Raw genomic sequence first — 57,671 nt, forward strand, 5'->3', positions numbered from 1 at the left:
TTCACGTAGCGCACGCCGTACCGGTCGAGCAGATCGAGTTGCGCGCATTCTGTTGCGTGCGCAACGGGTCGCTCGAACACGTAGAGCGAGCCGATGTCGCGAAAGAGGTCGGCGGCGATGCGCTGATCGAGCAGACGACGCCAGGCCTGTGCCGCACCGGTCACGAGACTCGCGAGCGCACGCGTGTTGCGCCGAAAGCGCGGGCGCTGCGCCTGCGCGGCGAACTCCAGCACCCACGGCGCCATGCGCGGCAGGCTGCGTTTGTGCAGGCGCAGCGGGCTGTCGCGGCGCAGCAGCATGCGGGGCAGACCGGCCATCGTCTCGGGGCTCGCGAGCGGCGCGACGTGATCGACCGCGATCAGGCCCGCGTTGCCGAACGAGCAGCCCGAACCGGGCGGCGCGCTGTCGACGATATGTACGCGCATGCCACGCTGCGCCAGATTGAGGGCGGCGCAGACCCCGATGATGCCTGCACCGATGACGACGACATCTTCCATGTCAGTCTCGCGACGAAGAAGTGATTTCGTTCGATGCTAACCTAACTATTTCCTATAGGAAACTTTTTTCTGATCGTATATCACGCGTACTCGACCCGCCGATCAGCGTTGCACTTGCGAAGCGTTGTAGGCGCTCGCCTGCTCGAGCAGCCACGCGCGGAACATCTCGAGTGGCTTGCCGTGGCTGAGTTCGGTGGGATAGACGAAGTAGTAGCCGCCATCGGCAATAGCAGGGGCTTCGAACGGAATGACGACGCCGAACCGCTCGAGCTGGCCTTCAACGAAGAACTTCGGCACGAGCGCCACGCCGAGGCCGGCGGCGGCCGCGGCGATCAGCATCGTGTGCAGCTCGTAGCGCACGCCGTGCATGGTGGCGTTGTCTTCCACGCCGAGGTCGGAGAACCAGCGCGTCCAGGCGTCGGGGCGCGTGGTGGAGTGCAGCAGCGGGTAGGCGAGCAGTTCGTGCGCCTTCTTGACGGGGCGCGCAAGCAGTGACGGAGAACAGACGGGCACCACTTCCTCGCCGAACAGAAAGTCGGACGATGTGCCGGGCCAGGTCGGCTTGCCGTAGTGGATCGCGGCTTCGAAATGCGACTCCTCGAACGAAAACGTCTCGGTGCGCACGCCCATGTTCACGCGCACGTCGGGCGTGCGGTCGTAGAAGTCCTTGAGGCGCGGAAGCAGCCATTCGGACGCGAAGGTCGGCAGCACGGCGAGCTCCAGATAACCGCCGCCGCTGCCGTGCGCGATGATGGAGAGCGTGTCGCGATCGAGGTTTTCGAGCGCACGCCGCACCTGGGTGCTATAGAGCCGGCCCGCGCGCGTGAGCACGACCCGCTGTTTGGCGCGCACGAACAGGCGCACGCCGAGATTCGATTCGAGCGTGGCGATCTGGCGCGAGACCGCGCTTTCGGTGAGGAACAGCTCCTTGGCGGCGTGAGTGAAGCTCTCGTGCCGCGCCGCGGCTTCGAAGGCCGTCAGCGCGCCGATATTCGGGATCTTGAACTTGCGCATGGTGATTCCAGAAACTCATCAAGTGACAATTTAAACTCGCTTTACGCGGTGCGCAACCATTTGAATAATGCGTTTTACGTATAGCTGGCCGAAACCGATGGCCAGAGGCCCCTTTGATGACTGCCGCCAGGCGGTCGTTTCCTGTGAGATTGGTGATGCGCAATTCGAACGTAGAACGCTTGTTGTCCGCGCTGCTGGGCCGCGAGAAAACTGAAACCCTGTTTGCAACGCTGAACTTTCCGTCGATGCTCGGCGACTGGGAAAGCGGCACCGTCACGCGTGCCGAACTCGCCCAGGCGATGAACATGGCGCTGTTCGAAGACCTGCTGGAGCGCTCTCCCAACGGCCGCACGTACACGAACGACATGGTGGCGCAGGGCGGTGCGGTGTACTTCGACCATGGCGCGCTGCGCACGGTGCGCTGGGCACAGAACGGCGCGCTGCCGCCCGGCGAAGCGGCGTTCACGCGCATTCTGCGGCCGCTCGGCTTTCGCCTGAATGGCCGCTATCCGCTGGACAAGCTCGGCATGACGGGGCGCGCCTACGCCCACGAAGACGCACCCGACGAGATCGCGCAGTTCTTCGTGAGCGAGCTGCACCCCGAGCGCTTTTCGGCGGCGTTCCAGCAAGCCGTGACGAACGTGGTGGGCGCATCGAAAGATCCGCTTACGCCGCTGGCCGTGGCGCAGCTCTCCGAACTGGAACGCGACGGCTCGCTGCCGCTCGACGCGGCGCTGCAACTGCTGCCCGTGATCGTCGGTGCATTCGCACGACAGCACGACGTGCCATCTATTTCGGACTACGAGACATTGCTGCAGGAATCGGCGGAAATGGCATGGATCGCGACGGAAGGCAACGCCTTCAATCACGCGACCGACCGCGTGGAAGACGTATTTCAGCTTTCGGACGACGAGAAGGCCAAGGGGCGCCCGATGAAGCCCAGCGTCGAGACTTCGCGCTCGGGCCGCGTGTTTCAGACGGCCTATCGAGCCGACACCGTGACGCGCGAGTTTCGCGCGGCGGACGGCCAGCGTGTGACGCGTGAGGTGCCGGGCTCGTTCTACGAGTTCATCACGCGCAAGCGCACGTTCGATCAGGTCACGCGGCGCTGGCAGACCGATCTGCGCTTCGATGCGGGTAACGCCACGGGCATCTTCAAGATGACCGCGAACGCCGCGTAAGCATGAAGGATCAAACGCCCGGCGCGCCGTCCTGCGTGTCCGGGTGCGGTTCGTTGATGAGCCAGAGGACTTCGGCGTCCTCTTCGCTCGTGGAGACGGCCGCATGCCCCGTGCGGCTGTCGAAATAGAGACTGTCGCCGGTTTCGAGATGTGTCGGTGCGTAAAGCTCGGAGTAGAGACACACCGAGCCGCTCAATATGAAGAGAAATTCCTCGCCTTCATGCCGGCCCCATTCCGTGAACTCGTCGAGCGAGTGCGCCGTCACGCGAATGCGAAACGGGTGCATCGCCTTGTGGGCGAGTTCCGTCGCCAGCAACTCCATCTGATAACAGCCTGCTGAATGCTGTTGCCCATCGCCCTTGCGGGTGAGCGCGCGGCGTCCGCTCGCGCGCGGCCTGGGCGCAGAGCCGAACAGTTCGCCGAGGTCGATCTTCAGACCGTGAACGATCTTCTGCAGCACGTCGAACGTCGGCGACATGACGCCGTTTTCCACCTTCGAGAGCGTGGAGCGCGACACGCCGCACACGCGGCTGGCGGCCTCGAGCGTGTAATCGTGCTTCAGCCGGGCCGCCTTGACGCGCTTGCCCAGCTCCGCCGAAGCATTCTCGGCGGCCTTGAGGGACGGGGTTTCCATTCGGGAACTCGGGGTGTTCGCTGGTGGTTCGCTGATGGTTCGCTGATGGTTCGTATCGTACTCTATGTTTCCGATCATAACATTTGCGCATCGCGCGACGTTTGGCGCGCCATCCAGCAATTAACAAGCATGGCTAAGTAAATCGATCGCCCCGAAGTTGATGATTTCTGACGCAAACCCAGACGGCGCAAGGGCTGGCGTGCGCTCGATCCGGGCTCGCATGGCATCCACGCACAGGGGGCATATCGGCGTTATCGGGTATTTCCCAATGCCAGCGGGGCCCGCGTCACGCCTTGCCGTATTCCCCGCGTGGACGGGCTTGATGAGAAAAGCGCATTACGTGGTGATTAGATTTCGTTTGATGCCGCCTGCACGGCTGCCGACAATCCGCTTACGTCCCGCCGCTCGGCATCGCGGGATGAATCCAGTGCGTCCGAAGGTCCGCGCGACCATTCGAACGCATCACGTGCCGGCTCCAGATACCGAAGGAATATCGCATGTCTCCTCGTTTCCTCGCTTCTCGTCGTGGCTGCGCGATCGCAGCGTCGTTGATGTTGGTTGCCGGCGCGGTGAGCGCACAGGAAATGGTCGTGAAGATCGGCGTGGCCAGCCCGCTTACGGGCGGCGGGGCAGCGTATGGCAAGGACATCGAGAACGGCGTGCGTCTGGCCGTGGACGAAGCCAACGCCGCGCATCCCACCATCGGCGGCAAGCCGGTCAAGTTCGTGATCGACTCGCAGGATGACCAGAGCGATCCGCGCATCGGCGTGCAGGTCGCGCAGCAACTCGTGGATGACAACGTGGCGGTCGTGATCGGCCACTTCAATTCGGGCACGACGCTGCCGGCCTCGAAGATCTACGCGAAGGCGGGCATTCCGATGATCACGCCGGCCGCCACCAACCCGGCCATCACGCAAAGCGGCGCGCCGACCATCTACCGCGTGATCGCCACCGACTCGCAAAACGCAGGCAACGCGGGCAACTATGCGGCGACGGTGACGAAGGCGAAACGCATTGCCATCATCGACGACCGCACGGCCTTCGGCCAGGGTGAAGCCGACGAGTTCGAGAAGGCCGTGAAGGCAAGCGGCGGCACGATCGTCGCGCGCGAGTTCACGAACGACAAGGCGGTGGATTTCAGCGCCCAGCTCACGAGCATCAAGCGCACGAATCCGGATCTCGTGTTCTTCGGCGGCCTCGACGCGCAGGCCGCCATGATCGTCAAGCGCATGCGCCAGCTTGGCCTGAAAGCGCAATTCCTCGCGGGCGGCGGCGTCATGGACGCGAACTTCATCAAGCTCGCCGGCGATTCCGCCGATGGCGCTTCGGTGTGGGAATACGGCCAGCCGCTCGGCACGCTGCCCAAGGGTAGGGGCTTCGAGGCGAAGTTCAAGCAGAAGTACGGCATCGACATGCTCGCCTACGCGCCGTTCGCCTACGACGCGGCGTGGGTCGCGATCACGGCGATGGAGAAGGCCGGCTCGGCGACGCCCGCGCAGTTCAACGCCGCGCTCAAGGCCACGAACTACGACGGCATTACGGGCAAGATCGCTTTCAACGCCCAGGGCGACCTGAAGAGCCCGAGTTCGACGCTGTATCAGGTCAAGAAGGTGGCGTGGGTGCCGGTCACGACGCGAACCGCGGACTGAGATCACACGCCTCTGCTACCTTGAAGGGCGCCGGCACTGCTGGCGCCCCAATGCATTGTTTCCAATAGGAAAACAAAGGTGTGCCCGCAGTGCGGGCACATGCCATTTTCATGGCGCAAAGCCGGGCGGAAGCGGTACACGCGGCATAGCGAAATTCCCTGCGATTTTCGTGTTGTCGCCGCAAAATTGCGCGTGTATAGTTTCCTAAAGTAGCAATGTTTCGTATCGGAAATGTTTAAGGGATTCTACCTATGAAAGCCTCCTCCATCCTCTCGGATCTCGGTATCTCCCAGCTCGCGGAAGCGGGCGACATCGCCGTGCATTCGCCGATCAACGGCGAACTGATCGGCCGCGTCGCGAGCCAGTCGGCGGCCGACGTCGACGCTGTGCTCGCGAAGGCGCAGGAGGCGTTCAAGACCTGGCGCAATGTGCCCGCGCCGCGCCGCGGCGAACTCGTGCGCCTGCTGGGCAACAAGCTGCGCGAACAGAAGCGCGCGCTCGGCAGCCTCGTCTCGCTGGAAACCGGCAAGATCTTCCAGGAAGGCTTGGGCGAAGTGCAGGAAATGATCGACATCTGCGACTTTGCGGTCGGCCTCTCGCGTCAGCTTTACGGTCTGACCATTGCTTCGGAGCGTCCCGGCCACCGCATGGCCGAATCGTGGCATCCGATGGGCGTGTGTACCGTGATTTCCGCGTTCAATTTCCCGGTCGCCGTGTGGTCGTGGAACGCCGCGCTCGCGCTCGTGTGCGGCAACGCTGTGGTCTGGAAGCCTTCGGAAAAAACGCCGCTCACCGCGGTTGCCGTCAACAAGATCATGCAGGACGTGTTGAAGGAATTCGGCGATGCGCCCGAAGGCCTCACGAGCCTCGTGGTCGGCGGCCGTGAAGTGGGCGCGAAGCTCGTGGCGGACCCGCGCTCGAACATCGTCAGCGCAACGGGCAGCACCGAAATGGGCCGCACCGTCGGCGTCGAGGTCGCGCGCCGCTTCGGCCGCTCGCTGCTCGAACTGGGCGGCAACAACGCAGGCATCGTCTCCCCGACAGCCGATCTCGAACTCGCGCTGCGCGGCATCCTGTTCTCGGCGGTCGGCACGGCCGGCCAGCGCTGCACGTCGCTGCGCCGCCTCTTCGTGCACGAGAGCGTGTACGACAAGGCAATCGAGCGCCTGAAAGCGCTCTACGGCAAGGTGGTGATCGGCAATCCGCTGGAGCAGGGCACGCTGATGGGGCCGCTCATCGACGAGCAGTCGTTCGCCCGCATGCAGTCGGCACTCGAGCAGGCGAAGCGCGAAGGCGGCAAGGTGTTCGGCGGCGAGCGTCACACGGTAGCGGGCAACGAGAAGGGCTTCTACGTTCGCCCGGCTATTGTCGAGATGCCGTCGCAAACGGAAGTTGTCCTGAAGGAAACCTTCGCACCGATTCTTTACGTCCTCAAGTACAGCGACTTCGGCGACGCGATCGATGCTAACAACGCCGCCCACCACGGCCTGTCGTCGTGCGTATTCACGACGGACCTGCGCGAGAGCGAGCGCTTCACGTCGGCCGCGGGCAGCGATTGCGGCATCGCGAACGTGAATATCGGCCCGAGCGGCGCGGAGATCGGCGGCGCGTTCGGCGGCGAAAAGGAAACGGGCGGCGGGCGCGAATCGGGATCCGACTCGTGGAAGGCTTACATGCGTCGTGCGACCAACACGGTCAACTATTCGTCGGCGCTGCCGCTCGCGCAGGGCATCGATTTCAACGTCGAATAAGCGCGTTTGAGGTACGTGACCGGGTGCATCGTGCGCCCGGTCGATGGATCGATTCGCGCAAACCCAATCCATGCGCGCTGCAGTTTTCCGCTATCTGGAGCAAGTCGTGAGTTCTCAAGTCGTTATCGTTGGCGGCGGGGTAATCGGTAGTTCTATTGCTTACTTTCTGCGCGCAGCCGACCCAACGGTTTCCGTGACCGTGTTCGAGCGCGACCCGAGTTATGCGCGCTCGTCGTCGGCGCTTTCGGCCGCGTCGATCCGGCAGCAGTTTTCCACGCCGTTGTCGATCCAGATGTCGCTGTTCGGCATCGAGTTTCTGCGCGGCATTGGCGAGCGGCTCGAAGTGAACGGCAACCGCCCGTCAATCGATCTGCACGAGGGCGGTTATCTCTTCCTCGCCACCGAAGCCGGCGATGCGACGCTGCGCGAGAATCACGCGCTGCAAACGCGCCTTGGTGCCGACATCGAGCTCATGTCGCGCGATGCGCTGCACGCGAAGTTTCCCTGGCTCAACGTCGAGGATCTCGCGAGCGGTGCGTATGGACGCAGCGGCGAGGGGTGGTTCGACGGCTACGGCCTCGTGCAGGCGCTGCGCAAGAAGGCGCAGTCGCTCGGCGCGCGCTATGTGCCGGCGGATGTGACCGGCGTCGTGCGCAGTGGCCGCAAGGTCACGCACGTGATCGCGAGCGACGGCGAACGCCATGCGTGCGACACGCTCGTGAACGCAGCCGGCGCGTGGGCACGCAAGCTCGCGGAAATGATGGACATCGACATTCCGGTTTATGCGCGCCGCCGCAGCATTTTCAACGTGTCGTCGCCGGCGCGGCTTACCACCTGCCCGTTGCTGATCGATCCGTCCGGCGTGTATTTCCGCCCCGAGGGCAACACGTACATCACGGGAACGTCGCCGAGCGCGGGGAACGACCCCAACGATCTGCCGCTCGACGAAGTCGATCACGCCATCTTCGACGACGTGATCTGGCCCACGCTTGCGCACCGCGTGCCGGGCTTCGAGGCGCTGCGTGTGGAGAACTGCTGGTCCGGTTATTACGAGTACAACGTGCTCGACCAGAACGCCATCATTGGTTACCACCCGGCTATCGACAATTGCGTGTTTGCCAATGGTTTCAGCGGGCACGGTCTTCAGCAGGGACCGGCAACCGGGCGCGGCGTGAGCGAGCTGATCCTCAACGGCCGGTATACGACGCTGGATCTGTCTTCGCTCGACTGGTCGCGCGTGCTGGAAAACCGGCCGATCGTCGAAAAGAACGTCGTGTGACGGTGGCGTAGGCAGGCCGCACAACGCACAAAGTGGAGCCCGCGATTTCAGCGGGCTTTTTTATTGCGCGCCGGCTTGATGAGCAAACCGCATGACGTGGTGATTAGATTTCGTTTGATGTGCCCGTGAGGGCTGACCACAATCGAAGCTTGTCCGTTGCCGCGCTTAACCGCCATCGACTCCATGTCCGCCATGTACGATTTCACCGCACCCTTTCAGCATCCCGCTGGTTCGCCCATTCGCGAGCTTTTCAAGTACCTGGGAGAACCAGGCATGATTTCCTTCGCTGGGGGCTACCCGGCCAGCGACCTGTTCGATGCCGATGGACTGCAGGCGGCAGCGGCCCAGGCATGGCAGGCTTCCACGCGCTGTCTGCAATATGGCCCGACCGAAGGTTTGCCCGAATTGAAGACGCAACTGCTCGCGCTGATGGCGCGCCGCGGTGTGACCTGCGCTCCTGAGGAGATGCTCGTCACCACGGGGTCACAGCAAGGCCTCGACCTCTTGTTGCGCGTGCTGCTCAATCCGGGCGACACGGCCTTGACCGAGCAGCCCGCCTATCCGGCCACGTTGCAGGCGCTCAGGCTCCAGCAGGCGCATGTCGTGACGGTGCCTGTCGACGGCGACGGTCTCGACGTGGACGTACTCGCCGCGAAGCTTGCTTCGGGCGCGTTCGTCCGGCCCAAGTTGCTGTACACGGTTCCGACCTTCGCGAATCCCACCGGGGCCACGCTCACACGCGAGCGGCGCGTTGCGCTCCTGCGTCTCGCCGTTCAGTACCGCTTTGTGATCGTCGAGGACGATCCGTACGGCGATCTGCGTTTCGCTGGCAACGCGGTGCCGTCGATGCTGGCGCTGGCAAGCGAGGTGCAGGGAGCACGCGATTGGCTCGTGCACTTCTCGAGTCTTTCGAAAGTCGTCGCGCCTGGCTTGCGCGTAGGCTGGACTATTGCGCCCGCTGAAATCGCGCGGCGCTGCGTGATCGCCAAGCAGACCGTCGACCTGTGCAGTACGCCGTGGACTCAGGCTATCGCCGCGCACTACCTGGCGGCGGGCTCGCTCGAACGGCACCTTCCGCACATCACGCAGGCTTATCAACGCAAGTGCGAAGCGCTTTGCGATGGCTTGCGCGCGCAATTCGGCGACGAGATCGCGTTTCATCAGCCCGAAGGCGGCATGTTCGTGTGGGCGCGCATTCCGGGTGTGGCGATCGATGCGCTCTTGCCGAATGCGATTGCCAACAACGTGATTTTCGTTCCCGGCAAGGCGTTCTTCGCTGACGAGCCCGACACCGCGTCGCTGCGCCTTTCGTTTGCGGCGCCGAACGTCGATGAGATTCGCGAAGGCGTGACGCGTTTGAAGCGGGCCACGCACGCCACGCGAACGGCGGACGTCACGTCGGCACCTGTCTGAATTTCGCGCGGTTCATGAGGCGCCGCGCGTGTCCCGTTACGCGAGCGCCTGTGCAAGCTCGACGAAGCGCTCCACGTAAGGGCAACCGCCTGGTTGACAGCCCAAAGGAAGCGGCCGACAGTGAGGTGCCGAGTTATTGACCAGCGGAACAAGGGAGATCATCGTCGCGGTTGCGCGTAAGGACACCGATCTGGCCGAGAAGCTTACGCGCGAACAGTCGATGCTTTCCGGAAACGCTTCCTCGAGGCAATCGCCGCCATGCACTTCCGAAAGGAGTAACCGTGGAATTGACCGACTTCGACACACTGACTTTCGACTGCTACGGCACGTTGATCGATTGGGAAAGCGGCATCTTCGCTGGCCTCAAGCCCCTGATCGAACGAGCCACGACGCCGCTGTCGAGAGACCAGGTTCTGGAGGCCCATGCGCGACACGAGTCGTCGCAGCAGAAATATACGCCGGCCAAGCGATACCAGGAGCTGCTGCCCATCGTCTACAAGCGGCTGGCCGAGGAATGGGGACTGCCCTTCACGCACGAGGAGTGCATGGCGTACGGGCGGTCGGTGCGGAACTGGCCGGTATTCGAGGACACCGTAGCCGCGTTGCAGTACCTGAAGCAGCACTACAAGCTGGTCATACTCTCCAACGTCGACAACGAGACTTTCAGCTACAGCAATGCAAGGTTGCAAGTAGCGTTCGACGCCATTTTCACGGCGGAAGATATCGGTTCGTACAAGCCATCGCCGCGAAACTTCGAATACATGCTCGAGAAGCTGGGTGAGCGTGGCATCAAGAAGGAAAAGATCCTTCACACAGCCGAAAGTCTTTTCCACGACCACAAGCCAGCCAGTGAATTTGGTCTGGCGTCGTGCTGGATTTACCGCCGTCATTCGCAGCCGGGCTTTGGCGCGACCATGAATCCAGGATGGCAGCCGAACGTCGCCTTTCGCTTGAACAGCATGGCGGACTTTGCGAAGGCGCATCAGGAAGCCGCGGCGCAAAAGTGAGGCGCGATTGATGCCCACGCCCGCCGAACACGAATCGCTGAGAGCACGCCTCGCGCGGGCGCGCCGGCTACTGGCACTTGCGCAAACGGGGTTGCACTACGCCACGAGCCCATTCGACACGGAACGGTACACGGAAATCGCCAGCATCGCGCATCAGCAACTCGCGGAAATGGCGTCCATGCAAACGAGCGATCTCGCCGCGCTGTTTGCTCTCGAAACGGGATACGCGAATCCTAAACTCGATGTCAGATGCGCCGTATTCAACCAGTCCGGTCAAATCCTTCTCGTGCGAGAGTCCGTGGACGGCTTGTGGTCTCTGCCCGGCGGTTGGGCCGACGTGGGCGTTTCGCCCGCCGAGAACGCGGCAAAAGAGGCGCGTGAAGAAAGCGGCTACACGGTGAACGTCGTTCGCCTATTGGCCGTGTGGGACATGCTCAAGCACGGGCATCCGCCTTCTGTGTTTCACATCTGGAAACTGGTTTTCCTTGGGGAAATCGTGCGCGCGGGGAAAATAGCCGGAGCCGAAACCGACGCCGCTCAGTTCTTTGATATCGATAACCTGCCAGCCTTGTCCCAAGGCCGGATTCTGCCGGAACAAATTCGACGACTGGATGCACTGCGCAATAACAGTGACGTCGAATTCGACTGAAGTTTTGCTTTAACGCCGGGGCGGCGTTTAACCCGTCATGCTTTCAGGCGGCGCCGGAGTGCTCTGTTCTGACTTTTGCCAGGCGGCTGCCGGCAAATGGGTCCTGTCGCCAGTCCACGCTTGGGGCTTTCACTGATTGCTGTTCAGGTTCAGCCGCCTCGCCGACTGCAAAATGCTCGAGCGACTGCCCCGCGCTTGTCGCCTGCACCACCCACCGCGGGGCGTCGCCCTTGCCGTCCCACGTGTGGCCAGCCGCATCCCGGTAACGGGCGGCGCGCATTTGCGCGGCGTCTGCTGCCATTGACGCAGCAACATCTTCGGGTTCAATACCGTATTCGGCCATCCGACGCCGCAGATAGGCCACGATGCTTTCGCGTTTTCGTTCGTCCATTTCTAGTTGTGCTTCGCTCTGAATGCAACTCTTGAGCAGAATATAGCGCAAGTCGCGTGCCGCCAGGATATCACAGCTTGAATAGGCGTCCCCGGCGGCTGTCGCGAAAGGTCCGGCGGGAATCAGGTGTTGAGCTTCTGGGCGCGCTCGGCTTGATGTTCTGCGGCCCGTTCCTCCGCATGCTTTTTCGCAACGTGATGCCCCACGATGCAGCCGCCAACGGCGCCAGCAACGGCGTGGTGGCCCGCATAATGTCCGGCTACACCACCCACGACAGCGCCTTTGAGGCAGCCGGCGGCATGTGCGCTGCTGGCTGCCGCGAGGCCTAAAGTTGCCGCCGCGGCAAGCACCCTGATTCGATTATTGACGTTCATGATAAACACTTGTGTGAAATATTAGCTTTGGAACCGGCTCAATAGCCCCAGCGGCCATTATCGTGCCACTCGCGCTCACGCCATTGGTGTTCGCGACGCTCGTGCTCCCGCCATTCGTGTTCCCGCCACTGACGCGCGCGCCAGTCGTCGTCGCCGCGCCAGGCCACCGCGACCGGAGGAGGCGCATAGGCGACAGGCGGCGGAGCAACGTACACGGGCTGAGCCGGAGCGTAGGCGGCGCCAGGCAGTGCGACGCCCACGGCCAGATCGACGTGCGCAAACGCTGCGCTCGAAGCAGCCAGTGCGGCCGCGCCCAGTACCACGCCGAGAATCGTCCTTTTCATTTCACTACTCCTTCGCACCTGTCGTGCGTTTCTGGTGAGCACGGTTCGGAGTGTAGGCGGCGAGCCCGGACACAGGTGCAACGGCCGTGCGAGTTTCGTAACGGCGCGTTATTTCGCATGTTCCGATATGTAAAAAAAGCGCGGACGCTCATTCACAGCGTTCCGGGCTGCCAGGTACCAAGCGGAAGAGGGGCTAGCGGACAAGGAATCCGTAAGTCAGCGGATCGCGCTCGTCTACGATCCAGGTCGCGAAGCCGCACACGAACGCGTTGCCTTCGACTTCGGGAATCACTGCCTCGAAGTCGCCGACAGTCGTTTCGCTGAGCACGCGGCCCTTGAAAACCGTGCCGATAATGGACTCGTTCACGAGGGTCTCGTCTTTGCCGAGTTCGCCACGCAGGTACAACTGGGCGACGCGTCCACCCGTGCCGGAACCAGTCGGTGAGCGGTCCACTTCGCGGTCCGCGAACACGCAGCAGTTGGCTTGCGTCGAGCCTTCGTGCCGCGGTGCATTGGCGATGATGGTCCCGTAAATGTGGTTGATTTCGGGAATCTCGGGATGCTCGACAGGGTAGGCCTTGTTCGCGGCTTCCTTCACCTCCGCGCCGAAGCGGATGAGTTCCTCGACCGACGACTCGCGCACGGCGAGCTCATGTGGCTGGCCGTCAGCATAGAAATAAAACGCGCCGCCGAAAGCAATGTCGCCCTTCACCGTACCGAAGGACGGCGTCTCGACAGTCACATCGCGCTTCCAGATGAACGAGGGGACGTTCACGAATCGCACGTTGCCCGCGTGTTCGCCATCCCATTGAACGAAGGCTTCGATAAAGCCACAGGGAGCGTCGATGCCGACACGCGTTTCCGGAACACTGCGCTGCACCCAGCCAAGCTCGACCGCTGCGGTGGACAGCGCGATCACGCCGTGTCCGCAGTGGTCGCTATAGCCCTCGTTGTGAAGGAAGATGATGCCGAAGTCGGCGCTCGGGCTGACCGGTTCGGTCAGATAGCCGCCGTACATATCGGCGTGACCGCGCGGCTCGAACATCAACGCGGTGCGGATTTCGTCGGCGTTTTCCTTGAGCCACGCACGACGCTTCACGATCGTGTCGCCGGGCAGGCGAGGCAATCCGCTGGTGACGATGCGGAATGCTTCGCCGCCGGTATGCACTTCGACGGTCGTTATCGTGCGAGTAGTCTTCATGATGTTTTTACGCTATTGACTCACTGGCCGTACGGAACCGGCAGGCCGTCCATTTCTCGGGCGCAATGTGGAACCAATCTATACCACTTGTGGTGGATAGCACGAAATGTGTCAATGTGGACTTAAACTAGACCAAAAAGTCTCGTCAGGTCCGGAAAATTGGTTTCTTCGCATGAACATGCCGCCAAGGCCAGCAGGGAGTGGTCGCGAAAGTGGTATGTTTGAGAACAACTCAAGGCGCACCGAGAACTCACGATGACCGCTTGCGGAAGAAATTGCATCGACCATGGGCCAGTCGCTGTGCAAGCGACTCAAGGACGATGGGATTGACGACCCGGCTCGCATTCGGCTGTACGTTGCCGAGCATCGTCTGATTTACGAAGCCATTGTCTGCGGAGACGCCGATGCGGCGGCGTTCTATGTCGAGCAGCATATTCATCGGGTGCAGAGAGATATCACGCCGCAGTAAGTGACTTTATTGCGGCTCCCGGCAGCGTCATCGAAACGACATCCAGGCAACATGCTTCGTTCACCGTTTCAACAAACTGATGGTTGAAACTGGGGCCTTTGGCTAATACAGCAGAGGTGAACGATGTCGACGAAGGTCCGCAGCTATCTCTCCCCGACGCTGGTTTTACTCGCGCTCGACTGGCCGGACGGTGCGACACGTGCCGACTTCCTCGGTTTCGCTATTGAACGCGCCCCGGGCTTCACTAGCCCGGACGGTAAATCCCATGAGACGAGCAGCTGGCTCCCTAATCGAATCACGTTCAAGGGGCCCGTGCCGGACGGTAAACCCGATGCGCCTTCGAATATCGCGCCGATTCAAAAATTCATGTGGTGGGACGCGCGCATCGAGGAAGCCGACAGAGGCAAGCAATTCAGGTACACCATCTACCCGGTAGTCGGTACGCCGGACAATCTGAATCTGCTGAACACAGAGGCGAGTTCGTGCGAGGTCACGTTACCGGCGCATATCGAAGACGGCGTGGGTACCTGGTTCAACCGCGCGGTGGTGAGCTCGCAGGCTTTCGCACGACAAGTGAAGGCGATGGGAATCGATCCGCATACCGCGCCGCCGGCCGCACAGGCGTTTGAACTTCGTACGTGGCTCGCCAACGATATGCAGCTCGTGTTCAAGGAAATATTCCAGGACGCGTCGCGCGCTGCAGCAGCCGTCTATCACCTGACCGACCCGCTTTGGGCGATCCCGGCGTTCAAGGAGTTCGGAACCGCTCACGGCAAAGCCAATGTCGCCGTCGTATACGACTCGCATCGAGTTCGCGAAAAAGGCAAAGCGCCCGCTGCATCGCCCAATCAACCCACGGTCGATGAACTGGACAACGTCGTGACGTTCTGCCCGCGTGACAAGACGCACATCATGCACGACAAGCTCATCGTGACGGATAGGGGCGATCGGCAAGGCAACCCGGCATTCGTGGTTGCGGGTTCTGCGAATTTCACGACAGAAGGCATTACGGAGCAGGCCAACGTACTTCATCTGTTCGATTCGGCAGACCTCGCGAAACTGTACGACGACAGAACGAAAGCCATCGCCGGCAATCCGCCGATCAACCAGACCGCCGAACTCACGAATGGCTGGTCCGATTCCGTGACGGTGGGAAGCGCAGCCGTGCGCGTTTGCTTCTCTCCGGAAACGAAAACCAGACGTACCCAGATCGATACCATCGTCGAAGCGATAGGAAAGGCGCAGCATTCGGTTTTGTTCTGCCTCTTCATGCCGACAGACGAACCGCTTCGCGACGCCTGCTTTGCCGCCGGCGACAAGGGGCTCATGATGTTCGGCCTCGTCAACAATATCAGCGAAAAGTCCGCTGAGAATGCGCAAGAGGCGCAAAAAGCGGGAGAGGCAGTGAGTACGACTGCGCTGGCAAACCTCGCGCTCTATCATCGAAGCAGGGAAAACCGCGACGTCATCGATGCATCGTACTTTTCCCCGGCGACCGTGCCTGAAGGTTTCGAACCCGAGCTCCGCCTCTTTCCCGGCGAAGTCGCGCCCAGTTACGCGCCGGTCATTATCCACCATAAGTTCATCGTCATCGACGCCGAAGGAGACAATCCGATTGTCTACACGGGCTCGGCCAACATGAGCAACAACTCCGAGCATTTCAACGACGAGAATCTGCTCGAAATACAAGACAAGCGAATCGCCGCCATTTACCTCGCGGAATTCATGCGGTTGTACGAGCACTATCGTGCGCGCGCCGTTGGCATCGAGGAGCAGCAGCATAGAACCGTGCAACGGCTGTTGCTACAGCCCGACCGCAAGTGGGCCGACAAGTATTACAAGGCGAATAGTCCGGAGGAGAAGGCGCGGATTGCGTTGGCATCGGAGCCGGCCAGTTGATGCATTCGCTTCTGTGTTTGCGAAGTCACCGTGCACGCCTCGCACGACGGGGGCGCTGCGCGTTGCCGGCTAAAAATCCAGCGTGAGCTGAGGCGACTCGTTACTGGAAGCTTCTCCGGTGTGTTGGAGGTTGCCGGCCTTCACCCCTAGCAGCCTGATGGATTTAACGAGTTCGACTCTTTTCAGGCACTCAGTCGCCGCGCGCCGCAATGCTTTCGCGTCATCAATAGGCTCAGGAAGCGTGACGTCACGCGTGACAGTCTTGAAGTCATTAAAGCGCAGCTTGATGCCGATCTTCCTGGCCAGATAGCCTTTTCGCTGGAGGTCGAGCGCCACCTGTTCGCATAGGCGGGTAAACGCTGCGCCCAGTTCCTGTCGATGCCGCACCGCGTGCAGATCGCGCTCGAATGTGGTTTCGCGACTCATCGAGACGGGCTCGCTATACGTCACCACCGGCCTGTCATCTAGTCCGTGTGAAACTCTGCGAAGCCACGCCCCGTAGCTTCGTCCGAAGTTTTCGATGAGCCAGTGCTCGTCGCGCGCAGCGATCTCACCGATGGTCGTGATTCCAAAAGACGCAAGCTTGGCGGCCGCCTTGGGGCCAACGCCGTTGATCTTGTTTGCGGCCATTGGCCAAATCCTGGATTGCACGTCCTCCGGCGTCAGGATTGTGATTCCGTCCGGCTTTTGCATATCGGAGCACAGCTTGGCGAGCAGCTTGTTTGGCGCGATACCGACGGAGCATGTGAGATTGGTTGCTTCGAAGACGGCGGATTTCAACTTGCGCGCGATTGCCTCCGAATCGCCATTCGTGAGTGAAACGTCTGCGTAGACCTCGTCGATTCCAACGTCTTCCATGTTCGAACTGATTGACCGGACGGCATCCTTGAACAGTCGCGAGTACGTTCGGTAGAGGTCGAAATTCACTGGAAGGAGAATCGCATCTGGCGCTAACCGGGCGGCTTTCATGGCGGGCATTCCGGAATGAACGCCGAGCGCGCGAGCCTCGTAGGTCGCGGTCGTCAGGACACCTCTGCCCACATAGTCGCGCAGGCGCGAGAATTCGCGAGTGCCGTCCGGCTTCGTTCGGGGCGTATCCGAGCGACGGCCAGCAACCACCATGGCTTGGCCTCGTAGCTCCGGATACTGCGAAAGTTCACACGACGCAAAGAATGCGTCCATGTCGATGTGGGCTATGCGCCGATCATCTGGCATGCCTTGGTACTCAAAAATAGCTCTCGATGGCTCCGCGCGACCGGCGCGCTACTCATCATCGGGTATGGCGGCAGGAGCAGCGGGACGACGGCACCGTGCGTCCTGTGGAAAATTGAATGGAACTGTACATTTATACAGTCACTTTGTCAGGATACTGGAGCTGATTCGGAGATATTTTTTTGAGTGCGGAGATGTTCGCAAACGGCTCCTCCGCGGACGCCGCCGCTCTGACTGTGGCATCCAGGAAAAAGCCCGCCAATGCGGCGGGCTGTTGCGAACAGGCTGGTGGAGCAGCCTGTCATGTTTCAGTCCTGGCGCGGGTGCAAACGCCGGTAGACGCTCCAGATCGCCACGGCGACGATCACGACGACAGCGGTGAGAATAAGCATGTTCAGTCCTCCGGTTGCTTGTCTGTTTGGTAATGCTTCAATGCTACGGAGCTTGGGTGCGCGCGAGGAGTGGCGCGACGTCGCGAATGGAATACCTGGTCGAATTCTGGTCCGCTACGAATTTTCGCCTTCAAACGTCTTCAGGAGCGAGGGTTCGCGAGCAGGCCCCGAATTACATGGCATCGACCGTCCGGTTTACTTTGCATGCGAACTACCTATATACTTCGCATGCAAACTAAATTTCAGGAGAGCACATGAGCGCGGAGATTCACGTCGAACAAGCCGACGGCATTCTGACGATTACGCTGGCCCGACCGGACAAGAAGAATGCATTGACGAACGAGATGTATGGCGCGCTGGCAGACATCATCGAGAATGCGGAGCACGACAGCGATGTCCGCGTATTGCTGCTGCAAGGGGACGGAGACATGTTCACCGCGGGCAACGATGTGGGCGAGTTCGCAGCCATTGCATCGGGGAAGGGGCCCAGTGAGCGACACGTGCATCGCTTTTTGCACGCCCTGGCGAAGTCGAGCGTGTCCATCATCGCGGCGGTTCAGGGCAAGGCGGTCGGTATTGGCACGACGCTTCTACTGCACTGCGACTACGTCCTGCTCGCGCCAGACGCAGAACTGATCACGCCGTTCGTCAATCTCGCGCTCGTCCCCGAGGCGGCGTCCAGCTACCTGCTTCCGCTGCGCGTCGGCCACGTGCGGGCGTTCGAGATGTTTGCGCTGGGCGAGCCGCTCGACGCGCAAACCGCTGTCGCGTGGGGTCTCGCCAACAAGGTCTGCGCAAAGGATCAACTACGCGACGACGCACGCAGGATGGCGGAAAGAATCGCCGCCAAGCCGGCCGGTTCACTGAGCGCCATGAAAAAGCTGATGCGCGAAGCCGAAACCCTGGTTGCGCAAATGGACAGCGAGAGCGCGAAGTTTCAGGAGCGGCTGACGAGCGCCGAGGCAAGAGAGGCATTCGCGGCCTTTGCCGAGAAGCGCAAGCCGGACTTCGCGAAGGTTGCCCGGCACTAGCCAGTGCCTTGCTGGCCGGCCACGGTCGAGGTTACGCGTCGCCGTCTTCGGCGAGCGGAAACCTGGTCTGCAGGCTGGTCAGCCACCGCGCTACGACGTCGATCTCCGCTTCCGTAAATCCTTCGGTCAATCGGGCGTTCAAGTCTTTCATGCGAAGCTTCGACTTTTGGCGCGCGGTACGTCCTGCTTGCGTCAACCACAGGCGCGACACCCGGCCATCGGTCTCGTCAGCCCGACGTTCGATCAACCCTGCCTTTTCGGTCCGGTCAGCGAGACCGCTCATGCCTGGTGCGCCCAGATCCAGCGCAGCAGCGGCTTCGCTCATGAGTGCGCCGTTGCGATCACCCAAAAAAAACAGCAGCCCGGCCTGGGCTGCTGTGACGCCGCCTCCGGCCGCGCGCGTTTGCGACCACCGTTGCAGCCGGCGCTGTCCGACGTTCAATAGATAGACGAGGCGATGTTTCATTTCCGCGCAGATAACATTGTGCGATTTAGTTCGCGTGCGAATTATATCATGCGGTGATCGACCCTTTCGAAAGGGCGCGAAGACGTTCAATGGCTTGCGGCCGTCGCGACAATCCCACTGGCCACGAACGGCTGATTGAGCACGGGTACACCCGCCTCTTGGACCCACGGCGTGGTGGTGAGGTCCGTGCATGCGGGAACGCCTTGCAGCAGGCCCAGCTTCGCGAGTATCGGCGTGGCGGAGCACTGTGCTCCGAGCAGCTGGCGCGTTGGGTCGAGCCGGAGTTGAGACATCAGCGCAGCATGGACTGGCGACGGCGGCTATTGAACGGCGCGCGGGATGACGAAATGCGTCTGGCAGGGCCGATCATGAATGAAAAAACACCCCAAAGATTGGATCGACGTCCAACTCTTGGGGTGCAATTCACTAGCCAGGATTTCTTTGTCGGGGCAATGCGTCCACGCCCCCGAGCTTCTGAACCTGCTATTAGAACCGGTGGTACATGCCAATGTTGGCTTGAACCTGGTTGCCGCCCGACGCCGTGTTGCCGAAGTCGGCAGCCGAAGCCTGAGCGCCCTGAGCATGAACGTAGGCACCCATGACGTATACCGACGTGAGCTTCGACAGCGCGTACGTAGCACCCAGCGAGGCCTGGTTGATCGAAGCCATCGTGCGGCCTTCAGCGGCTTGCGCAGGCGTGGCTGCCGAACCGTAGACGTACGTGTACCCAGCAGCCAGCGACAGCGCCGGGGTTGCCTGGTACTGCAGAAGGGCGCCCACTACGTTGAAGTGGATCGACGCCTGGCCGTCGTTGCCCTCGTATTGAGCGTTCGAGTACCGAAGGCCAGCCGTGTACCGGCCAAACTCGTATTGGCCAGCGATTTGAGCGATGCCCGCGCTCTTGAACGCATTGCCACCGTAGTAGCCCGAGCTCGGATAGCCCAGCGCACCACCGAACGACGGTTGTGCCGTTGCGTTCTGCCAGCCGTTCTCACCCTGGTTTGCAGCATGGAAGTAGCCGCCAGCGACCGTCAGACCACCTTGAGCGTAGTCCGCAGCCACCGACCACGATTGACCCGAACCCATCGCACCGGCAACGCCGCCGAACGAGTACGCGCCTTCAGCCTGGAAGCCGTGGAAAATCGGCGAAATGTACTTGACGGCGTTGTTCTGGTTCGTCGTATTGTCGTTGTTGTCCACGTCGCCCGGGGTCGAGAATGTCGACGCCGAAACGGCGTCGCCGGTCAGGCCCTGAACCATTTCCGTTACGGCGTCGATCTGGCGACCCATACGCAGGGTACCGTACTGGTCCGACGTGAGGCCTACATAGGCCTGGCGGTTGAACAGCGAACGCGAGGAACCGATGGGGCCCTGGCCGCCGATGCCACCGCTGGCAATGTTGAAACCGTTTTCGAGCTTGAAGACCGCCTTGAGGCCGCCGCCGAGGTCTTCCTGACCCTGGAGGCCCCACTTGTTCGAACCCGAGGCGCCGCCAACGAGGCCGACCAGCGAGTGGCCACCGACGTTCGAGGTGTAGCTGATACCTGCGTCCAGCATGCCGTACAGGGTGACCGACGACTGTGCCATTGCTGCCGAGGATGCGGCGAAAGCGGCAACAGCGGTAACCGTTGCCTTGATGGTGATGTTCTTCATCTGTAATTCAGTGTCCCTGAGTATCTTTTGGATTGGTTTATTCGTTACTGCGCGCCGGAGGATACGGCACGTCCTGCAAACTCACGAAACGAAAAAAAAAGACTGTCGCGAAAACGTAACAAAAGGCCCAATGCCTTGTGCGGCGGGCGATCGATGGACTTCGTGCCAGATCGGCAACAGCGGATGGTGGGCGCTTTCCGGAGGCGACAGGGTTCGACGTCCGGCCGAAACATTCTGTGACCCTATCTTGTACGAGAATCAGCGGTCCCTGGAGATCAAACATCGCGCAGTACGCTGACGAACGGAGTCTTCCTCCTGACAGTTTGACTGCTGCGTTCAGCGGCCGTAACGACGAGCGCATTCAGAGCGACTTCGTGAGTGGCATACGGAGTGGGGTGCATGGCACACCCACGCTGTTTATCAACGGTCATCTCTACGGCGGAGAGCACGACGCCCGAAGCTTGCTCGAAGCGTTGCAGGGTGCAGGGAAACGCTAGCGATCGTAACGATGCCAGGTTTCAAGTTCCGCACAGGCGCGGTATCAGTCTGCTGACGCCAGCGTTTTGAACTGTGCGGCGCGAGGCCGTCCCATCAGCACGGGCTGAAATACCACCGCGCCAATCAGTGTAGACACCAGCGACAACGCGAGCAGAGCACCCAGACTCGATGTCCCGGGATGATGTGAGAACCACAAGCTACCGAACGCTGCGCCCGTTGTCGCTGCGCTGAACACAACCGCATAAGTCAGGCTGGATTCCAGCAGCCGTGTTGCGCCACCTCGCCAGGCGATCACATAGTAGATCTTGAATGCGACGCCTACGCCAAGCATGAGGGGCAACGCGATGATGTTCGCGAAGTTCAACTGCAGATCGAGCGCTACAGACAATTCGAGTGTCAAAAGCGCGGAAACGAGCAACGGCACAACGGTTCGAAGGATGTCGTCGACCCGGCGCAGCGCGATCCACAAGATGACGACGATCGCTACCAGGGCGTATCCGCTCGCCTGAAGGAATGCCTTGATGACGAGGTTAGCTGAGTACAGGATCGAGATCGGACCGCCGATCGCATTCGGTTCCGCAGAACTCACTGCGTTGGCGAAGCTTCTCAACATCGCGTCATCATTGGGGTCGATACCGCTCGGGACGCGGGGAGAGATTTCGACGATTGCCTTGCCGTCGGCGGCGACCCAGTCTCTTGCGATCCCGGGCGGTAAATTGGCGCGGGTGATCCCGGCAGGATCGAGAAGCGCAACCAATCGCGCGAGCGCGATCTTCAACGGTGCCGTCATCGCATGGTCGGCGCGATCGCGTGTCGTGCTCGGCGCGTCGGCCAGACGGGTCAGCACGTGTGACAGTCGCGTCGCCTCGGCGGCGCCGGGCCCGGGGTGATCCTCTGCGGCAAGCGAGAGCTGGTGCGCCGCACGACGCAAGGCGTCGACGCGAACGGCGTCGCTTGCCGGCGGCGCGGGCGCCTGCGCCAGGACGGGGTCCAATACACGGGCAGCGTCTGCAATTGCGGCGAGTTTCTCTGCCTGGTCAGTCGGAATGAAAGTGGTGAGCGTGACCGTTCTGCCCACCTGCGGCAGCGTTGACAAGCGGGCGGCGATCGCATCGGCTTCGCTCAAGGAATTCGCCATGACGCGCACATTGTTGATGCCAATTTCGGGCGAGTCTTTCAGTGCGAGCAGGGTTGCCATCGATTCCGTGCGTGGATCCTTGAGATGCAGTGGATTGAAATCGAAGCGCAGGTGCAGCAGCAAGGGCGACGCGCCGAGAATGGCAACCGCCGCCACGGCCAACATGGCTTTGCGATGCCTGTCGAGGAAGTCGTCGGTTCCGGCAAGCCGCCTGAAGCCCGGCGACACTTTTTCGTCTCCTGGCCGCAGCACGCTGATGAGCGCGGGCAAGAGCGCCACACTGGTGAAATAGGCGACGATCATTCCCACTCCGGCGATCTTGCCCAGTTCCGACACGCCGCGATAAGCAGTCGGAATAAACGAAAAGAAGCTAACGGCGACGGCAATCGCGGCGAGGGACAGGCGACCGCCTAGTGTATTTGCCGTACTCATCAATGAGACGGGGATACGACTGTCCTTGTAGTGCTCTTCCCGATATCTCACGGTGAATTGCACACCGAAGTCGACGCCCAGGCCGACGAATAGCACCATGAACGCGACTGAGATCATGTTGAAGGCGTTCACCATCACCAGTCCCAAAGCTGCAGTGATGAGCAACCCGACGACGAGGCAGATAAAAACGGCCAGTACCAGTTTGGCGGACCGAAGCGCCACCCAGAGAATGCCGAGTACGACGAGAAGCGTCACGGCGCCGTTCAATGCCGCACCGTCCTGCACCGATGCGAATTCGTCATCGGCGAGCGGTTGCTCGCCGGTAAGGCGCACGCGTGCGCCAAATCTCGCATCGAGATGCAGCGAGGCCGCCGTGTCGCGTATCAATGCCGATGCGTTGCCGCCTGCCCTCAGCGATGCGTAATCGAGCACGGGCTGCACGAGTACGAATGCGCGCGCAGGTGACGTCGCGTGGGAATCCATCAGCGACCGCCACGAAAAAGCGGCGGCCTGGTTCGCTAGCACGCGGTCCATGACGTCCGCGCTTTGATCGAGAAGCGGAGCCATCTGCTCCAGCTTGACCCGCCCGATTTGCAGCGGAAAAAGCAGGGTCGTCGTCAGCAAGTTGGCGAGACCGGTCAGACTGGGGTCATGCGAGAGCGCGTTGAGCAACGGGCGCGCTTGCGTCAACTGCGATGTCGTCGACTGCACGTCGCGCAACGACAGAAAAAGCAACCCATTGTGTTCGAAGAAGGGACCGGCACCCGGCTGCGTCACCGCAACGAACCGGTGCGTGTCCTTGCGCAATGCAGTGGCAAGCTCACTGGCGGCGGTGTCGGCGAATTCCGGCGCACTCGATTCCACCACGACGAGAATGGAGCCCCCTCGTTGCGGAAAGGCGCGATCCAGCGACCTGGACAAGCTGTCCCACCGCTTGTCGACAGTCAGTAGCCGGTCCGTAGCCGTGTTGATCTTGAAGTGATGGGAGACGTAGTAACCGCTCAGCAGCGCGAGGACGAGCGATAGCGCAATCACGCTGATCCGGTGACGGATGGACCATGAAACAAGACGGGCAACCGACGACATGATGGCGAAGGTTCAGGCGCGACGGACATCTCAGTCTAGCGTAATTATCCGGAACGTGTCCGCACGTGGTCGAAGCGGTGCCGATCCGTCGATATCGCAATTGAACGGCTTGCGTACACGCACGAGTCGCGGCATGGATCAGCCGAATTGAATTAACGTTGACTGAGGAAATCGGGCTGGCGAACGACCCGACGAGTTGCATTCGATGATGGCGGTTCCGCTCATCGTGCGTGAGTCTTGCGGCAGCGCAATCAGACAGGCGTAGCCGCTGACATGGCTTTTACTCGCGTTTCGTGACTGGAAGTCAGACGACTTACCGATTTTGAAATAGAAAGTAATGTTTCTCAGTGCCTCGCGCAAACTAATTCGACACCAAATGTTGTATTCGTCGTTCGATGTGGCATAGTGGAAAAAACTAACTTATCAAAGGAAATCCACGAATGGCTACGCTCCAATCGATTCAGGCAAGAATCGCAAAGCTGCAGGCTCAGGCAGAATCGTTGGTAACAACGAAATCGTCGGCGGTACTCGAGAAGATTCGCGGCCTGATGGAAAAGCATGCCGTGACGGTTGCCGACATCGAGGCATTTGTCGGCAAGCGGCGCGGCCGCAAGCCGGGAAAGGCCGTTGCCGCGAAGCAGGGCTCGTCGGCAGCGAAATATCGCGATCCCAAAACTGGCGCGACCTGGACCGGCCACGGTCGTGCTCCCGCGTGGATTGCAAACGCCAAGGACCGAAGCAAGTTCCTGATTGCAGGCGCGGCGCCGAAACCGGCTGCTGCAGTGAAGGCGCCCAAGGCAGGTAACTACGTGCGCGGGCCGCAACCGCCGAAATATCGCGACCCGAAAACCGGCGCGACGTGGTCCGGTCGTGGCATCGCACCGGCATGGCTCGCTGGCGCGAAGGACCGGTCGAAGTTTTTGATTGAAAAGGCCGAGCCTGTAGTGAAGACAGCCAAGGCGCCGGCAGCGAAGAAGGCCGCCGCAAAAAAGAACGCTGCATCGAAAAAGGCTGCTGTCAAGAAGGTATCTTCGCCGGCACGCAAAGCTGCGCCGAAGAACGGCGCAGCGGCGAAATCGCCGGCCGTCCGCAAGGCCCGCGCGCCGAAGCTTGTGGTGAAATCAACGGCGCCCGTCGAAGTTGCCGCGCCTGCGGCGGCCACTGAAGCTGTGAGCACGGCCGCTGCGGCCTGAGTGGCGCACACCGGGCTCCGGAAGCCTGCTTCCGGCCCGGTTCAGCGCTTGTTACTCGTGGCGGGGACCGCTTGAACACACGGACGGTTGCTGGCATCGACGTAGGCGGTGACAAGAAGGGCTGCCATCTGGTCATTCTGGAGGGCAGTCGAGCTTTCCGGCCTGCCGATACCATAACCCCGCAGGAGATGCTGCGAGCCTGCCTCGAGTACGGCGTGCAGGCCGTCGGGATCGATGCTCCATGCCAATGGGGTATCGAACGTAAAGGGCGGCGTGCGGAACGGGAACTTGCGCGGCAACGCATCTTTTCCTTCGCCACGCCAACCCGACAACGGGCCGATGAGAATCCTGGGCGCTTCTACCGGTGGATGTTCAACGGAGAAGCCATTTACCAAGTCTTTTCTTCCGACTATCCGCTACTGTCATCTCGCGATTTCCAGGGCGGGCGTGTTAGCTTCGAAACATTTCCCCATGCCGTGACTTGCGCTCTCCGCGGCAAGGAGGGGACGTCTGCGAAGGAGAAGCGACCGCGAGATACCTGGTCGAAGGGCGCACATATGCTTACGGCGACGTGAAAGGTGGTTACATTCATGTTCCGATTCCACTGGCCTTGAACACGTTTTGACGCTGATACCGTGCCGCCGTGCGGGAAGGTGTTGCAGTTGGCTTGCCGTGCGTTATGTGCCACTGCAGTTGTCACAAGGGCAATCACAGCTATTGACTGGATTCTGCACCCTCACCCCTTTCCGAGCGGCGGCCGACGTGAGAATCCCGCCATATTGCTCAACTGGGCCAGTTCATTGGCCGCCTCGCGTAGCAGTCCAGAGTACTCGTGAATCTTCCCGGTCGTTAGCCGTACCCGGGGACCGGCAATACTGATGACGCCGACGCAGCGCGAACCGTTCACCACGGGCGCCGCCACTGCCGACATACGCGGGGCAAACACCTCGTCGATCATCGCGTAGCCACGCACGCGCGCAGCATGCACGAAACCCAACAGCGCTTTTAGTGTCGTCGGCGCATTGGGTCCGAACTCATTCGGCTGTCCGAAGCCTTGCTTCAAGACCAGCGAGGCCGCCTGTTCATCGGTCATCGTCATGAGCCATGCATGTCCGGTCGACGTGCATGAAAGTCGTGCCGCCTGGCCCATGTCGGGATCGTAGCGGAAGCCGGTGCGCTGTCCGTCCGCCTTCCCGACCCAGATGATCGCTTCGCCATCCACCAGCGACAGTCGCGCGAGTTCGCCTGTCTGGGCAGCGACGCGTTCGATGATCGGCTGGGCGATGTCCGCGATGCCCGTGAGGCTCAGGAATTCGAGTCCGTTCGACGTCATGCGCATGGTGAGGATGTAGCGGCTGTGATCGACCCGCTGCCTGACATACCCGCTTTCGATGAGTTCGGCGAGCAGGCGGTGGCAGGTGCTGCGCGGCAGAGACAAGGCATCGGCAATAGCCGCGAGACCTGCACCTTCGCCTTGCGACGCCAGCAGATCGAGAATTCTCAGGCCGTTTCTAAGCGACATCTTTCGCCAACTTCCATATTATGAAATGGAGTTCCGGTGCGGAACGCCCCGCCTGTCCAGCGCAAACAATAGCACCTGTTCGTCGCCAGAAACGAACGCTTCGCCATATCGAGAATCCAGGAGACAACATGTCATTTTTTGCTGATTCGGACCTCGCCGGGGAAGGGCGGTCCGCGCAAGCTCACTTGATGGCGCGTCGGGCAGTAGCGGGGGCAACCGTCGGTACAGCGCTCGAATGGTTCGACTTTGCGCTGTATGGCGTCGTCGCGGCCACGATCTTTCCCAAGCTGTTTTTTCCGTCGCTCGACCCGACTGCTGCGCTGCTCGCGTCGCTGGCGAGCTTCTGGGCTGGATTGGCGGCCCGCCCGCTCGGCGCGGTGATCTGCGGGATGCTCGGTGACCGTTGGGGACGCCGCAAACTGATGCTGATCACCGTATCGGTGATGGGCGCGTCGTCGTTCCTGATGGGCTTGCTGCCCACTTACCACCAGGTTGGCATCCTCGCGCCGACACTGCTGGTGTCGCTGCGCATCATTCAAGGTTTCGCGCTTGGCGGCGAATCGACGGGCGCGCAACTGATGGCGGTGGAGCATGCCTCTGCCAACCGACGCGGCTGGTATTCAGGTCTGCTTGGCATTTGTTCGCCACTCAGCCAGATTCTCGCCAACTTTTCGCTCTTTACATTGGCCGCGTTGCTTTCATCGGACGATTTCGATACCTGGGGCTGGCGAGTGCCGTTTCTCGCTAGCTTCGTTCTGGTGCTGCTCGGCATCTACATCCGCAGGAAGGTGAGCGAGACACCGGCGTTCGAGGTGCTCAAGAGGACTGGCGCATCCACACGCGCCGCCAATCCGCTCGGCACGGTCTTCAAAAAACACTGGCGCACCGCGCTGCGCCTGACGCTGTTCTTCTGCGGCCCGGCCGCGCTGTTTTATCTGATCGTGGTCTTCTCGCTCAGCTACCTGACGAAACACCTCGGCGTACCTAAGCAGACCGGTTTCATGCTGTTGATGGTGGCGAATGTCTGCGCCATCGTGGGCGCGCTGGCGGGCGGCTATCTGAGCGATCGGATCGGACGCAAACGTGCGCTGATGATCGGTTCGGCCTGCACGCTGATCTGCTGCCTGATTTACTTTCCAATCCTCAACCACAACTCGATCGCGATGACGATGGCAGTCATGGGCGCGTTCCTCGGCTTTACACAGTTCCAGAGCGGCATCCAGCCAGTCTGGTTCGCCGAGTCATTCCCGACCGAGGCGCGCTACACAGGGTCCGCACTGTCGTATTCGGGAGCCAACCTGCTCACCGGCGGCCCGATGCCTATCGTCGCCGTGGCGCTGCTCAATGCCTTTCACGGTTCCCCGTGGGCCATCGTAGCGGTCTGCGGCTCGCTGAACCTGATCTCCTTCCTGATGATCGCAATGTCCCGGGAAACCAAGGACACGGTCCTCGAACGCTCTTCTACACACTGACACCATGACGCGCAAACTCTACATCCTCAATGGTTCCAACCTGAACATGCTGGGCGCGAGGGAGCCTCATCTTTATGGCAGCACTACGCTGAAGGACATCGAACAGAATTGCCTCACGCTGGCCGACGCGCTCAAGTTCGACTGCGTATTTCGTCAAACGAACAGCGAAAGCGAGTTGATCGACTGGATTCAGGAAGCATTCCTGCAGGACGCCGCGCTGATCATCAATCCGGCCGGCTTTTCATTCGGTCGGATTCCGGTGCTCGACGCAGTCAAGCTCATCCGCCGGCCAGTCGTGGAATTGCATATCACCAATATTCACCAACGCTCGGAAGAATATCGTCACTCGACGATTTCGGTGGCGGCCACCGCGGTAATTTGCGGGGCAGGAGCGAACGGATACTTGCTCGCGATCCGAGCGATTGACGATCTGTGGGGCAAACAGGCTTGAACCGACTCTTCGATGTATGAAGCACGCGGGCGCCTGGATGGAGCCCGCGTCCGTCGGCATGCGCGACATCGTCATCTGTCCCGACTTGCAACATCCGGCAACACCGGTGGTAACATTTGTTGTCACCCACTGCCAGAGCGACGCATGCCAGACAGTTTCGACCAGCTCGCCGCGCTGATCCGCGCGCGTTTCTCCGATTTGAGCCCGCAGTTCCAGACCGGCGCTGCCTTCCTGCTCGACCATCCCGACGAAGTGGCCGTTTCGTCGATGCGCAAAGTGGCCGAGCGCGCCCGCGTGCAGCCTGCTTCGCTCGTGCGGCTTTCCCAGCAACTGGGCTTTCCGGGCTGGAACGAGCTGCGGGACCTGTTCGTCGCGCGCGTGCGCACGCGGCCGGAGCCGCTTTCCTCGCGGGCCCGCTCGCTCGTGGCGGGCAATGCGAAGGACGGCCTCGCGCGCGACCTGCTCGTGGCACAACAGCACAATCTGGAGGCGAGCGCCGCGCACAATACCCGCTCGATGGTCGAGGCGGCGCGCGTGTTGCGTCGCGCGAAGCATGTGCACGTGGCGGGCTTTCGCTCGTGCTATGCAGTGGCGTTCGGGCTCGTCTACGGATACCGCCTGTTCCGGCCTTCGGTTTCCTTGCTGGGCGGCGAGGCGGGGACGCTGGAGATGCAGTTGCTCGGCATCGAGCGCGACAGCGCAACGATTGTTGTCAGCTTCGCACCGTATTCGGTCGAGGCGGTGCGCGTGGCCGAGGCCGCGCTCGCCAAAGGCAGCCGCCTGATCGCGATTACCGACAGCGCCGTCTCGCCCATTGCGCTGAACGCCGACAAGGCGCTGATCTTCACGCACGAAAGCCCATCGTTTTTCCCTTCGCTCGTCGCTGCGACGGCCCTGGCCGAGTCGCTCGTCGCCCATCTGCTGGCGCTCGAAGGCTCGGGCGCGATCGCGCAGCTCGAACAGGCCGAGCGTTCCTTGAACGCACGCGGCGCTTACGTGCCCTGAGCGCCACCCCCGGCATTTCCGCGCCATTTCGCGCCTGTTTTCCCGCAGCCGGATGTCGTTGTGAGCAGGCATCCGGCTTTGCTTTGCACGTTTCCATCGCATTTGTTGTGATCGATTTTTAATTTGACAACATATGTTGCGGTGACGTATAAAGCGCACTATAGGAAGAGGTAGACCCATACCGGTAGCAAAAGCGAGAAACAGATGCAGGAACTCAAGACTATCCGCGTGGCCGGTTCGCCTGAGGCGATCGGCCGGCAGCTCGGCGCACACGTGAAGCCGATCTTTGCGGATTACATGGCGCAAAGCAGCGCCTGGCGGGCGGTGAGCCGCTGGCGCGGCAGTGCGTTTGCGCAGCAGTTGCGCGCCGCAGCCGCACAGTATTTTCCGACCTATGTCGCGGAAATCGACGCAATGGCGCAGGCGCTGGACTGGTCCGCGGAAGACCTGTTCCTCTGGAATTGCCGCGGTGAACTGATCCACCACGCACCGGACGGCTGCACGACGCTCGCGGTGCGCACGCCGGGTGTGGGCCTGATCGCGCACAACGAAGACGGCGACCCCTGGCTGCATGGCCACTGCAGCGTGGTCGAGGTCGAACCCGACGGAAAGCCCGGTTTCCTCAGCTTCTACTATCCGGGCTCGCTGCCGGGGCATACCTTCGCAGCTACGCGTGCGGGACTTGCGCAAGCGATCAACAACGTGCGCATCCGCGAGCCGCGCGTGGGTGTGCCGCGCATGATCCTGGCGCGCGCCGTGCTCGATTGCGCGACGCTGGAAGAAGCCCTCGCGCTGCTGCGCGACACGCCGCGCGCGAGCGGCTTCCACCACACGATCGGCGGGACCGACGAGGCGGGCGAGGTGCGTGTGGTTAGCGTCGAAGCCACTGCGCAGCGCGCTTCGGCGCGCGAAGTGAGCGCGCCCTCGGGACACGCGAATCACCTCATTCACTCGGGCTGCGAGCGTGAGGCGCAGATCGTCACCGACTCGTCGCGCGATCGCCAGACCCGTCTCGCCGAGCTGTTGCCCGCGCTTGGCGCGCAGCCCGACGGCGCGGCTTTCGTGCAGGTGCTGCAGGATCGCGCGGGCGCCGGCCTGCCGATCTTCCGCGACGATCCGCACGACCCCGACGACGAGAACACGCTCGCCACCGCCTGCATGCGCGTCGAGCCGCGCGGCGTGGCGTTCGACGTCTGGCAGGGCGGCGAGCGCGTGCTTGGCCGCTTTATCGATTCGAACGCGCGCGATGCAGACGGCGCGAACCGCTAAATATTCACGGACTTCATCGAGGACACATATGACCAAGGTGTTTCACCGGATGCCGAAGCAAAGCTTGCCCGTCGCGGTGGCAGGCGAAGGCATCGAAATCGTCGATTCCACCGGCAAGCGCTACATCGACGCAAGCGGCGGCGCCGCGGTTTCATGCCTCGGCCACAGCAACCAGCGCGTGATCGACGCGATCAAGCGTCAGGCGCAGCAACTGCCGTACGCGCACACCTCCTTCTTCACGACCGAGGTCTCGGAGCAACTCGCCGATCACCTCATCGCCGCGGCGCCCAAGGGGCTCGACCATGTGTACTTCGTGTCGGGCGGTTCGGAGGCGATCGAGGCCGCGCTCAAACTCGCGCGCCAGTACTTCGTGGAGAAGGGCGAGCTTGCGCGCCGCCACTTCATCGCGCGCCGGCAGAGCTATCACGGCAACACGCTCGGGGCGCTCGCGATCGGCGGCAATGCGTGGCGCCGCGAGCCGTTCCTGCCCATCCTGATCGAATCGCATCACGTGAGCCCTTGCTTTGCGTACCGAGAGCGCCACGAAGGCGAGACCGACGAGGCCTATGCGCAGCGCCTCGCCGATGAACTCGAGCAGAAGATTCTCGAACTCGGTTCCGAAACGGTTGCGGCCTTCGTCGCGGAAACCGTGGTGGGCGCAACGGCCGGCGCGGTGCCGCCCGTGCGCGACTACTTCCGCAAGATCCGCGCGGTGTGCGACCGTTACGGCGTGCTGCTGATCCTCGACGAGATCATGTCGGGTATGGGCCGCACCGGCCATCTGTTCGCCTGCGAAGAGGACGGCGTTGCGCCGGACCTGCTGACGATCGCGAAGGGCCTGGGCGCAGGCTACCAGCCGATCGGCGCGACGCTCGTGAGCCAGCGCATCTACGAGACGATCGTGGGCGGCAGCGGCTACTTCCAGCACGGCCACACGTATATCGGCCACGCCACGGCCTGCGCGGCGGCGCTCGAAGTGCAGCGCGTGATCGCCGAGGAGAAGTTGCTCGACAACGTGCTCGCCCGCGGCGAACAACTGCGTGCGCGTCTGCGCGAGCGTTATGCGAACCATCCGTACATGGGCGATGTGCGCGGCCGCGGCCTGTTCGTCGGTGTCGAGCTGGTGAAGGACCGCGCCACGAAGGCCACCTTCGACCCGGCGCTCAAGCTGCATGCGGCGATCAAGCGCGAGGCGTTCGCGCGCGGCCTGATGGTCTATCCGATGGGCGGCACCGTGGACGGCCGCAACGGCGATCATGTGCTGCTCGCGCCGCCTTTCATCTGCACGGAGCAGAACATCGACTCGATCGTCGAGCGGCTTGCCGCGGCCGTCGACGGTGCGCTCGACGTAACGGGCGTGGCGCGCCCGGCGTAAGCTTCGCTGTATGGAGTTGAAGTGCAACTAACTGTCCGCCGCTAGCGGCGGCCGAGATCGCGGCGACCGCAATCGGTCGCGCGCGCCGGTCATAACCTCCAACGGAGTCCATTGATGACGCAAAACCCGACCTCGCGGCTTCCCGCTTTCGACGCTGCCCAAGCGACGCCGGAGCAGAAGGCGGTGCTGGACGAGATCCTTTCCGGTCCGCGCGGCAACCTCAACGGTCCGTTCCTCGGCTGGATCCACAGCCCGGAACTGGCGCAGCATGCGCAGCGCCTTGGGGCGTTCTGTCGTTACCAGACAGGCCTGTCGCTGCGCCTCTCAGAACTGGCGATTCTCGTCACGGCCGCGCGCTGGCAGGCGCAGGCCGAGTGGTACATCCATTATCCCATCGCCCTGAAGGCTGGCGTGCCCGAGGTGCTGGCCGAGCAGATCCGCACGGGCGTCGCGCCCCGGTTCGACGAGCCCGACGACGCGCTGATCTACGCGTTCACGACCGAGCTGTACGACGCGAAGCGTGTGTCCGACGCGACCTACGCGCGTGCCGTCGAGCGCTTTGGCTACGAAACCACGATCAACCTGGTCGGGCTGCTTGGCTACTACGCGCTCGTCGCAATGACGCTCAATGTCTTCGCCATGCGCGCGGAAGGCCAGACGACCTTGCCGTTTGCCGAATAAGCGGACTGACCGCGTCCTGCGCGCGCAGCCCCATCCGGTTTTGCCGGATGGGGCATTTTTTTGCACCGCACTGCAATTCCATTTAAGTGACAACCGTATTTCAACAGCAGAATTTTGAGGGCATCGGTAAAACATGAGGATTTCCCCCCAGGAGAACAGTTCAAGTGCGGCGTGGGCGAATTAATCGAACGGACGGTTTATCCGCGTAGAAATCGTTTCCATTCGCTCTGGCAGGGCTTCCGGTTTTTGGACGAAATCGTTAATGCAGTTGCCGTGTGCCATGTTTATTGCCGCTGCATTGCGGGATTTTCTGGTTGTGGATTCGAAATAATATGACTGCTTCGGGGGAAACCTTGCCCGGTAGCTTTTTCCAGCCATGTACGGCTTTCCGCGTAAATTGTGCGGGAAGGGATTAAACGGGGGTTTGGGCGTGCTTCGAATAACAGGGTTTTCAGCAGGTTTAATGGAAACCGCTTGCGCGCATTAATTCGAGTTGTTAGTCTTGCCGAACTTATTAATGACCGTCCCATTCTGATTATCGAAAGGGCGGGCGGGAGCCAGGGGCTAGCCCGCCCGGGTTTTTTCTCTGTGCGACTTTTTTAACGGGGCACATCATGCTTGATACGACCATCGACGTAGCCGAAAAGCCGCTCGCTGCCATGGCCGGAATTGGCGACGTTGTCACCCTGAAATCGGGCGGTCCGCGCATGACCGTCATGTATGCCGGTTCGGTTGGCTTTGCCAGCGGTCACTGGCTGATCTGCCAGTGGTTCGACGAACAAGGCGAACTGCGCCAGGACATGTTCGCTCAGGACATGGTGCAGATCGAACCGCGCTCGATTCCCGCGGCGTTCGTCAAGATGCGCAGCCCGGCTGGCGGAAGGGCCATCGGCAGGGTCTGAGGCGTAGACCCACGCAGACTGCACACGCGCCACAGGCGCGTCAAATACGATGAAGTAGCGGCCGGGCCGGATGCGCCCGGCCGTTTGCTTTAGCGCTGGCCTTCGGCGGCGATACGCACGGCGAGTCCGGCCAGCACCGTACCCATGAGCCAGCGTTGAAGCTTGAGCCAGCCCGGCCGGTCGCCGAGAAACGCTGCAATCGTGCCCGCCGTCATCGCCACGGCGGCATTCACGCTGATCGAAAGCGCGATCTGCACGCTGCCGAGCACGATGGACTGCGCGAGCACGCTCCCGTGATGTGGGTCGATGAACTGCGGCAGCAGCGACAAATACAGAATGGCAATTTTCGGATTCAGCAGGTTCGTGACGAACCCCATCAGAAAGAGCTTGCGCGGGCGGTCGGCGGGCAACTCGCGCACCTGGAACGGCGAGCGGCCGCCGGGCTTGAGCGCCTGCCACGCGAGCCAGAACAGATAGAGCGCGCCGCCCAGGCGCAGCGCGTCGTAGGCGAACGGCACGGCCATGAGCAACGCGGTAATGCCGAAGGCGGCGCACAGCATGTAGAACACGAAGCCGAGCGCGACCCCGCCCAGGGAGATCAGGCCCGCCTTGTGCCCCTGGCAGATCGAGCGCGAGATCAGGTAGATCATGTTGGGTCCGGGCGTGAGCGCCATGCCGAGTGCGACGGCGGCAAAGGCGAGCAGCGGGGCGGCGTGTGGCATGACGAGGCTCCGTGTTGATGTTTGCTTGGGTTGCTGATGGGTGTGAAGGCGACTCGAGCGATGGGCACAACGCTGAGCGCTTCAGCCAGATATAGAACGATCAAAACGATCAAAACGGCGCGGCCAACGCAGCTTGATTCCCGGTGATTATTTCATGCGACGGCAGCGCTTGCGCGCCATGGCCTGAAACGTTGGCCAAACGGATAAGCCGCGACGGCCTCAATGCGGCGAGCGCTTGCTCTCAGTGGCGCGGCTTTCGCGCGCCTGGACCCGGTCGTCGAGCCGGCGCGAGAAGAGCAGCATCCCCAGCCGGCGGCTGCGAATCCTGGTCTGGCCGCCGAGATCCTTCGGCGGATTCGGTTGCAGCGCCCAGAAGAGCGCCAGCAGCCAGCCGAGCAGTGTCCAGCCGAGCACGGCATTGAAGACTGCGATGACCAGCAGGTCGTGACGCTGACGCCTGTCGGCGATCAGCGCTGGGAGAAAGTAGAGCGCGACCACCGCTGCGAGAACGATGATCTCGAAGACGGAACGGCTCACCATATTTCCATTCTCCAGAAAAAAGGGCGGAATATGCCCGAAGGATCATTGTCGCGCGGATTGGCCCTGAGCGCACGCCATGCCCTGGCCGGACGGCCATCACCGGGCGCGAGGGGTGTCGGCCGGTGGGGGTTCGGGTCTATCATCGGGTTTTTCATCGCTGGGAACCCACACCATGATCTCCGACCCGTCCGAGGCCACCCGTCAACTCGACCACGACGAACTGCGCGCCTTCGTCGAACGCAAATGGCATGACGAGATCGTGCCCGCGTTGACCGACTACATCGCGGTGCCGGCCAAGAGCCCGGCATTCGATCCGCAGTGGGCCCAGCACGGCTATCTCGAGCGCGTCGTGCAGGAGGCCGCGAAGTGGGCGGAACAGCAGCCGGTGCGCGGCCTGAAGCTGGAGATCGTGCGGCTGCCCAATCGCACGCCGGTGATTTTCTTCGAAGCGCCCGCCACGCGCTCGGGAAGCAGCGAGACGGTCGTGCTCTACGGCCACCTCGACAAGCAGCCGGAATTCGCGGGCTGGCGCAACGACCTCGGCCCCTGGACGCCGAAGCTCGAAGACGGACGCCTCTACGGGCGCGGCGGCGCTGACGACGGCTACGCGATCTACGCGAGCGTCACGGCGCTCGCCGCGCTCGACGCGCAGGGCATCGAGCGTCCGCGTTGCGTGGGTCTCATCGAAACCTGCGAGGAGTCGGGCAGCTACGACCTGCTGCCTTATGTCGACGCGCTGCGCGAGCGGCTCGGCAACGTCGGTCTCGTCGTGTGTCTCGATTCGGGCGCGGGCAACTATGACCAGCTCTGGCTCACCACGTCGCTGCGCGGTCTCGTGGCGGGCGACCTCGAAGTCGAAGTGCTCGAGGAGGGCATTCACTCGGGCTCTTACGGCGGCATTGCGCCGTCCAGTTTCCGCGTGATGCGGCAGCTCTTCGAGCGTCTCGAAGACGCCGCGAGCGGCACGCTGCTGCCCAAGGGTTTCCATTGCGCGATCCCCTCGCAGCGCTTGAGCGAAGCCGAGGCCACGGCGAAGATCCTTGGTGAAAGCGTCTGGAAGACCATGCCTTGGGCGTGCGGCCAGGACGGCCGGCGCGTGCTGCCCACCACCACGGACCCGCAGCAGGCGCTGCTCGACTCCACGTGGCGGCCTTCGCTTTCGGTCACGGGAGCGGCGGGCCTGCCCGCACTCGCCGACGCCGGCAACGTGCTGCGGCCGCGGACGGCGTTCAAGCTCTCGCTGCGCCTGCCGCCGCTAGTCGAGGCTTCGAAGGCCGTAGCCGAACTGAAGGCGCTGCTCGAACTCGATCCGCCGTATAACGCCAAGGTCACCTTCAGGCCGGACGCGGGCGCGGCCAACGGCTGGAGCGCGCCGGAACTCGCTCCGTGGCTCTCGGAAGCGCTCAACGCCGCCTCGCGCACGCATTTCGGCGCGGACTGCGCGTATCTCGGCCAGGGCGGCACGATCCCGCTCATGAACGTGCTGCAGGCAGGGTTTCCCAAGTCGCAGTTCATGGTGTGCGGCGTGCTCGGCCCGAAGTCCAACGCGCACGGGCCGAACGAGTTCCTCCATGTGCCCTACGCGAAGAAGCTCACGGCCACGGTGGCCGAAGTGATCGCCGCCGCGCCTTGAATTGCCCTTGAGCGGCTAGTGGCGGTGAGGGGAAGGCGCGCCGTCTGCAGGCGGCGCGTCCTGTGCAGCGTGCCCATCGCCATGGCATGAGCAGCTTTCGTCGTCGACGGGCTGTTCGAGACTCTTCATGATCCCGCACTCCGCGCTGCTGCTCTGATTGGCATGGCAGCTCTCGCGCAGCGTGCGTAATTGCTGCTCGAGTACGCGCATCGCTTCGATCTGCTGATGGATGCGCTCGATCTGGCTGTCGATCAATTCGTTGACTTCGTCGCAGGGTTGGCTCGGGTCGGCCTGGAAGCGGCGCAGCATGCGAATGTCCGTGAGCCCGATGCCGAGTGACCTGCAATGACGGATGAAGTTGAGCTGCGCGGCGTGCACGGCCGTGTAGCTGCGGTAACCGTTGGTTTCGCGCGCGGGCTCGTCCAGCAGGCCTTCGCGCTCGTAAAAGCGCACCGTTTCGACGTCGCAGTGCGCGCAGCGCGCCAGTTCACCAATTCGCATGGTCGCGGCTCTCCCAAATCACTTGACCCTGTAGCGGCTACAGGCTGTTCAATGATTGTGTCACTTTTGGGAGAAACCGGCTATGAACCAGAGCTACGTGTCGCGGCTCGGCATTGCGCAACGCCTTCGCGCGCGTGATGAGGAACGGACGGTGGGCGGCGCTCACGGGTCTGGCGGCGTGGGCGGCGCGTGCGGCGGCCACGGGCATAGGCACGACCAGGATCAAGGACAAGACCATGATCGTGCCCATGGTCACGAGCACGCCCACGACCAAGGCCATGCGCACGGCCACGACAACGATCAGGGCCGCGGTCACGGCCACAACCATGACCACGACAACGAGCACGGCCACGGACAAACCGAGCCGAACAGCCACGCGCACACCCATAGCTGCTGTCACGGTGACACTGCGCACAGCACGCCGCCGCAAAGTCAGCGCAACATGGCTCCGGCGCCCGAAGGCACGCGCCGCGCTCGCTGGCGCATCCAAAACATGGATTGCCCGACCGAAGAGCGCCTGATCCGCAACCGGCTCGAGCCCCTGCCGGGCGTCGTGCGCCTCGATTTCGACCTGCTCGCGCGCGAGCTGACCGTCCATCATCGGCTCGACGATACACAGCCGGTCGTCGCCGCGCTGCGCGCACTCGACATGGCGCCGCGTGAGTTGGATGAAAGCGCGTCCGCGCAAGACGCCCCGCCTGCGCCGGTCGGTCTCGTACTGCGCCAGAAGCTGCTGCTGGCGGTGAGCGGCGTGGCAGCCGCAGGCGCCGAGGTGCTCGCCTGGCGCGCCGGCCGGGAAACCAGCCTGCTCGTACTCGCTTGCGCAGCCATCTCGATCGTGTGCGCGGGTCTGCCCACGCTGCGCAAGGGCTGGATCGCGCTGCGCAACTTCACAATCAACATTTATTTCCTGATGTCGCTGGCGTTGATCGGCGCCATTGCGATCGGCAAGTGGCCGGAAGCGGCGATGGTGGTGTTCCTGTTCGCCCTTGCGGAGGAAATCGAGGCGCTGTCGCTCGAACGCGCCCGTCAGGCCATCCGTGCGCTGACCGCGCTCGCGCCTGAGACCGCCGAAGTCTGGCAACCCAGCGAGGGCGCATCCGGGCAAGGCGAATGGTGCGAGTGCGCGGTGGGCGATGTGGCTGTCGGCAGCCGGATTCGTGCACGCACAGCCCAGCGCGTGCCGCTCGACGCGCGCGTGATCGCCGGCCGTGCCGCGCTCGATCAGGCGCCGATCACGGGCGAAAGCCTGCCTGTCGACAAGGAAACCGGCGCGGTGCTTTACGCGGGCAGCATCGTCGTCGATGGCGTGGTCGAAGCGCTCGTCACCGCGCCCGCGAAGGACAGCACGCTCGCTCGCATCGCCGCGGCGGTGCAGGAGGCGCAGGCGCAGCGCGCGCCCACGCAGCGCTTCGTCGACCAGTTCGCGCGCTACTACACGCCGGCCGTGGTCGTGCTTGCCGTGGTGCTGGCGCTGGCCGGGCCGCTCGTCTTCGGCGGCGCGTGGAGTGCATGGCTCTACAAGGCGCTCGTTCTGCTCGTGATCGCCTGCCCGTGCGCGCTCGTCGTTTCGACGCCGGTGACGGTCGTGAGCGGCCTGGCCGCCGCCGCGCGCCACGGCATGCTCGTGAAGGGCGGCGTGTGGCTCGAACGCGGCCGGCTGCTCAAGGCCGTCGCGCTCGACAAGACCGGGACGCTCACACGCGGCGAACCTGTCCTGACCGATGCGCTCAAGGCGCCGATGCGAGCGCTGGTCGGCGCTGGGGCGTCCAGCGAACCGCCGCTTTCGACAGAACACGCACTGCGCATTGCCGCGAGCCTGGACGATGCGAGTACGCACCCCGTCGCCCGCGCGGTGGTCGACGGCTGGCGGGCGCGACAGCCGGAGGCACGCCTGCTCGCCGTCGATCAGTTCGCGGTGCTGAACGGTCGCGGCGTGCAAGGCCGCGTCGACGGCACGCTCTGGCGCCTCGGCAATCACCGTCTGGTGGAGCAGCTTGGCTTGTGCTCGCCCGAACTCGAAGCGCAGCTGGCCGCGCTGGAACTAGCGGGCAAGACGGCGATCGTGCTGTGCGCGCCGCAGGAGGCCGTCGCCGTGTTCGCCGTGGCCGACGCGCTGCGTACGGAAAGCGCACCGGCCGTGCGCGCCTTGCGCGCGCTCGGCGTGACGCCCGTCATGCTGACCGGCGACAACGCGTCGACCGCGCGGGCGATCGCCGATCAACTCGGCATCGACGACGCGCGCGGCAATCTGCTGCCGCAGGACAAGCAGGACGCGATCGCCGCGCTCTCGAAGCAGTACGGCATGGCGGCAATGGTCGGCGATGGTGTGAACGACGCGCCCGCGCTCGCACGCGCCGACATCGGCTTCGCGATGGGCGCGGCGGGCACCGCGACCGCACTCGAAACCGCCGACGTCGCGATCATGGACGACGATCCGCGCAAAATCGCCGCGTTCATCGGCCTCTCGCGCAAGACCGCGGGCGTGCTCAAGCAGAACATCGCGCTTGCGCTCGGCATCAAGGCCGTGTTTCTCGTGCTCGCGATGGCGGGCGAGGCCACGCTCTGGATGGCCGTGTTCGCCGACGTGGGCGCGAGTCTGCTCGTCGTGGCGAACGGTCTGCGCGTGCGCCGGCATTTCGACGGCACGCGCAACGTGTTGAAGCCTTCCGCGCAGGCAGAGCAACGCAACTAACAGCCAGTCCCGCCCGCGAGCGCCCAGCGCGCCTCACCAAGGCTTCGCGAGGCGGGCTCGGAGTTCGGCGCGGGTGCTTTCGTCGAACTCGCCGAGAAAGCCGAAGCGGCCGGCAATCAGGGTGGCGGCCGGCACGCCGTCGCGGAACACGATACGGTTGCCGGCGAGCGCGGGCACCTTCTCGCCAGGCAGCAGCGTGCCGAGAAGATTGAGGGGGTCGGCGGCGCTCACGCAGACGAGCGCGCCGCCTTCACCTTGCGCTGCTGCACGCCGCCGCACGTCGCGCAGCAGCGCCACGGCTTCGGGCAGCGCGAACTGTTCGCCCGAAATCCCGGTGACGAAGCGTCCACCTCGTATCTCGCCGCGCGCCTCCATGCGATGCAGCACGCGCAGCAGATCGCGCCACGGCGGCAGCCACGCCGCCTCGCGTCCGAGCAGGTGCCAGCTGACCACGCCGTAACGGCGCAGCAGCACGTTGGCGACGTGCTCCAGCAGATCCGGGTCAGCAGGCGGCTGGCGCGCGGTGCTGGCGGTCGTTTGCCTTGCACGCGCAAGCGCCTGCGAACGCAGGCCCGCTGCTGCGCTCGAAATCGGTCCAGTCGGTCCAGTCGGTCCAGTCGTTTCCGTCGCGACAAGCGCGGCTTCATCGTCCAGATCCGCAACCGGAGCGCTCGACGCATCGGCCAACGCAACACGCCGCAGCGTCGCCCAGCGCCCCGCGTCGGCCATGCCGCCGGCGAGCGGCCCGAAGCCGCGCGGCCGGCGTCTGCCGTGATGCGCGCTGCGCTGCGCCGCCGGCTTCACGAGCGCGCGCAGCCCGGCAAAGCTGTCTGCGTTGACAAGGCCTGCCGCCACCAGTTCGCCGAGCGCGTTCTCCAGTTCGACGCCGAGCAGGTGCGCGTCGGCAGCGAGTTCGTCGAAGAACATCGCACCGTGCCGCAGCAGCGCCTCGTACACGCGCTGCGCGCGCGCCGACAGGCCGGCCGTGTCGGTCGTTTCGACGAGCGCCATCCAGCGCACTAGCTCACGGCGCGTAAGCAGCACCACCGGCGTGCTGCGTACCGTCGAAGCGGCCGCCGCACGCGCGGGCAGCCGCGCCCAGGCAAGGCGCCCCGAGCGGCACAGCTCGTCGAGCAGCATGGGCGTGTAATCGTCGATACGCGCCGGCAGGATTTCGTCCTCCCATGCGAGTGCCGACGCTTCCCAGCCTTCGAGCTGGTCGAGCACGGCGGCAAGCGCGTCGCGGCCAGAGCCGCGCGTGCCGGGGGCCACGCGTTGCCATTCGAACAGGAAGCGCATGAAGTCGTGACGCTCGACGGGCTCGATTTCGCGCCGCAGCTTGCGCACCGTGTAGCGGTGGATGCGCGCGAGCAGATGGCGTTCGCACCATTCCTGCTGACCGCCGCCCATTGCTTGCGGCGTGAAGCGTCCGCGCATCACGGTGCCTTCGGTTTCGAGGCGCGTGAGCGCGAGCGCCGCCACGCTCGCCTCCAGCGCGAGCGGCCGCGCCACCTGCGCAATCGTGAGCGGTCCGAAGCCCGACAGCCGGGCGCGCACGATCTCGACCAGCGCCGCGTCCTCGGTCCACGTATCCGCGTATTCAGGCGGCGGCGTGAGCGGCGGCTCGCACTGCGCCTGGGGATAGATGGCCTGCACACATGCAAGCCGCTCGATGCCCACCCACAGCGCGTCGTGATCCGAGACCGGTAGCCGCGTTGCGCGGCCCGCCGCCGCCAGATCGGCGAGCCATGCGAGCCATTGCGGCGCCTGCTGCGCCTCGCTTTCGGCGAGAACGCCGAGGCTCGTGAGGGCGTCGTGCATTTCGTCGGCGTCTCGCACTTGCGGCCAGGCTTCTTCGCGCACGCTCGCAATCGCTTCGGGGTCGAGCGCGCCGAGATCGTCAGTGGATTCTGGGTCGCTCCACCGGCGCGACAGCACGGCCTGAGTACGCCGCTCTTCGATCGGGGCGTCGTCGAGGAACGCATAGGGGCGCGCGGTGAGGATTTCGGCAGCGAGCGCAGGGGGCGCGGGCAGTTCGCGCACAACGAGCTTCAGGTCGCCTGCCTCGATGCGCCGCAGCAGCGCGATCCATGCTTCGGTATCCATAGCATCATGGAGGCAGTCGTCGAGCGTCTGGTCGACGAGCGGATGGCGCGGTACTTCACGCTCGCCCGCGATGTTTTCGACGCACGCCACCTGGTCGGGAAACACGGCCGCGAGCAAGTCTTCGCTGCGCATGCGCTGGATCTGCGGCGGCGTCTTGCGTCCGCTGGTCTGACGCGGCAGCGCGAGCGACGTGGTCGCATTCCAGCGCCAGCGCACGCCGAACAGCGGCGCCTCGAGCAGCGCCTGCACGAGCAGATGTTCTGCGGAATTCGAATGGAGATAGCGCCATACCTCGTCCAGCGCGAAGCTGTGCGCACCGGTGAGCGAGAGGATGATGGCGTCCTCGGTCGCGGCGGCCTGCAGCTCGAAGTTGAACTGGCGGCAAAAACGCTTGCGCAGCGCGAGACCCCACGCGCGGTTCAGGCGGCTGCCGAACGGGGTATGAATCACGAGCTGCGTGCCGCCCGCCTCGTCGAAGAAGCGCTCCATGACGAGCGTGTCCTGGGTGGGCAACACCGTGAGCGCGGCGCGGGCGCGCGCGAGATATTCGACGATCTGGCGCGCGGCGGCATCGTCGATCTCGAGGGATGCGGCGAGCGCCGCCGTGGCGCGATCGACCACGGCGGGCGACGCGGCGTCATCCGTCGCGCCAGCGCTCGCGCTCGCATCGATCAGCGCGGCTTCCACCTGCTTGCGCAGCCGCGAAATCGCGAACGAAAGCTCGTCGCTGCGACCTGGCGCCTCGCCTAGCCAGAACGGAATGCTGGGCGGCTGCCCCTGGGCGTCTTCCACGCGCACGCGGCCCGCCTCGATGCGCAGGATCCGGTACGACGCGTTGCCGAGCTGGAACACGTCGCCCGCGAGGCTTTCGACGGCGAAGTCCTCGTTGACGGTGCCGATCTGCACGCTCTGCGGTTCGAGCAGCACCGAGTAGTCGGCGTTGTCGGGAATCGTGCCGCCCGACGTGAGCGCGACGAGCCGCGCACCGCGCCTCGCACGCAGTGTGTGGCTCACCACGTCGCGATGCAGATAGGCGGCGCGCGGCCCGTGGCGGCTCGTGTAACCTTCGGCGAGCATGCGCAGCACGGCGTCGAACTGCGCGCGCTCGAGCGCCGCCCATGGCGTGGCGCGCCGCACGAGCGCATAGAGTGCGTCTTCTTCCCAGGCCTCGCAGGCCACTTCGGCGACGATCTGCTGCGCGAGCACATCGAGCGGCGCTTGCGGCAGCGCGAGGCGGTCGAGTTCGCCGCGCCTCACGCTATCCAGCAGCGCCGCACATTCGATCAGGTCGTCGCGCGACGTGGGGAAGATCCGTCCCTTCGGCACGCCGCCGACCTGGTGGCCCGAGCGCCCGACGCGCTGCAGGAAGCCCGCGATCGAGCGCGGCGAGCCGATCTGGCACACGAGATCGACGTCGCCGATATCGATGCCCAGTTCGAGCGACGCCGTCGCCACAAGCACGCGCAGATCGCCGCTCTTGAGCCGCTGCTCGGCGAGAAACCGATGCTCGCGCGCGAGGCTGCCGTGGTGCGCTGCCACGGCTTCGGCGCCCAGACGGTCGGTGAGATGGCGCGCCACGCGCTCGGCCATGCGGCGCGTGTTGACGAACACGAGCGTCGTGCGGTGCATGGCGACGAGTTCGGCCATGCGGTCGTACACGCGCTCCCACACGTCGTTTGCCATCACGGCTTCGAGCGGCACGGGTGGCATTTCTATCGCAAGATCGCGTTTGCGCGTATGGCCCACATCGACGATCTCGCACGCGGGCGGGTTTGCATTCGGATCTTGCGCCGCGTCGCCCATGCCCACCAGAAAGCGCGCGACGGTTTCGATCGGCTTTTGCGTGGCCGACAGCCCGATGCGCAGCAGACGCGCGCCGCACAACGCATCGAGCCGCTCGAGGCTCAGCGCGAGATGGCAGCCGCGCTTGTTGCCCGCGAGCGCGTGAATCTCGTCGACGATCACGCTGCGCGTGCTCGCCAGCATGCGGCGGCCCGATTCGGAGCCGAGCAGCACGTAGAGCGATTCGGGCGTCGTGACGAGGATGTGCGGCGCGCGTTTGCGCAGCGCCGCACGCTCGGGCTGCGGCGTATCGCCGGTGCGCACCGCGATACGGATGTCGATCGGGGGCAAGCCAAGCCGCGCGAGTTCCTCGCCGATACCTTCGAGCGGCCGTTCCAGATTGAGCCGGATGTCGTTGGAGAGCGCCTTGAGCGGCGAGACGTAGACGACAAGCGTCGTGTCGGGCAGTGCGCCACCGTTCGCGAGGCCATCGCGCACGAGTTCGTCGAGCGCGGCGAGAAAGGCGGTGAGCGTCTTGCCCGAGCCGGTCGGGGCGGCCACCAGCGTCGCGCGCCGGCTCGCAATTAACGGCCATGCGGCGCGTTGCGCGGCAGTGGGCGCGTCGAAGCTGCGCCGGAACCAGCCGGCCACAGCCGGATGAAAGCGCGCGAGCACGTCGCTTTGCTCGCCGTCTTGACTGGCGGCGGCTGCCGGGGCGTGCGGATCGGATACGGGCGAAGGCGTTGTCATGCGGGCGATGTGCGGCAAGAAAAGCGGCAGAGGTGGCGGCATTGCACGTCTGCCAGTCTCGCAGCTTTCTTGCGCGTCTGCCTGGCGCGGGGCGATGCGGCTGCTGGCGTTGCAGGGTGCAGGCAGGAATGTACGGCCGCCTTGCTGCGTTTCAAGCCGTGACGGCCATCCGGCAGGCGCGGCCCGAACGCAGTATCCTCGCCGCGTTGGACTTTCCCTCGAACCCACGACGGAGTCACACCATGCGTTACAACCCCCTGGGCCGCACCGGCCTGTTCGTTTCGGAACTCTGCCTCGGCACGATGACCTTCGGCGGTGGCACGGGCATCTGGAACCAGATCGGCGATCTCCAGCAGTCCGACGCCGAACGGCTCGTTGGCCGCGCGCTGGACGCGGGCGTCAATTTCATCGATACCGCCGACGTCTACTCGCAAGGCGTTTCCGAGCAGATCACCGGCCAGGCGCTCAAGAACCTCAAGATCCCGCGCGAGCAGGTGGTGATCGCGACCAAGGTGTTCGGCGAAATGGGCTCGTCGCCGAACGAGCGCGGCGCCACGCGCTATCACATCATGGACGGCGTGAAGGCGAGCCTGAAGCGACTGCAGCTCGACCACATCGACCTGTATCAGATTCACGCCTTCGACCCCGTCACCCCGATCGAGGAAACGGTGCGCGCGCTCGATACGCTCGTGCAGCAGGGGCACGTGCGCTACGCCGGCGTTTCGAACTGGGCCGCCTGGCAGATCGTGAAGGCGCTCGGCATTGCGCAGCGCGAAGGGCTCGCGCGCTTCGAGTCGCTGCAGGCTTACTACACGATCGCAGGGCGCGATCTCGAACGCGAGCTCGTGCCGATGCTGGAGAGCGAGGGGCTCGGACTGATGGTCTGGAGTCCGCTCGCGGGCGGGCTCCTGAGCGGCAAGTACGGGCGCGACCAGCAAGGCGAGTCGGGCAGCCGCCGCACGACCTTCGATTTTCCGCCGGTGAACCGCGAGCGCGCATGGGACTGCGTGGACGCGATGCGGCCTATCGCGCAGGCCAAAGGCGTGTCGGTCGCGCAGATCGCGCTTGCGTGGCTGCTGCATCAGAAGGCGGTGACATCGGTGATCATCGGCGCGAAACGCGTGGACCAGCTCGACGACAACATCGCGGCCACGAAAGTGAAGCTCAGTGTCGAGGAGCTAGGCGTGCTGGGCGAGGCGAGCGGACTGCCCGCCGAGTATCCGGGCTGGATGCTCGCGCGTCAGGGCGAGCAGCGGCGCGCGCAGCTGCGGCAATCGCGGCAGGAAGAAGAATGACGCGGGAATGACGCGGGAATGACGCGGGAACGAAGCTGGAATGAAAAGCGCCGGCGGTGGAAGCCGCCGGCGCGGTCTGGCCTGAAACTGGGTCGATCCGGTTGCCCGGCCGATCGGTCAGCTCGCCGCCGAGACCTTCAGATGGTTCTTCACCGAGGTCACGCCCGAGACGCCTTCCACGACCTGCCGGGCGTTGTCGCGGTCCTCGGCGCTCGGCACGGTGCCGGTGAGCGAGACCACACCCTTACGCGTCTTCACATGGATGTGCTCGGACTTCACGTTCTTCGCGCCGAGCAGTTCGGCCTTGACCTTGGTCGTGATGGTTGCATCGTCGACGTGCTGGCCCATGGACTCCGAACTGGCCGCGGGCGCGGAGCTGTTCGTCGTGGCCTGCGCACCGGCGAGAAGTGCGAACGTCATGCAAGCGGCGCCAGCCGCGGTCTTGAGGATCAGGATGCGCTTCATGGCTACTCCCTTTCTGGTTGTGGTCGCAGCTTCCCTCCGCAAGGTGCGTGCCTCGCCGCGTCGGTGCTCGCTGCGCACGCCGTTGAAAGCCTGCTGGAAGCCGTCTGCGCAGCCCACTATGCGGGATTGCGGCCGATTCACGCGACCCGGTTTCCCCGACCGGCGCGCGCAAAAATTTTTCCGCACCGTTGTAAAAATCTCCACGGTGGGGTCGGAAAAAGGCTCGCGTCGTAGGCGTTGCAAGTGCCGATCCCGTTTCAAAACAGTGCGTTGTAAAAACTGGCATGGCTGTTGCATGAGCGGTGTTACCACTCAATTCAACAAAACGGGATTGCCATGCCTTCCATCGCGTTACACGCGCGCCAGCATCTGGCGCTCACGCCGCGTCTTCAGCAGGCGGTGAGGCTGCTGCAACTGTCATCGCTCGAATTCCAGCAGGAGCTGCGCGAGGCGCTCGACACCAATCCGTTCCTCGAATATGTCCCGCCCGCCTCGGAGACCGGCGAGGCTGCCGAAGCGGCCGACGGCGCAGCGGGCATCGGCTCCGCGGCGGCGCCCGCGGCCGAAGTTCCCGCCATGGCGACCGAAGGCGCCGGCGAGTCCGGCCTCGATGCCGGCATGGCGCAGGAAGCGTCCCCCTACGCCGAGACCTCGTACGCCGAGGCCAGCTACAGCGACGAAGGCTCGGGCTACACCGCCGAGATGCCAACGCCCGGCGCGTTGCGCACGTCGAGCTATCGCGGCGGCGAGGATGGCGATTCCGAGGCCTCCGACTGGGTGCGCGTGCCGGTTACGCTGCGCGAGCAGTTGCACGAGGCGCTGCGCCTCTCGCCGCTCGACGACCTTGACCGGATCGCAACGCAGATCGTGATCGAGGCACTCGACGACGACGGCTACCTGCGTCAGGACCTCGCCGATCTCGCCGATGTGGATGGGGCGGGCGACACGCTCGACGAGGACCGTCTGCGCGTGGCGCTGCGGGTGGTGCAGACGCTCGATCGCCCCGGCATCGGTGCGCGCTCGCTCTCCGAATGCCTCGTGCTTCAGCTCGAGGCGATGCCGCATGACACCCCGCATCGCGAACTGGCCTTGCAGATCGTCTCGCAGCATCTCGAACGCCTCGCGCGCCGCGAGCACGGGGAGCTACAGCGCCAGCTCGGCTGCGACGCCGCCTCGCTGCAGGCCGCGAGTGCGCTCGTGCGCCGCCTCGATCCGAAACCGGGCAACCACTATGGCCGTGCGGACGGCGGCTACGTCATTCCTGACGTGATCGTGCGCCAGGTGCGCGGCAAGTGGGTGGTGAGCGTGAACCCGGCCATCGAGCCGCGGGCGCGCATCCACAAGCTCTATGCGGAAATGTTCGCGCGCTCGGATCAGACGAGCCGCTCGCCGCTCGCTCAGCAGCTGCAGGAAGCGCGCTGGCTGATCCGCAACGCGCACAAGCGCTGCGAGACGATCCTGCGCGTGGGCGAGTGCATCGTCGCGCGTCAGAAGGCGTTCTTCCAGTACGGCGAAATCGCGCTGCGGCCTATGCTGCTGCGCGACGTCGCCGACGAATTAGGTCTGCACGAGTCGACCGTCTCGCGCGCCACGGGCAACAAGTACATGGCCACGCCGCGCGGCATCTTCGAGTTCAAGCGCTTCTTCCCGCGCGAGCTGGAGACGCGCACGGGTGGCACGTGCTCGGCGGCTGCGGTGCGCGCGCTCATCAAGGAAATGATCGACGCCGAAGATCCGCGCGACCCGCTTTCCGACGTCATCCTCACGCAGGAACTCGAAAAGCAGGGCGTGCAGGTGGCGCGCCGCACGGTCACGAAGTATCGGCAGATGATGAAGCTGCCAGCGGCTGAGATGCGCCGGCAGATTTGAGGCATGCGGTTTCTTCCGCGTGCCGGAAGACGGGGGGAGGTCAGCGGCGCGTGACCGGCGTAACGACACGTGTGGTAGCGCGTGGACCGCATGTGACGTTACGCGCGCCGCGATCGGCTATTTGTGGCGCACCCAGCGCAGGGCGAAGCGCCGCGCGCGTCAGCCGGAAGTGCCTGGCGCAATGCCGAGCCATCGCGCCACACGTCCTAGCGTGAGGCCGTTGCAGAGCAGATTCAGCAGGACGAAGGCAGCGGCCATCGCGGCCGCGAACGCGCGCGTGTCGGGCGAAAGCGCGTCGTTGCGCGCGACGCAAATCGCGAGCGTGAGCGTGACGGGCCCGCGCACGCCGCCCCATGCGATCAGCCATTGATGCGCGCGCGGCAACGGCTTGCAGATGCCAAAGCGGCTCAGCAGCGGCACGAAGATCGTGAGGATGCCGAATCGGCTCAGGGTGGCGGCCACCAGCGCCAGCCCGAGCGGGAGGGCGTCGCGCAGATGCAGCGTGTGCACCAGACCGGGCACGTGCGCTGAAGCGAGCAGAAAGACAGCGGCGGAGGCGATGCCAGCCTGGTACGCCCAAAGCTGGCGAAACAGCCCCTGGCTCGCGGCGCGCGGGCGTGTCCGCATGAGCTGGCTGGCCGCGAGACCCGCGCACACCACTGCGGCCACGCCGGAAACGTGAAGCCCGTGTTCCGCGGTCGGATAGAGCAGCGTGGGCAGCGCGAGCGACAGCGCGTACTCGGAAAAAGGCAGGCGGCGCAGCGCGCTCGACGTCGCCACGAAAAGCGCTCCCGCGAGCGCCCCAAACGCGCAGCCGCCAACGAGCGAAACGAGGAACGATGCGAGCGGATAGCCGTGGTTGTGCGCAGCGGTCGGCGCCAGCACCAGTGCACTCGTGAGGAGCGTGGAGATGGTGATAGCGGCGGCATCGTTGAGCAGGCTTTCGCCCTCGATCAGCCGGATCAGGCGTTCGGGCGCGCCGCTATTGCGAAAGAGCGCGATCACGGTGGAAGGATCCGTCGTGCTGACGATTGCGCCGAGCAGCAGGCAGACGATCAGGCTCTCGCCGCTGCTGATCCACGTGGCGAGGCCAACGCCTGCCGCAGCGGCCACCACCGCGCCGATCGCGAGCAGAAGGATGGGCGCGAGATCGGCGAGAAGACCGCGCGTATCGACCTGCAACGCCGCTTCGAAGAGGATGGGCGGCAGAAATATCCAGAGATACGCCTCGGGCGGAAGCGATGTCGTGAGCAAGGGTACGACAGTCGAAGCGGTGAAGGCTGGGGCGAACTGTTGCAAGGCGAGGTAGCCCGCGCCGAGCAGCACGCCGGCGCTGGTCAGGCCGAACGAATCGGAGAGACGAAAACGCTGTGCAGCGGCGTGGCAGAGCGCAATGATGAGTAGCAGGATACCGGCGCGGATGGTGAATTCGATTGCAGTTTGCAAAGGCAGGACACTCCGTGGTGCGGTTGGGCGCCGGGAGTGGCAGTGCCCGCAACGCATCGATTCAGTATCTCGCTGCGTTGCAACTTTGCATGTTGACCCATATCAACTCGCTGCTGACCAGGTCATGACGGCGGCATTACGGTCTTTTACGTGTCAGATGAGATTCGCCGTGCGCGGCTAGCTCGCACCGACGCGCTCGATCAGCGCCACCGCTGCCGCCGGGTTGCGCTCCTTGAAGCCGCTGATGACGTATAGATACACGTCGCGGCCGGCCTTCGCGGCGAGCGGCTTCGCGTAGGTGGCGAGGTCGTCGGGTGTTTCGCCGCGCGACCAGGCGAGCGCGCGCTTCGCCCAGAGGTCGAGATCGGCGGGAGCATAGCCCTGCGGGTGATTCTGCGCGGTTCCCATGATGCGGGCATAGACGAACGGCGCGCTCGTATCGCCGATCAGCGGATAGTCCGAATCGCCGCTGATGACGATCGCCGCCTTGTGCTTGCGCGCGAGTGCGACGAATTCCGGCGTGCAAAAACTCTCGTCGCGCACTTCGAGCGCGTGGCGCAGCGGGCGGCCTTCGGCCTCGTCCGGCAGCAGTTCGAGAAATCGTGCGTAGTCCTCGGGATCGAAGCGCTTGCCCGGCGTGATCTGCCAGTTGATCGGCCCGAGTTTGTCGCGCAGGTTCAGCACGCCGCCGCTCAGGAAGCGCTCGATCGTGGCCCCGGCTTCGGCCAGCACACGGCGATTCATCGCGAAGCGCGGGGCTTTCAGCGAGAACACGAAGTCCTCCGGGGTTTCATCGTGCCAGCGCGTGAAGCTTTCGGGGCGCTGCGCGCCGTAATACGTGCTGTTGATTTCCAGCGTCGAGAGATGACGGCTCGCATATTCCAGCTCGCGGCGCTGCGCAAGGCCGTCGGGATAGAACGTGCCACGCCACGGGGCATAGATCCAGCCGCCCACGCCGACACGAATCCGGCCGTGCCGGGCTTTTGAAGTGGATGAAGGCGCCATTGGAAATCCGTCAGCGAAGCCGGGATGGCGCAGTGTAGCGCAGCACTGGCCGCGGCCGCTGGTTAGCGTGCCGATCTGAACCGCCGAGTTCATCCCGATTTTTAGGCATAGTCCGATATTTTCCTGTCCGCTGTGAGGCTACTTTAGTCCAGTTGTGTCAGATAACTTCACAGGGGCCATCAGATGTCTTCCCGTATATCTCCGGAACTTACCGATCTGCAGTGGCGCAGCATCGCGCCCATGTTTCACGAAATCCGTGTTGAAGGTCGCCGCCGCGGGCGCCCGGCGCACAATCCTCGTCGCGTTTTCGCGGGCATCCTTTGGGTACTGGCCACCGGCTCGGTCTGGTCGAAGCTGCCCGAGCAGTATCCCGATTTCCGCACCTGCCATCGCCGCTTCAAGCTGTGGTTCGACGCCGGTCTCGTGCATCACGCCATGGAGCGTCTGCACGGCGAGGAAGGCCTCGCCCTGTGCGCGGCCATGGCCGCACGCATGCAGCCGTGGCGCTCGCCGGCCGGCCGCAAGCCGCGCTTTCCGGTGGCGTCCTCGCTGCGCTGGCCGCTCTCGCGGCCTTTCGTGGAGCGATGAGCGGGCAGCGCGCAGGTCTTCTGCGGCAGATCATCGGTCCGCCGCAGCATCAAATTCCCCCATCCTCCGCTCGCATGCGTGCGAACAGCGGCGCCCACCAGGGCTCGCGCGAGAATGCCGCGATTTCCACGTCGGTATTGAGATCAACGGTGCGCTGCCGTTCGCGCGCATCGAGTGGGTCCGCTTGCGCCAATTGTGCGGCGAGCACGTGGGCGCCGGCGTCGGAAGCGTCGCGCGGCCCATGCGCGCGAGCGCTCACACGCTCGGCGAGCCGCGCTTGCGGCGCGTGGAAGTTCAGGATCAGCATTGGCCGGTTCAGCTCACGCGCGAGCGCTGCAAAACGTGCGCGATGCGTTGCCTTGAGAAAAGTCGCATCGACTAGCGCCGTGTAGCCCGCGTTCAGCACGTCGCGCACATGGGCGACGAGGCGCTCGTAAAGCGCATCGAGCGCGGCATGTGTGTAGGCGCTTGCCGGCAGCGCCTCGAGCGAGGGCGGGGCGAAGGGTTCGAGCCGCTTGCGTTCGAGATCGCTCGACACACGGATCGCCCCGCTCAATTCGGCGAGCGCGCGGCTCGCGACCGACTTTCCCGACCCCGAAAAGCCGTGGCAGAGCAGAAGCCAGGGTGCGGGCTCGCGCATGGCGCGCGCTTCGCTGGCCGCGAGCGCGAGGTAGCGAGAGGCGACGCCTGCGCGGGCTTGCGCATCGGACCGCGCGGGCGGTCCCGCCTTGAGCGTCGCTACCAATGCCCGTACCAGCGCGCGATAAACGATATGCAGCCGCAACGCCGCGAGCCCCGCGAAATCGCCTGTCGCTTCGAGGTAGCGATTGAGCAGACGGTGGGCATAGGCGGAGCGGCCATGCGCGAGCAGATCCATCAGCAGGAACGCAAGATCGCAGGTCACGTCGATCCAGCGCAGTTCGTCGCTGAACTCGATGCAATCGAACATCAGCGCGTGCCGCCCGTACCGCACGATGTTGTCGAGATGCAGATCGCCGTGGCAGGCGCGCACGAATCCGTTCGTGCGGCGGCCGTCCAGGTGCTGCGCGAGACGTGCGAGTTCGCTTTCGCACGTCTCGCGCAACCCGGCGCGTGTCACTGCATGCGCGGTGCGCGGATCCGCTTCGAGGGGCGCGAGCGCCGCGAGCACCTGTTCGCGCAGCAGTGCTGCCGAGCCGAGGCGCGCTGCGGGCGCCATCGGCCCGCGTCCGGCCCGGTGCGCATGCCGATGGCTCGCGGCGAGGCTGGTTGCGGCTGCATCGATATCGTCCGTGCCCAGTTCACCGTGCGCGAGCAGGTTCGAAAACAGCAGACGCTGATCGAAGCGGCGCATACGTACCGCATAGTCGATGACCTTTACGTTGCCGCGCACGCCGCGTCTGGACCTGAGCCTGCAACGCCGACCGTCGAGAAATAGTTCGCCTGTGTCGCGATAAATCGGTCCGGCGAAGGGCGCATTCAGACGAATCTCAGCTTCGCAGCAGCGGAGCCGGGCATCGAGCCGCACAAAATTGACGAAGCCGAAATCGACGGGCTTCATGATCTTGTACGCGTACCGCCCGGCGAGATACACCACGGAAATATGCGTTTCGATGCGCACGATGCGCCCGGCCGGGTGCGCATACGTGGAGGCGCGCGAGAGCGCGGCGTCCACGAGGCGGCTGTGGCGGCGCGCTACGCGCTGGCGATTGGGGACATGGCGTGAGATAGGCGTGTCGGACATCGGCGTGGCTGTCGTGGGAAAAGAGGGCAACGGGGCGACAAGCGTCGGAACCAGCATAGCGCGAGCCAGCTCGGGAAGGCCGTTGCGCGGCATGTCAATGCCTTGGTCGAAACGGTCTGCATGGGCATCGGCGTCTTGTACCTTTTGTGCAATCGGGGGAGGCTGCGCGATACTGTCTAGTTCAACCCAACGGAATTCCGGATACATGGCGCATTTCGACGTATTCAACGGCGACGCAGACGGCATCTGCGCGCTGCATCAACTGCGGCTCGCAAGGCCGCGCGAGGCGACGCTCATCACCGGCGCGAAGCGCGACATCGCACTCGTCGAGCGCGTGCCCGCCAAGCCGGGCGACTCGCTAACGGTTCTCGACATTTCGTTCGATGTGAATCGCAAGGCGCTCACCGCGCTACTTGCGAAAGACGTCGTGATCGAATATTTCGATCATCACCACGCGGGCGACCTGCCTGTGAACAGGAATCTCGTCGCGCATATCGACACGACGGCGCAGGTCTGCACGAGCGTGCTCGTGGACCGCCATCTCGCCGGCCGCTACCGGCCGTGGGCGATCGCGGCGGCCTGGGGCGACAACCTGCCCGACACGGCGCAGGCGCTTGCCCAGCAGGCCGGGCTCGATGCCGGGCAGGCCGTGCAGCTGCGCGAGCTTGGCGAGTCGATCAACTACAACGCTTACGGCGACTGCGTCGAAGATCTCATGATTGCGCCGCTCGATCTGTACGCGGCGCTGAAGCCTTATGCCGATCCGTTCGATTTCATCGCCTCGGAGCCCATCGTCGGACAGCTCGCCCGTTGCCGTCACGGCGATCTCGAACTGGCCCAGGCCATCGCGCCGCTCGTCGCGCTCCAGTACGGCAGCGTTTGCGTGTTGCCCGACGAGCCGTGGGCGCGCCGCGTGCGCGGCGTGTTCGCCAATGTGCTCGCGAACGAGGAGCCCTCGCGCGCGCACGCGGTGCTGAGCGTGAACGCGGACGGCAACTATGCGGTGAGCGTGCGCGCGCCGCTCACGGAACCGCGCGGCGCGGATGAACTCTGCCGCGCGTTCCCCGGCGGAAACGGCCGGGTCGGCGCGGCGGGCATCGATTGTCTCGAATCGAACCGGCTCGACGCCTTTGTCACCGCGTTCGCGCGCGTGTTCGGGCGCACGAAGCCGGCTTCGGCCTGAGCGGCGCAAGGCGCAACTAAGCCGTGTCACCTGAGCCCTGCGCGGCGCGCGCCGCCGGCCAGCGCCAGTCGCGGATTTCGGGCATGTCGTCGCCGTACTCGTCCACGTAGCGGCGGTGCGCGGCCAGCTTGTCATGCAGGGTCTGGCGCAGATGCGCCGCGCGTTGCGCGAGGCCGTCCACGCGGTCGATCACGGCTTCGCACAGGTGGTAGCGGTCGAGCCGGTTGAGCACCGTCATGTCGAATGGCGTGGTCGTCGTGCCTTCCTCGATGAAGCCGTGCACGTGAATGTTCGCGTGATTGGCGCGCCGGTACGTGAGCTTGTGGATCAGCGTCGGATAGCTATGGTGCGCGAAGATCACGGGCTTGTCGGTCGTGAACAGCGCGTTGAAATCGGCGTCGGGCAGACCGTGCGGGTGACGGTCGGCGGGTTGGAGTGTCATCAGGTCCACCACGTTCACCACGCGGATCTTCAGGTCGGGCAGGCAGGTGCGCAGCAGATCCACGGCGGCTAGCGTCTCCATGGTCGGCACGTCGCCGGCGCAGGCCATCACGACGTCGGGCTCGCCGTCGTCGTCGTTGCTCGCCCATTGCCAGATGCCAATGCCGTCCGCGCAGTGGCGAATGGCTGCGTCCATGTCGAGCCATTGCGCCTGCGGCTGCTTGCCCGCCACGATGATATTGATACGGTTCCAGGTGCGCAGCACATGGTCCGTCACGGCGAGCAGCGTATTGGCGTCGGGCGGCAGATACACGCGCACCGTGTCCGCCTTCTTGTTCACCGCATAATCGATGAAGCCCGGGTCCTGATGGCTGAATCCGTTATGGTCCTGGCGCCACACGTGCGAGGTGAGCAGATAGTTGAGCGAGGGCAGTGGCCGCCGCCACGGAATCTCGCGGATCACCTGCAGCCACTTCGCATGCTGGTTGAACATCGAATCGATGATGTGGATGAACGCCTCGTAGCACGACATGAAACCGTGGCGGCCCGTGAGCAGATAGCCTTCCAGCCAGCCCTGGCAGGTGTGCTCGGAGAGGATTTCCATCACGCGGCCGTTGGTGGCGAGCTGGACGTCGTCGGGCGTGACCTCCGCGAGCCAGGTGCGCGACGTCACGTCAAATACGTCGCCCCAGCGGTTCGACGCAGTTTCGTCGGGCCCGAAGATGCGGAAGTTGCGCGTGGCGTCGTTCACGCGCATCACTTCGCGCAGGAACGCGCCCATCACGCGCGTGGCTTCGGCGTCTACCTGGCCCGGTGCGGGCACAGCCACGGCGTGGTGCTCGAAGGGTGGCACGCGCAGTTCGCGCACGCGGCCGCCGCCGTTCGAACGCGGGTTCGCGCTCATGCGCTTTTCGCCTTGCGGCGCGAGCGCGGCGATGTCGGGCACGAGGCGGCCTTGCGCGTCGAACAGTTCCTCGGGCTTGTAGCTGCGCATCCAGCCTTCCAGCAGCGCGAGGTGCCCCGGCTTCGAAATGTTGGCGAGCGGCACCTGGTGCGAGCGCCACGAGCCTTCGGTTTTCTGGCCATCCACGGTCTTCGGGCCCGTCCAGCCCTTGGGCGTGCGCATGACGATCATCGGCCAGCGCGGGCGCACATAGCCGGACGGCAGGTTGCCGTGTTCGTCCGCGAGTTCGCGCGCAGTCTTCTGGATGCGGGCGATTTCGTCGAATGCCGTGTCGAGCGCGGCGGCCATCAAGCGATGCGCCACGTCCGGTTCCTCGGCCTCCACGAAGATCGGCTCGTGGCCATAACCCTTCATCAGCGAGGCGAGTTCGTCGTCGCCTATGCGCGCGAGCACGGTCGGCCCGGCGATCTTGTAGCCGTTCAGATGGAGGATGGGCAGCACCGCGCCGTCGGTGGCGGGATTGAGAAACTTGTTCGAGTGCCAGGCGGTGGCGAGCGGGCCCGTTTCGGCTTCGCCGTCGCCCACCACGCAGGCGACGACCAGATCCGGGTTGTCGAACACCGCGCCGTAGGCGTGCGAGAGCGCGTAGCCGAGTTCGCCGCCTTCGTGGATCGATCCCGGCGTTTGCGGCGCGACATGGCTCGGAATGCCGCCCGGAAAACTGAACTGCTTGAAGAGCACGGCCATGCCTTCGACATCCAGCGGCACGTTCGGCCAGGTCTCGCTGTAGGTGCCTTCGAGCCAGGTGTTCGCGACGACGGCGGGGCCGCCGTGGCCCGGCCCCGCGAGAAACAGCACGTCGAGATCGCGCGCGTTGATGATGCGATTCAGGTGCGTGTAGAGGAAGTTCAGGCCCGGCGTCGTGCCCCAGTGGCCGAGCAGGCGCGGCTTCACGTGCGCGAGTTGCAGCGGCTCGCGCAAGAGCGGATTGGCGAGCAGATAGATCTGGCCAACCGAGAGGTAGTTGGCCGCGCGCCACCAGGCGTCCATGCGGCGCAGCAGGTCGTCGGAGAGCGGCGGGTAGGCAGGGGTGTCGGTGGCGTTCATGCGGGGCTCCGGTTGCGCGGCGGCGGAAGGCGGACCGAGGCGGACTGCGTGCGCGGCGCGGCGGCGTGCGTGGCGCGAGCCGGTGGCCCGCACGGCGGACGGACTCCGCGCGCCAGGCCGGGCTGCGGCCCTCGTGGTCCTGTGGGATTCGTCTTATGGTGCCACGATCGCGCGGCGCGCCACGCGTGGATGTCCTGTGGCGGCGAGTCGCATCGGGGTAGCTGCGCCGCAGCGCGCAATGCACGACAGCGCGCGGTCCGATTGCATAACATGGTTTTATGGTGATCGATGCGGCGCGTCTGCCGCGTTCTGGCGAGGAGGATAGCGATGCGGGCAATGCTGTTCGACGGCGAGAATCCGCGGCTGCGCGAAGCCGATCTACCCGACCCGGCACCGGGCGCGGGCGAACTGCTGATCGACGTGCGTGCGTGCGGCGTATGCCGCACCGACCTGCACGTCGTGGACGGCGATCTCGCTCACCCGAAAAGACCGCTCGTTCCCGGTCACGAGATCGTCGGAACGGTCGCGGCGCTCGGGGCCGGCGTGACGGGTTTCGCGCCCGGCGACCGCGTGGGCGTGCCGTGGCTCGGCCGCACCTGCGGCCATTGCCGTTTCTGCGCCGACGGGCGCGAGAACCTCTGCGACGCACCCGGCTTCACCGGCTACACGATCGACGGCGGCTACGCCACGCGCACCGTCGCCGACGCCCGCTATAGCTTTCATCTGCCGCGCCAGTACAGCGACCTCGAGGCCGCGCCGCTCCTCTGCGCGGGACTCATCGGCTATCGCTCGCTCGCGATGGCGGGCGATGCACGGCGCATCGGCATCTACGGCTTCGGCGCCGCGGCGCATATCGTCGCGCAGGTCGCGCGCCACCAGGGGCGCACCGTCTACGCGTTCACGCGTCCGGGCGATGTCGCGGCGCAGCAGTTCGCGCGGCGCCTCGGAGCGACGTGGGCCGGCGGCAGCGACGAGCGCGCGCCCGAGGAACTCGACGCGGCACTGCTGTTCGCGCCGGTCGGCGCGCTCGTGCCCGCTGCGCTGCGGGCGCTGACGAAGGGCGGCACGGTCGTGTGCGGCGGCATCCACATGAGCGACATTCCCTCGTTTCCTTACGCATGGCTGTGGGAAGAGCGGCGCATCGTTTCGGTGGCGAATCTCACGCGCGAGGACGGGGCGACGTTCATGGCGATCGCTGCGCGGCACAAGCTCGAAATCGAAACCACGCCGTACCCGCTCGCGCGCGCGAACGAGGCGCTGGCCGATTTGCGCGAGGGACGGCTCACGGGCGCGGCGGTGTTGACGATGCGCTGAGCCGGTCAGGTGGATCACGATGGTGACGCAGTAGAGACAACGGGTCGCACTGGCCGGGGCGCGCATCCGTAC

General features: G+C 64.2%; 46 protein-coding genes and 2 pseudogenes (1 of these 48 only partly in view). 26 read left to right on the plus strand and 22 right to left on the minus strand.

All coding sequences use genetic code 11. The annotated features are described in order from the left end of the window. Positions 1–497, minus strand: partial view of an NAD(P)/FAD-dependent oxidoreductase gene (locus AB3X98_RS34575; RefSeq protein ID WP_368604796.1) — the beginning only. 745 nt of this gene lie to the left of the window's left edge; the window shows 497 of its 1,242 coding nt (coding positions 1–497); its start codon is at positions 495–497; its stop codon lies beyond the left edge, outside the window. 102 nt (positions 498–599) lie between these two features. After that, positions 600–1,511: a LysR family transcriptional regulator gene (locus AB3X98_RS34580; RefSeq protein ID WP_368604797.1), complete on the minus strand. Its 912-nt coding sequence runs from the start codon at positions 1,509–1,511 to the stop codon at positions 600–602. A 155-nt stretch (positions 1,512–1,666) separates the two neighbouring features. On the opposite strand from AB3X98_RS34580, the gene AB3X98_RS34585 reads away from it, so the two are divergent. Then, entirely contained in the window at positions 1,667–2,692 is a 1,026-nt protein-coding gene (locus AB3X98_RS34585; RefSeq protein ID WP_368604798.1) for a DUF1338 domain-containing protein, read from the plus strand. Positions 2,693–2,702: 10 nt separating this feature from the next. On the opposite strand, the gene AB3X98_RS34590 is transcribed toward AB3X98_RS34585, so the two are convergent. Beyond that, positions 2,703–3,326, minus strand: a complete 624-nt coding sequence (locus AB3X98_RS34590) for a helix-turn-helix domain-containing protein (protein ID WP_069261997.1) — start codon at positions 3,324–3,326, stop codon at positions 2,703–2,705. A gap of 497 nt (positions 3,327–3,823) precedes the next feature. Between AB3X98_RS34590 and AB3X98_RS34595 the strand changes: the two genes are divergently transcribed. The 6 genes from AB3X98_RS34595 to AB3X98_RS34620 all read left to right on the plus strand — a co-directional run bounded on the left by AB3X98_RS34595 (position 3,824) and on the right by AB3X98_RS34620 (position 11,074). Continuing rightward, the gene (locus tag AB3X98_RS34595) at positions 3,824–4,975 is read left to right on the plus strand and encodes a branched-chain amino acid ABC transporter substrate-binding protein (protein ID WP_368604799.1); all 1,152 of its coding nucleotides are present in this window, start codon (positions 3,824–3,826) and stop codon (positions 4,973–4,975) included. Between the two features lie 251 nt (positions 4,976–5,226). Next, complete coding sequence (locus tag AB3X98_RS34600) at positions 5,227–6,726, plus strand: aldehyde dehydrogenase family protein (RefSeq protein WP_368604800.1); 1,500 nt, start codon at positions 5,227–5,229, stop codon at positions 6,724–6,726. Between the two features lie 106 nt (positions 6,727–6,832). Continuing rightward, positions 6,833–8,005, plus strand: a complete 1,173-nt coding sequence (locus AB3X98_RS34605) for an NAD(P)/FAD-dependent oxidoreductase (RefSeq protein ID WP_368604801.1) — start codon at positions 6,833–6,835, stop codon at positions 8,003–8,005. A gap of 192 nt (positions 8,006–8,197) precedes the next feature. After that, positions 8,198–9,418: a PLP-dependent aminotransferase family protein gene (locus AB3X98_RS34610; RefSeq protein ID WP_368604802.1), complete on the plus strand. Its 1,221-nt coding sequence runs from the start codon at positions 8,198–8,200 to the stop codon at positions 9,416–9,418. A gap of 281 nt (positions 9,419–9,699) precedes the next feature. Next, positions 9,700–10,425 (plus strand): haloacid dehalogenase type II, encoded by a 726-nt coding sequence (locus AB3X98_RS34615; RefSeq protein WP_368604803.1) that lies wholly within the window; start codon positions 9,700–9,702, stop codon positions 10,423–10,425. Positions 10,426–10,435: 10 nt separating this feature from the next. After that, positions 10,436–11,074: an NUDIX hydrolase N-terminal domain-containing protein gene (locus AB3X98_RS34620; RefSeq protein WP_368604804.1), complete on the plus strand. Its 639-nt coding sequence runs from the start codon at positions 10,436–10,438 to the stop codon at positions 11,072–11,074. Positions 11,075–11,117: 43 nt separating this feature from the next. On the opposite strand, the gene AB3X98_RS34625 is transcribed toward AB3X98_RS34620, so the two are convergent. The 4 genes from AB3X98_RS34625 to lhpH form a co-directional block, all read right to left on the minus strand. Then, positions 11,118–11,516, minus strand: coding sequence for an H-NS family nucleoid-associated regulatory protein (locus AB3X98_RS34625; RefSeq protein ID WP_342946051.1), 399 nt, complete (start codon positions 11,514–11,516; stop codon positions 11,118–11,120). 71 nt (positions 11,517–11,587) lie between these two features. Beyond that, entirely contained in the window at positions 11,588–11,839 is a 252-nt protein-coding gene (locus AB3X98_RS34630) for a hypothetical protein (RefSeq protein WP_342946052.1), read from the minus strand. A 38-nt stretch (positions 11,840–11,877) separates the two neighbouring features. Then, positions 11,878–12,183 (minus strand): hypothetical protein, encoded by a 306-nt coding sequence (locus tag AB3X98_RS34635; RefSeq protein WP_368604805.1) that lies wholly within the window; start codon positions 12,181–12,183, stop codon positions 11,878–11,880. Between the two features lie 193 nt (positions 12,184–12,376). Continuing rightward, positions 12,377–13,384, minus strand: a complete 1,008-nt coding sequence (lhpH, locus tag AB3X98_RS34640; protein WP_368604806.1) for a trans-3-hydroxy-L-proline dehydratase — start codon at positions 13,382–13,384, stop codon at positions 12,377–12,379. Between the two features lie 262 nt (positions 13,385–13,646). Here lhpH and AB3X98_RS34645 point away from each other — a divergent pair. Beyond that, positions 13,647–13,853, plus strand: a pseudogene (locus AB3X98_RS34645) (FCD domain-containing protein); the annotation flags it as partial. A 123-nt stretch (positions 13,854–13,976) separates the two neighbouring features. Next, positions 13,977–15,752 (plus strand): phospholipase D-like domain-containing protein, encoded by a 1,776-nt coding sequence (locus AB3X98_RS34650; RefSeq protein ID WP_368604807.1) that lies wholly within the window; start codon positions 13,977–13,979, stop codon positions 15,750–15,752. 69 nt (positions 15,753–15,821) lie between these two features. On the opposite strand, the gene dinB is transcribed toward AB3X98_RS34650, so the two are convergent. Continuing rightward, a complete protein-coding gene (gene dinB / locus AB3X98_RS34655) occupies positions 15,822–16,967 on the minus strand; it encodes a DNA polymerase IV (protein ID WP_368604809.1) in 1,146 nt (381 codons plus the stop codon). 643 nt (positions 16,968–17,610) lie between these two features. Between dinB and AB3X98_RS34660 the strand changes: the two genes are divergently transcribed. After that, the gene (locus AB3X98_RS34660; RefSeq protein ID WP_368604811.1) at positions 17,611–18,387 is read left to right on the plus strand and encodes an enoyl-CoA hydratase-related protein; all 777 of its coding nucleotides are present in this window, start codon (positions 17,611–17,613) and stop codon (positions 18,385–18,387) included. 31 nt (positions 18,388–18,418) lie between these two features. Here the strand turns inward: AB3X98_RS34660 and AB3X98_RS34665 are convergent, their stop codons facing one another. The 4 genes and pseudogenes from AB3X98_RS34665 to AB3X98_RS34680 form a co-directional block, all read right to left on the minus strand. After that, complete coding sequence (locus AB3X98_RS34665; protein ID WP_069261985.1) at positions 18,419–18,853, minus strand: MarR family winged helix-turn-helix transcriptional regulator; 435 nt, start codon at positions 18,851–18,853, stop codon at positions 18,419–18,421. Positions 18,854–18,951: 98 nt separating this feature from the next. Further along, positions 18,952–19,155 (minus strand): annotated as a pseudogene (locus AB3X98_RS34670) (AraC family transcriptional regulator); the annotation flags it as partial. 184 nt (positions 19,156–19,339) lie between these two features. Beyond that, positions 19,340–20,506 carry a porin gene (locus tag AB3X98_RS34675; RefSeq protein ID WP_069261984.1) on the minus strand — a complete coding sequence of 389 codons (1,167 nt, stop codon included), beginning with the start codon at positions 20,504–20,506 and terminating at the stop codon, positions 19,340–19,342. Positions 20,507–21,047: 541 nt separating this feature from the next. Further along, positions 21,048–23,660: an MMPL family transporter gene (locus AB3X98_RS34680; protein ID WP_368604812.1), complete on the minus strand. Its 2,613-nt coding sequence runs from the start codon at positions 23,658–23,660 to the stop codon at positions 21,048–21,050. 440 nt (positions 23,661–24,100) lie between these two features. Between AB3X98_RS34680 and AB3X98_RS34685 the strand changes: the two genes are divergently transcribed. After that, a complete protein-coding gene (locus AB3X98_RS34685) occupies positions 24,101–24,853 on the plus strand; it encodes an H-NS family nucleoid-associated regulatory protein (protein WP_368610379.1) in 753 nt (250 codons plus the stop codon). A gap of 71 nt (positions 24,854–24,924) precedes the next feature. Further along, on the plus strand, positions 24,925–25,428 hold the full coding sequence (locus AB3X98_RS34690) for a DUF429 domain-containing protein (RefSeq protein ID WP_368604813.1): 504 nt from the start codon (positions 24,925–24,927) through the stop codon (positions 25,426–25,428). 161 nt (positions 25,429–25,589) lie between these two features. Here the strand turns inward: AB3X98_RS34690 and AB3X98_RS34695 are convergent, their stop codons facing one another. Then, the gene (locus tag AB3X98_RS34695; RefSeq protein ID WP_368604814.1) at positions 25,590–26,375 is read right to left on the minus strand and encodes an IclR family transcriptional regulator; all 786 of its coding nucleotides are present in this window, start codon (positions 26,373–26,375) and stop codon (positions 25,590–25,592) included. 188 nt (positions 26,376–26,563) lie between these two features. On the opposite strand from AB3X98_RS34695, the gene AB3X98_RS34700 reads away from it, so the two are divergent. The 7 genes from AB3X98_RS34700 to AB3X98_RS34730 all read left to right on the plus strand — a co-directional run bounded on the left by AB3X98_RS34700 (position 26,564) and on the right by AB3X98_RS34730 (position 33,530). Then, positions 26,564–27,847, plus strand: coding sequence for an MFS transporter (locus AB3X98_RS34700; protein WP_368604839.1), 1,284 nt, complete (start codon positions 26,564–26,566; stop codon positions 27,845–27,847). A 4-nt stretch (positions 27,848–27,851) separates the two neighbouring features. Then, positions 27,852–28,298: a type II 3-dehydroquinate dehydratase gene (locus tag AB3X98_RS34705; protein WP_069261978.1), complete on the plus strand. Its 447-nt coding sequence runs from the start codon at positions 27,852–27,854 to the stop codon at positions 28,296–28,298. A 144-nt stretch (positions 28,299–28,442) separates the two neighbouring features. Beyond that, positions 28,443–29,303, plus strand: a complete 861-nt coding sequence (locus AB3X98_RS34710; RefSeq protein WP_069261977.1) for a MurR/RpiR family transcriptional regulator — start codon at positions 28,443–28,445, stop codon at positions 29,301–29,303. Positions 29,304–29,507: 204 nt separating this feature from the next. Further along, on the plus strand, positions 29,508–30,572 hold the full coding sequence (locus tag AB3X98_RS34715; RefSeq protein ID WP_368604815.1) for a C45 family autoproteolytic acyltransferase/hydolase: 1,065 nt from the start codon (positions 29,508–29,510) through the stop codon (positions 30,570–30,572). Between the two features lie 28 nt (positions 30,573–30,600). Continuing rightward, positions 30,601–31,947 (plus strand): aspartate aminotransferase family protein, encoded by a 1,347-nt coding sequence (locus AB3X98_RS34720; RefSeq protein WP_368604816.1) that lies wholly within the window; start codon positions 30,601–30,603, stop codon positions 31,945–31,947. 114 nt (positions 31,948–32,061) lie between these two features. After that, positions 32,062–32,628, plus strand: a complete 567-nt coding sequence (locus AB3X98_RS34725) for a carboxymuconolactone decarboxylase family protein (protein WP_069261974.1) — start codon at positions 32,062–32,064, stop codon at positions 32,626–32,628. 614 nt (positions 32,629–33,242) lie between these two features. Then, the gene (locus AB3X98_RS34730; RefSeq protein WP_368604817.1) at positions 33,243–33,530 is read left to right on the plus strand and encodes a YodC family protein; all 288 of its coding nucleotides are present in this window, start codon (positions 33,243–33,245) and stop codon (positions 33,528–33,530) included. 89 nt (positions 33,531–33,619) lie between these two features. Here the strand turns inward: AB3X98_RS34730 and AB3X98_RS34735 are convergent, their stop codons facing one another. Both AB3X98_RS34735 and AB3X98_RS34740 read right to left on the minus strand, forming a co-directional pair. Then, positions 33,620–34,252, minus strand: coding sequence for a LysE family translocator (locus tag AB3X98_RS34735; protein WP_342946063.1), 633 nt, complete (start codon positions 34,250–34,252; stop codon positions 33,620–33,622). A gap of 219 nt (positions 34,253–34,471) precedes the next feature. Beyond that, positions 34,472–34,792 (minus strand): superinfection immunity protein, encoded by a 321-nt coding sequence (locus tag AB3X98_RS34740; RefSeq protein ID WP_368604818.1) that lies wholly within the window; start codon positions 34,790–34,792, stop codon positions 34,472–34,474. Between the two features lie 172 nt (positions 34,793–34,964). On the opposite strand from AB3X98_RS34740, the gene AB3X98_RS34745 reads away from it, so the two are divergent. Next, positions 34,965–36,425, plus strand: a complete 1,461-nt coding sequence (locus AB3X98_RS34745; protein ID WP_368604819.1) for a M20 family metallopeptidase — start codon at positions 34,965–34,967, stop codon at positions 36,423–36,425. A 15-nt stretch (positions 36,426–36,440) separates the two neighbouring features. On the opposite strand, the gene AB3X98_RS34750 is transcribed toward AB3X98_RS34745, so the two are convergent. Beyond that, positions 36,441–36,926: a Cd(II)/Pb(II)-responsive transcriptional regulator gene (locus AB3X98_RS34750; RefSeq protein ID WP_069261969.1), complete on the minus strand. Its 486-nt coding sequence runs from the start codon at positions 36,924–36,926 to the stop codon at positions 36,441–36,443. A 178-nt stretch (positions 36,927–37,104) separates the two neighbouring features. Here AB3X98_RS34750 and AB3X98_RS34755 point away from each other — a divergent pair, with 178 nt between their 5' ends. Further along, the gene (locus AB3X98_RS34755; RefSeq protein WP_368604840.1) at positions 37,105–39,621 is read left to right on the plus strand and encodes a heavy metal translocating P-type ATPase; all 2,517 of its coding nucleotides are present in this window, start codon (positions 37,105–37,107) and stop codon (positions 39,619–39,621) included. Positions 39,622–39,654: 33 nt separating this feature from the next. Here the strand turns inward: AB3X98_RS34755 and AB3X98_RS34760 are convergent, their stop codons facing one another. Then, positions 39,655–44,259 (minus strand): DEAD/DEAH box helicase, encoded by a 4,605-nt coding sequence (locus tag AB3X98_RS34760; protein WP_368610380.1) that lies wholly within the window; start codon positions 44,257–44,259, stop codon positions 39,655–39,657. A gap of 242 nt (positions 44,260–44,501) precedes the next feature. On the opposite strand from AB3X98_RS34760, the gene AB3X98_RS34765 reads away from it, so the two are divergent. Next, positions 44,502–45,554, plus strand: coding sequence for an aldo/keto reductase (locus tag AB3X98_RS34765; RefSeq protein WP_368604821.1), 1,053 nt, complete (start codon positions 44,502–44,504; stop codon positions 45,552–45,554). A 117-nt stretch (positions 45,555–45,671) separates the two neighbouring features. On the opposite strand, the gene AB3X98_RS34770 is transcribed toward AB3X98_RS34765, so the two are convergent. Next, positions 45,672–46,019: a BON domain-containing protein gene (locus AB3X98_RS34770; protein WP_368604822.1), complete on the minus strand. Its 348-nt coding sequence runs from the start codon at positions 46,017–46,019 to the stop codon at positions 45,672–45,674. 336 nt (positions 46,020–46,355) lie between these two features. Between AB3X98_RS34770 and AB3X98_RS34775 the strand changes: the two genes are divergently transcribed. Further along, positions 46,356–47,888, plus strand: a complete 1,533-nt coding sequence (locus AB3X98_RS34775) for an RNA polymerase factor sigma-54 (protein WP_368604823.1) — start codon at positions 46,356–46,358, stop codon at positions 47,886–47,888. 159 nt (positions 47,889–48,047) lie between these two features. Here AB3X98_RS34775 and AB3X98_RS34780 read toward each other — a convergent pair whose 3' ends face one another. Together AB3X98_RS34780 and AB3X98_RS34785 are read right to left on the minus strand one after the other, a co-directional pair. Beyond that, positions 48,048–49,334, minus strand: coding sequence for a cation:proton antiporter (locus tag AB3X98_RS34780; RefSeq protein WP_368604824.1), 1,287 nt, complete (start codon positions 49,332–49,334; stop codon positions 48,048–48,050). Between the two features lie 177 nt (positions 49,335–49,511). Next, the gene (locus tag AB3X98_RS34785; RefSeq protein WP_342946070.1) at positions 49,512–50,339 is read right to left on the minus strand and encodes a DUF72 domain-containing protein; all 828 of its coding nucleotides are present in this window, start codon (positions 50,337–50,339) and stop codon (positions 49,512–49,514) included. A 183-nt stretch (positions 50,340–50,522) separates the two neighbouring features. On the opposite strand from AB3X98_RS34785, the gene AB3X98_RS34790 reads away from it, so the two are divergent. Beyond that, on the plus strand, positions 50,523–50,927 hold the full coding sequence (locus tag AB3X98_RS34790; RefSeq protein WP_342946071.1) for a transposase: 405 nt from the start codon (positions 50,523–50,525) through the stop codon (positions 50,925–50,927). Positions 50,928–50,976: 49 nt separating this feature from the next. Here the strand turns inward: AB3X98_RS34790 and AB3X98_RS34795 are convergent, their stop codons facing one another. Next, positions 50,977–52,650 (minus strand): AAA family ATPase, encoded by a 1,674-nt coding sequence (locus AB3X98_RS34795; protein WP_368604825.1) that lies wholly within the window; start codon positions 52,648–52,650, stop codon positions 50,977–50,979. A gap of 205 nt (positions 52,651–52,855) precedes the next feature. Here AB3X98_RS34795 and AB3X98_RS34800 point away from each other — a divergent pair, with 205 nt between their 5' ends. After that, complete coding sequence (locus tag AB3X98_RS34800) at positions 52,856–53,833, plus strand: acetyltransferase (RefSeq protein ID WP_368604826.1); 978 nt, start codon at positions 52,856–52,858, stop codon at positions 53,831–53,833. Between the two features lie 16 nt (positions 53,834–53,849). Here the strand turns inward: AB3X98_RS34800 and AB3X98_RS34805 are convergent, their stop codons facing one another. Then, entirely contained in the window at positions 53,850–56,285 is a 2,436-nt protein-coding gene (locus tag AB3X98_RS34805) for a phosphoketolase (RefSeq protein WP_069261960.1), read from the minus strand. Between the two features lie 327 nt (positions 56,286–56,612). Here AB3X98_RS34805 and AB3X98_RS34810 point away from each other — a divergent pair, with 327 nt between their 5' ends. After that, a complete protein-coding gene (locus AB3X98_RS34810) occupies positions 56,613–57,599 on the plus strand; it encodes a zinc-dependent alcohol dehydrogenase family protein (RefSeq protein ID WP_368604827.1) in 987 nt (328 codons plus the stop codon). Positions 57,600–57,671: the final 72 nt, after the last annotated feature.

The organism is Paraburkholderia sp. BR14312 (assembly GCF_040948675.1).
GTDB lineage: Bacteria > Pseudomonadota > Gammaproteobacteria > Burkholderiales > Burkholderiaceae > Paraburkholderia > Paraburkholderia nodosa_A.

Coding starts and splice junctions, on each gene's coding strand:
- AB3X98_RS34595 (WP_368604799.1), top strand. CDS start 3,824: ATGTCTCCTCGTTTCCTCGCTTCTCGTCGTGGCTGCGCGATCGCAGCG.
- AB3X98_RS34675 (WP_069261984.1), bottom strand. CDS start 20,506: ATGAAGAACATCACCATCAAGGCAACGGTTACCGCTGTTGCCGCTTTC.
- dinB (WP_368604809.1), bottom strand. CDS start 16,967: ATGCCAGATGATCGGCGCATAGCCCACATCGACATGGACGCATTCTTT.
- AB3X98_RS34680 (WP_368604812.1), bottom strand. CDS start 23,660: ATGTCGTCGGTTGCCCGTCTTGTTTCATGGTCCATCCGTCACCGGATC.
- AB3X98_RS34650 (WP_368604807.1), top strand. CDS start 13,977: ATGTCGACGAAGGTCCGCAGCTATCTCTCCCCGACGCTGGTTTTACTC.
- AB3X98_RS34810 (WP_368604827.1), top strand. CDS start 56,613: ATGCGGGCAATGCTGTTCGACGGCGAGAATCCGCGGCTGCGCGAAGCC.
- AB3X98_RS34805 (WP_069261960.1), bottom strand. CDS start 56,285: ATGAACGCCACCGACACCCCTGCCTACCCGCCGCTCTCCGACGACCTG.
- AB3X98_RS34785 (WP_342946070.1), bottom strand. CDS start 50,339: ATGGCGCCTTCATCCACTTCAAAAGCCCGGCACGGCCGGATTCGTGTC.
- AB3X98_RS34730 (WP_368604817.1), top strand. CDS start 33,243: ATGCTTGATACGACCATCGACGTAGCCGAAAAGCCGCTCGCTGCCATG.
- AB3X98_RS34710 (WP_069261977.1), top strand. CDS start 28,443: ATGCCAGACAGTTTCGACCAGCTCGCCGCGCTGATCCGCGCGCGTTTC.
- AB3X98_RS34760 (WP_368610380.1), bottom strand. CDS start 44,259: ATGACAACGCCTTCGCCCGTATCCGATCCGCACGCCCCGGCAGCCGCC.
- AB3X98_RS34725 (WP_069261974.1), top strand. CDS start 32,062: ATGACGCAAAACCCGACCTCGCGGCTTCCCGCTTTCGACGCTGCCCAA.
- AB3X98_RS34700 (WP_368604839.1), top strand. CDS start 26,564: ATGGCGCGTCGGGCAGTAGCGGGGGCAACCGTCGGTACAGCGCTCGAA.
- lhpH (WP_368604806.1), bottom strand. CDS start 13,384: ATGAAGACTACTCGCACGATAACGACCGTCGAAGTGCATACCGGCGGC.
- AB3X98_RS34630 (WP_342946052.1), bottom strand. CDS start 11,839: ATGAACGTCAATAATCGAATCAGGGTGCTTGCCGCGGCGGCAACTTTA.
- AB3X98_RS34665 (WP_069261985.1), bottom strand. CDS start 18,853: ATGAAACATCGCCTCGTCTATCTATTGAACGTCGGACAGCGCCGGCTG.
- AB3X98_RS34720 (WP_368604816.1), top strand. CDS start 30,601: ATGACCAAGGTGTTTCACCGGATGCCGAAGCAAAGCTTGCCCGTCGCG.
- AB3X98_RS34590 (WP_069261997.1), bottom strand. CDS start 3,326: ATGGAAACCCCGTCCCTCAAGGCCGCCGAGAATGCTTCGGCGGAGCTG.
- AB3X98_RS34795 (WP_368604825.1), bottom strand. CDS start 52,650: ATGTCCGACACGCCTATCTCACGCCATGTCCCCAATCGCCAGCGCGTA.
- AB3X98_RS34790 (WP_342946071.1), top strand. CDS start 50,523: ATGTCTTCCCGTATATCTCCGGAACTTACCGATCTGCAGTGGCGCAGC.
- AB3X98_RS34660 (WP_368604811.1), top strand. CDS start 17,611: ATGAGCGCGGAGATTCACGTCGAACAAGCCGACGGCATTCTGACGATT.
- AB3X98_RS34765 (WP_368604821.1), top strand. CDS start 44,502: ATGCGTTACAACCCCCTGGGCCGCACCGGCCTGTTCGTTTCGGAACTC.
- AB3X98_RS34580 (WP_368604797.1), bottom strand. CDS start 1,511: ATGCGCAAGTTCAAGATCCCGAATATCGGCGCGCTGACGGCCTTCGAA.
- AB3X98_RS34745 (WP_368604819.1), top strand. CDS start 34,965: ATGATCTCCGACCCGTCCGAGGCCACCCGTCAACTCGACCACGACGAA.
- AB3X98_RS34600 (WP_368604800.1), top strand. CDS start 5,227: ATGAAAGCCTCCTCCATCCTCTCGGATCTCGGTATCTCCCAGCTCGCG.
- AB3X98_RS34770 (WP_368604822.1), bottom strand. CDS start 46,019: ATGAAGCGCATCCTGATCCTCAAGACCGCGGCTGGCGCCGCTTGCATG.
- AB3X98_RS34750 (WP_069261969.1), bottom strand. CDS start 36,926: ATGCGAATTGGTGAACTGGCGCGCTGCGCGCACTGCGACGTCGAAACG.
- AB3X98_RS34800 (WP_368604826.1), top strand. CDS start 52,856: ATGGCGCATTTCGACGTATTCAACGGCGACGCAGACGGCATCTGCGCG.
- AB3X98_RS34715 (WP_368604815.1), top strand. CDS start 29,508: ATGCAGGAACTCAAGACTATCCGCGTGGCCGGTTCGCCTGAGGCGATC.
- AB3X98_RS34740 (WP_368604818.1), bottom strand. CDS start 34,792: ATGGTGAGCCGTTCCGTCTTCGAGATCATCGTTCTCGCAGCGGTGGTC.
- AB3X98_RS34705 (WP_069261978.1), top strand. CDS start 27,852: ATGACGCGCAAACTCTACATCCTCAATGGTTCCAACCTGAACATGCTG.
- AB3X98_RS34685 (WP_368610379.1), top strand. CDS start 24,101: ATGGCTACGCTCCAATCGATTCAGGCAAGAATCGCAAAGCTGCAGGCT.
- AB3X98_RS34775 (WP_368604823.1), top strand. CDS start 46,356: ATGCCTTCCATCGCGTTACACGCGCGCCAGCATCTGGCGCTCACGCCG.
- AB3X98_RS34585 (WP_368604798.1), top strand. CDS start 1,667: ATGCGCAATTCGAACGTAGAACGCTTGTTGTCCGCGCTGCTGGGCCGC.
- AB3X98_RS34735 (WP_342946063.1), bottom strand. CDS start 34,252: ATGCCACACGCCGCCCCGCTGCTCGCCTTTGCCGCCGTCGCACTCGGC.
- AB3X98_RS34695 (WP_368604814.1), bottom strand. CDS start 26,375: ATGTCGCTTAGAAACGGCCTGAGAATTCTCGATCTGCTGGCGTCGCAA.
- AB3X98_RS34620 (WP_368604804.1), top strand. CDS start 10,436: ATGCCCACGCCCGCCGAACACGAATCGCTGAGAGCACGCCTCGCGCGG.
- AB3X98_RS34610 (WP_368604802.1), top strand. CDS start 8,198: ATGTACGATTTCACCGCACCCTTTCAGCATCCCGCTGGTTCGCCCATT.
- AB3X98_RS34635 (WP_368604805.1), bottom strand. CDS start 12,183: ATGAAAAGGACGATTCTCGGCGTGGTACTGGGCGCGGCCGCACTGGCT.